The organism is Nocardia sp. NPDC003726 (genome assembly GCF_053586955.1).
The window spans coordinates 1-57,671 of the sequence record NZ_JBSFNF010000027.1; the positions used below are offsets into that span (position 1 = coordinate 1).

Genomic DNA, 57,671 nt, shown 5'->3' on the forward strand with positions numbered 1-57,671 from the left:
TTTCCAGCCTCGCAAGAGACAAACACCCATCAGCTACACCCCACCGCTCTGGGCATCCAGGGCACCAACCCCAGACACCTACAAACTTAGGGATCGCCCATGCCCGCCTTGTTGTTCGTGCTCTACCTCGTCGTGGAAGTCACCGCGCTGGTCGCGGTCGGCCAGCTGATCGGCGCGCTGCCCGCCGTACTGCTGCTGATCGCCGGATCGGGCGCGGGCATGCTGCTGGTCGGCGCGCAGGGGCGGCGGGTGTTCGAGCAGTTCCGCCGGGCCGCGCGCGGTGAGGTCGCGCCGGGCACCGCCGTCGCGGACGGCGCCATGGTCGCGGCGGGCGGTGTGCTGATGTTCGTGCCCGGCCTGGTCACCTCGCTGTTCGGTCTGCTCCTGCTGCTGCCGCCCACGCGGTTGCTGGCGCGTCCCGTGCTCGCGGCTTTCGCCGCGCGGCGCTTCCGCAGGCTGGTGGCGGCCGCGCCCTACCGCGGTGTGGTCGTCGACGGCGGCGACGTGGTGGGCGGTGTCGTCGTGGGGCAGTGGTACGACGACGGCCAGGGCAACGCGCGCCGCCCGCTCACCTCGTCCTGAACCGAACCCCGGCGTACCCGGTTCCGCGCAAGGCCGTGAAGGACTATCGTGACGCGATGGCCACCGAGCAACTCACCGTGACGGTGAGCGAGGAGCTGGCCGCCGCGGTGAAACGAGCGGCGGCCGCTGCGGGACAGTCGATTTCCGGATTCACGGCCGCGGCGCTGCGGCTGGAGCTGATCGCCGTCGAGGCGGGCTGCCTGCCCGCCCCGGCCGGGGCAACCGGTGGTGCGCCGCCGGAGTACGCGGAGGTGATGGCCGTGCTGGCGCAGCCGGAGGACTCGGCTCACCATCCCGTACTGAACGGCTGACCGGAACCGCCGGATCAGGCATGGGGCAGACTGGTGCCTCGTGAGTACCCAGTTGCTGATCGGCGGTCGTTTCTACAGTGCCAGTTCACCCGACGCCACGGCGATGGCGGTGAGCGACGGGACCGTGGTCTGGCTGGGCGCCGAGCAACCAGGCCGCGCGCTGCATCCGGACGCCGAGATCGTCGATCTCGACGGCGCCTTCGTCGCGCCTGCGTTCGTCGATCCGCACGTGCACGTCACCGCGCTGGGCTTGAAGCTGACCGGGCTCGACCTGTCGGCCGCCCGGTCGCTGGAGCACTGCCTGCGGCTGCTGCGCGAGTTCGCCGCGGCACACCCCGACGGCGCGGTACTGGGCGACGGCTGGGACGAGACCGCCTGGCCGGAGCGACGGCCGCCCACCGTCGATGAGATCGACGCGGCGGCGGGGGCGGGCAGGCACGTCTACCTCTCGCGCGTGGACGCCCACTCCGCGGTGGCGTCCTCGGCGCTGCTGGACACGCTGCCCGAGCTGGCGGCGACCGACGGCTTCACCCGCGGCGAGCCCGTGCGCGCCGCCGCCCACCACGTGGTGCGCGCGGCCGCGATGGCGGGACTGTCCCGGGCGCAACGGGATCGAGCGCGCGCCGCGGCGCTGGACCACGCCGCCGCGCACGGTGTCGTCGCGGTCCACGAATGCGCGGGCCCCGAGATCGCGGGCCGCGCCGACGTCCGCGAACTGCTCGAATTCGAGCACGGCGTCCAGGTGCGGGCCTATTGGGGTGAGGCGGTGCGCAGCGCCGAGCAGGCCCGTGCCCTGATCGACGACCTCGGCGTGCACGCACTCGGCGGCGACCTGTTCGTCGACGGCTCCTTCGGATCGCGCACCGCCTGGCTGCGCGCGCCCTACATGGACGGATCCGGTTGCGGCCGAAGCTATCTGGATGCCGACGCGATCGCGGACCACGTCCGCGCCTGCACGGTCGCGGGTATCCAGGCCGGATTCCACGTGATCGGCGACGCCGCGATGGACGCCGTGGTGGCCGGGATCGAACGGGTGGTCGCCGAACTCGGCGGCCCCGCCGTGGCCGCGCTCGGGCATCGCGTCGAACACGCCGAACTCCTCGACGGCGAGCACATCGCCCGGTTGGCTCGCTGGGGTGTGATCGCCAGCGTGCAGCCGGGCTTCGACGCCGCGTGGGGCGGCCCCGCCGGCATGTACGCGGCTCGGCTCGGCGCCGAGCGCGCCGCGGCGCTGAACCCGTTCGCCGCCATGGCCTCCGCGGGCGTGGCTCTGGCGATCGGTTCCGACGCGCCGGTCACCGCGCTGGACCCGTGGGCGGCGGTGCGTGCCGCCGCCGAGCACCGCACACCCGGCCATGGCCTGTCTCCGCGAGCCGCGTTCGCCGCGGCCACGCGCGGCGCCTGGCGGGCGGGCGGAGTCCGCGACGGTGTGGCGGGCACCCTGGTGCCGGGAGCGCCGGCTTCCTACGCGGTCTGGGATGCGGGCGAGCTCGTCGTCGCCGCGGCCGCCGACTCGGTGCAGCGCTGGTCGACCGACCCCCGGTCGCGCGTCCCGGGATTGCCCGCGCTGGCAGCGGGCGCACCACTGCCCACCTGCCTGCGCACCGTGCACCGGGGAGTGACGATCTATGCGAAATGAGCGGGCGTCGATGGAGCCCGCGACGGTTCCCGCCCGTCCCGTTCCCGGCATTCGGTGGCGTCATGCGGCTGGTGAGCAGCATGGCCCCGGCCGTGCGTCCACAGAGCGGGCGGATGCGGGGCGGGCCTCGGGCGTAGCTTCGCCACCACGTTCGGATGATGCGCCGTCCTCCGCTCGGCCCCTGCTGCGCCGCTCGTCCGGGCAGGCCTCGCCCGGCTGTTCATCGGTAGCCTCCGGGCTCGCGGCGGCTCGGCGGCCGCTCGCGCATGGGCGGCACCGGGACAGCTGGAAGTCCCCGTCGTCGGCTGCTGTGGCCGGGTGTCCGTGTCGCGACGTCGATCGCAGATGGGTCCCACGGCAGTCGGATGATCGCTCGTCGACGATCGACTATCGATCGGCTCCCGGCACAGGGCATCTCTGGACGGCAGTCGGCAACGGCTGGTTCCGCGGCGCGGTCCCCGCGGAGCGAAGGACGGTAACCGGGTTTCTGGTCTGTGATCGGCGCCGAGAGCGATTCGGACGTGGATCGAGAACGGCTGGGGGGTGCGCGCCCGATGGCCGGACTCGACACGATATAGGCAGCGTGCCGGTTGCGGGGTATTTGTCGGAATTTCTCGCATTCCGACACCGGGCGAAAGACATCCGGTATCGAGTGTTTTCTGTCCGTCGATGGTGGTGTGCAGTGGCACTGCGTGCCAGGTTTCGATCTTTTCCGTTTGCCGGACTATTTCCGGGCAATCTCTGGCCCGACGAGAATCGGCGGCAGTGGCCCGGTCGGCGGCGGATTGTTCGGCCGGCGGGTTCGCAGATCGCTGGTGTGCGTGAAACGGCTGGAAGAGATCGGTTCGTTCGACGCGGCGCGACCGGAAAATCTATATCCGGCGACCGGTGGCTAACGATCCGGTGGCGTCCGGCGATGAACAAGTGGACATCGGTCGATTCGTGTGCGGCGGTCCGCGGTGGCACATGCCGCGCCACCGTCCGTTCGATCGTGTGCGGCGGATTCGCCGCAGGGTCGGCGCGGGTCGGCTGGTGCGCCGAGTTTCGGGTGCGTAGTCGGAGTATGGCGGACTTCGTATTCCATGTGACAAATATCACGGCTGCGACTGGGCCGTGGTTCGTGATGCGGTGCGCTCCGGTGGCGGGCCGATCGGCGGTCGGGTGGCCGACGGCAGACCGGCGGTGGCCGGTGCGATGGCGGACAGTGGCCGAGTGATGGTGCGGGAGCAGGTGCTCGGGTCGGTGCGGCAGGTGTCCGCGGTGGTACGCCGTTATCCGGTGGCGACGCGATCGGTGGCGGCGGTGGCCTCGGGCCTGTTGCTGTTCGGCAGCTTCCCGCCCCGGCCGTGGTGGTTCCTCGCGCCTTTGGGCGTGGCGGTGCTGACCCTCGTCGTTCGCGGTGACGGCCGCCTGCGCGCTGGCTTCGGATACGGATTGCTGACGGGGCTGGCGTTTTTCGTCCCGTTGCTGCCGTGGACCGGCATCTACGTCGGGCCGCTGCCGTGGCTGGCGCTGTCCACCGCCTGCGCGGTCTACCTGGGCGTATTCGGTGTGCTCGCCCGGCTCGTCGGCGTGCTGCCGGGTTGGCCGCTGTGGGTGGCACTGGCCTGGACCGCGGCCGAGTGGGGCAGATCGAGCTTCCCCTTCGGTGGTTTTCCCTGGGGCCGTTTGGCATTCGGCCAGGCCGACGGCTGGTTCCTGTCGCTGGCCGCGGTCGGCGGCGCCCCGCTGGTCGGGTTCGCGGTCGCGCTCACCGGAACCGGCATCGCCGCGGCGGTGACCTTGCTGTGGTCGGCGTGCGCGGCGGCCGACGGGCGCGAAACCGCCGTCCCCGGCTCCGGCGCGCCCGGGCCGGCCGTCGTGGGCCGGCCCGCCCCGGCAACCCGACTGGGATACGCCGCTGTGGCTTTCACCGTCCTGGTCATGCCGCTCGGCGGCTTGCTGCTCCGATCCGCACTGCCCGACCCGGACACGGGCGACCGGACGGTCACGGTCGCGGCGATCCAGGGCAGCGTTCCTCGCCTCGGGTTGGACTTCAACGAGCAGCGGCGAGCCGTGCTGGACAACCACGTCCGGCGCACCGAAGAACTGGCCGACGAGGTGGCGGCGGGCCGCGCGCCGCATCCGGATATGGTGATCTGGCCGGAGAACTCCTCCGACATCGATCCGCTGCGCAACGCCGACGCCGCCGCCCTGATCACCGCGGCCTCCGAGCGGATCGGCGCACCCATCCTGGTCGGTGCCGTACTGATCAACGCGGATCACACCACGACGAATTCGGTGATGGTGTGGAACGGCGCGGCGGGTCCGGGCGAACGGCACGACAAGAAGATCATCCAGCCCTTCGGTGAGTATCTCCCGATGCGGAGTTTCTTCCGGCTCTTCTCCGAATACGCCGATCGCGCGGGATATTTCGTGCCGGGAAATGGTGACGGAGTTGTGCACGCGGCAGGTATCGACATCGGCGTCGCGACGTGCTATGAGGTGGCCTTCGACCGATCGTTCGAGGACGCTATGCGCGCGGGCGCTCAACTGCTGACGGTGCCGACGAACAACGCGACCTTCGGCGACACCGAGATGACATATCAGCAGCTGGCCATGTCCCGCGTTCGCGCCGTCGAGCACGGCAGAGCGCTGGTCGTCGCGGCCACGTCGGGGGTCAGCGCCATCATCGCCGCCGACGGCAGCGTGCGGCAGGAATCGGCGTTGTTCGTGCCCGCCGCTCTGGTCGCGGAGCTGCCGTTGCGCAGCGACGCCACACTCGCAACACGAATCGGCCCTGCACCGGAGCGGATTTTCGTTATCCTGACGGCTGCCGCCGCACTGGCCGGGGTCCGCATGCGCCGATCCGCGCGCCCCGACGGTGAAGTCGTCGGCGACCGATAGATCCAGCCGGACGAGCTTTTACCGAACACGCGGTATGTTCTTGCCCCTACCGCCCCGAAAGCGAAGGTGCGTAATCAAGTTGCGCGCTGTTCGCCAGGCAATGGACGCGATCGGCGGAGTATCATCGAACAGTCTGGTCAGGACCCGTTTTGCTTCGGTTCGACCTAGTTGAGTCGCAATGTTTGCGGAAATGTAACCAACCAAAGTGGCCTTCTGCCAAGGACGTTGGATGTGAAACAAATCCAAAACGTCGGCAATCCGGCTGATGCGACGCTCCGAATCATAGGGCGTGGATCACGTCCTGCGGCTGGCGCGCGTGCGCTTGCTGGGACGGTGCTCGGGGAGTTGCGTCAACAGCGGCAGAACGGAGTGATTGATGAGTTCATTGGCCACGGATCGCGTCGACCAATGTTCATCCGGCGAATTCTCGGCCCAACCGTTTGCTCTGTCACCCGCGCAGACAGCTCTCTGGTACGCGCAGCGAATTCGCCCCGACGTACCGCTCACGATCTCCCAGTACGTCGAGATACGCGGTGACCTGGACGAGGGGAGGCTGCTGTACGCGATCGAGCGTTTCGGCGCCGAGACCCAGGTGGGTCAAGTCCGCCTCGTGGAAATAGATGGCACTCCGTATCAGATCGTGGACCCGGAGCACCGGCCCGGGTGGGAGCGCATCGATCTGCGCGGCGAGCCAGACCCGTACGCCGCGGCGCTGCGCTGGATGCACGAGCACACCAGTGCGCCGATCGATCTGGAAGGCGACCCGCTGACCTCCAACGCGGTGCTGCGGATCGGGGACTCCCACTACATCTGGTATTCGTTCGCCCACCACATCGTCATCGACGGCTACGGTGCGATGAACGCGCTCACCCGTACCGCGGAGATCTACACCGCGCTGGAGAACCGGACCGAGCCGGTCGCCTCGCGGGCGACGCCGCTGGCGGAGATCTACGCCGACGAGGCGCGCTACCACGATTCCAGCCGTTTCCAGAGCGACCGCGAGTACTGGCTCGGGCAGCTGTCGGGCGTGGGGGAGCCGGTGAGCCTCGGCGGCGCCCGGCTCGGCGCGGCCACCCACGACGCGGGCCGCAGGCTGGCCACCGCGGTGCTCGACGACGAGCGCCACGCCGCGATCGAGGCGGCGACCAGCGCGTGGAACACCACCGACGCGGCGATGTTCGTCGCGGCGATGGCTGCCTACGTGCGTTCGGTGACGGGCAACGCCGACGTGGTGCTGAGCCTGCCGGTCTCGGCGCGCACCACGGTGTCGCTGCGCCGCTCGGCGGGCGTGATCTCCAACGTCGTGCCGATCCGGCTGCGGATCGATGCGGCGACCACGATCGGCGACCTGGTGAAGGCGGCCGAGCTGCAGATCACCGGCGCCTTGCGGCATCAGCGCTACCGGCACGACGACATCCGGCGCGACAGCGGCTACTCGCGCGACGCGCGCGGCTTCTTCGGCCCGATGGTCAACCTGATGCTGTTCCACGACGAGCTGCGTTTCGGCAGCCTGGTCGGGTCGATGCACGTGCTGGCCACCGGCCCCGTCGAGGACCTCTCGGTCAACGTCTACAACGGCGCAGGCGGCCGCCTGCACGTCGACTTCGAGGCCAATCCCCGCCTCTACGGCGAGGCCGAAGTGAGCGTGCACCACGCGCGCTATCTGGACTTCCTCGGCCGCTTCCTGGCCGCCGACCCCACGGCGCCCGCCGAGTCGCTCGGCGCGATCACCCATGCCGAGCGCGAACAGGTGCTGCACGGGTGGAACGCCACCGCGGCGCCCCGGCAGGAGGGGACCCTGGCGGGCCTCTTCGCCGAACGCGCCGCGTCCGATCCGGACGCGATCGCGCTCGAGTTCGGCGAGGAGTCGCTGACCTACGCCGAGCTCGACGCCCGCGCCAACCGCCTGGCCAGGCTGTTGATCGCGCGCGGCGCCGGACCCGATACGACGGTCGGCCTGTGCCTGCGCCGCAGCCTCGACCTGGTGGTCGGCATGTACGCGATCGTGCAGGCGGGCGCGGCGTACCTGCCGCTGGACACCGAGCACCCGGCCGAGCGGATCGCGCAGATCGTGCGTCAGGCCGAGCCGTTGTGCGTGCTCACGGCGAGCCGCGACGACGTGGAACTGCCCACGTCGGTCACCAGGCTGGACGTCGACACCGCCTCGGTAGCCGAATTCGACGACGCGCCGATCACCGACGCCGACCGCACGGCCGGACTGCGCCCTGACCACCTCGCCTACGTCATCTTCACCTCCGGATCGACCGGAAAGCCCAAGGGTGTCGGCGTCAGCCATGCCGCCATCGTCAACCGGCTGCGCTGGATGCAGCACGAGTATCCGCTCGGCCGCGACGACGCGGTGCTGCAGAAGACCCCGGCCACCTTCGACGTCTCGGTGTGGGAGTTCTTCTGGCCCCTACAGGTCGGTGCGCGCTTGGTGATCGCCGCCCCCGACGGGCACCGCGACCCGGGGTACCTCGCCCGGATCATCGCCGAGAAGCACGTCACCACGGCGCATTTCGTGCCGTCGATGCTATCGGTCTTCGTCGCCGAGGCCGATCTGAGCGGCTGCGCGGGCCTGCACCGGGTCTTCTGCAGCGGCGAGGCGCTGCCCGCCGCCGCGGTGCGGGAGTTCTACGCGGCCCTGCCCGCCGCCGAACTGCACAACCTGTACGGCCCGACCGAAGCGGCCGTCGACGTCACCTACTGGGCATGCCCGCCCGACGCCACCGCCGTGCCGATCGGCTCGCCGGTGTGGAACACCCGAACCTACGTGCTGGACGACCGGTTGCAACCCGTCCCGCCCGGCGTGGTCGGCGAACTCTACCTCGCCGGGGTCCAGCTGGCCCGCGGCTACCTGAGACAGCCGCGGCTGACCGCGGACCGGTTCGTCGCCGACCCCTTCGCTGCCGGCGCGCGGATGTACCGCACCGGCGACCTGGCACGCTGGCAGATCGGCCGCTCCGGCGCCGAGCCCGGCGTGCTGGAGTACCTCGGCCGCAGCGATTTCCAGGTCAAGATCCGTGGCTTGCGCATCGAGCTCGGCGAGATCGAGGCCGCCTTGCTCGAGGACTCCAGGGTGGCCCGCGCGGTGTGCGTCGCGCACACCGGACGCACCGGCGACGAACTGGTCGCCTACGTGGTCGCGGCGAAGCAGGACGACGACGATGCCCCGCTGGACACGGCCGCGCTGCTGACCGGACTGCGCCGCACGCTGCCCGGGTACATGGTGCCCTCCGCGCTGATGGAACTCGACGAGCTGCCGCTGAGCGCCAACGGCAAGATCGACCGCAAGGCGCTGCCCGCGCCCACCCCCGGCGCGCGACAGATCCGGCCGATCGCCGAACCCCGCACCGAAGTCGAACGAGTGCTCGCGGGCATCTTCGCCGAGGTGCTCGACACCGAGGTCGGCATCGAGGACAACTTCTTCGATCTCGGCGGTAACTCGCTCATCGCCGCACGGGCGGTGTCCAGGATCAACGCCGCGCTCGGCACCGCGCTGACCATCAGGGACCTGTTCGAGTCCGCGACCATCGAGGCGCTCACCCGCCGGTTCGCCACGCAGCCAACCGATGTCTCCTCGCCGCGGCTGACGCCGGCCGAACGACCGGAGCACATCCCGTTGTCGCAGGCGCAGCAGCGGCTGTGGATCCTGAACCGGTTCTCCGAACACGCCGCCGCGTACAACATGCCGCTCGCGGTGGAGGTGGAGGGCCCACTGGACGTGGCCGCGTTGCGGGCGGGCCTGGTGGACGTCATCGAACGGCACGAAAGCCTGCGCACCACCTTCCCGGAGTCGCCGGAGGGTCCCTACCAGCTGATCCATCCGGCCGACGCGATCCCGCTGACGCTCGACCCGATCGATGTCTCCGCCGCCGACGTGGCGGACCTGGCGGCCGAATACGCCGGGTACGGCTTCGATCTGCGCAGCCAGGCCCCGATCCGGGTGGCGCTCTACCGCACCGGCCCGCAGCGGCACGTCTTCCTCGTCGTGCTGCATCACATCTGCGGTGACGGCTGGTCCATCACGCCGCTGGCCAAGGACCTGATGACGGCGGTGGCCGCGCGCGCGAACGGCGTGGAGCCGCAGTGGACGCAACTGCCCGTTCAGTACGCCGACTTCGCCCTCTGGCAGCGCGAATTGCTCGGCGACGAGTCCGATCCGTCCAGCGCGCTCAGCCGTCAGCTCACCCACTGGCGCGCGGCGCTGGCCGGGCTTCCCGAGCAACTCGATCTGCCGCTGGACCGTCCGCGCCCGCTGCGCAGGTCGACCGTCGGCGGCCGGGTCGAGTTCACCATTCCGGCCGAGATCCGCCGCTCGGCCATCGAGCTCGCGGCCAGCCGCGGCGTGAGCATGTTCATGGTGTTGCACGCGGCGCTGGCGACCCTGCTGTCGCGGTTGTGCGCCAGCGGTGACATCGCCATCGGCACCCCGATCGCGGGCCGCTCCGATCCGGCGCTCGACGATCTGGTCGGCATGTTCGTCAACACCCTCGTCCTGCGCACCGCGGTCGACCCGGCGGCCGGGTTCGACCGGATGCTCGACGTGGTGCGCGAGACCGACCTCAACGCCTTCGCCAACGCCGACGTTCCCTTCGAGCGGCTGGTCGAGGTGGTCAACCCGGAGCGTTCTCCGTCGCGGCACCCGCTGTTCCAGGTGATGCTGTCCTACGACCACGCGCCGGATCTGCGGATCGAGCTTCCCGGCGTCCGCGCCGCGGTGCTGCCGATCGCGTCCGACGTCGCCAAGTTCGACCTGCAGTTGGTCGTCCACGACGACTCGGGCGACGGACCGCTGTCGGCCGAATTCGGCTACACCACAGATGTTTTCGATCAGACCACGGTGCAATCGTTCGCCCGCAGGTTCGTCGCGGTGCTCGCGGGCGGCGTGGCCGCGCCCGAACTGCCGGTCGGCGACCTGCCGATCCTGGACCGCAGGGAGACCGAGAAACTGGTGCCCATCGCGGGCGCGCCCGCCGAGCCGTCGACCACCCTGGCCGGCTTGCTGTCCGGCACCGCGCGCAGGCTGCCGGACGCGGTTGCGGTCCGCTACCTCGGCGCCGCCACCACCTACCGTGAACTCGACGAGCGATCGAACGCGCTGGCGCGCGTCCTCATCGAGCACGGCGCCGGTCCCGAGACGGTCGTCGCGATCGCGCTGCCGCGCGGGCTGGACGCGATCACCGCGGTGTGGTCGGTCGCCAAGACCGGCGCGGCCTACGTGCCGATCGATCCGAACTACCCGGCGGAGCGGATCGCGCACATGATCGGGGACTCCGGCGCGATACTCGGCCTCACCGATCCCGAATCCCTCGCCGCCATGCCCGCTGTGCCCGCGACGCGGGGCAAGCACCGCAAGACCCAGGTCGACTGGCTGGTCATCGGCTCGGGCGAACTCACCGCGGAACTGGCAGGCCGGTCGACGGACCCGATCACCGACGACGAGCGGCACCACCCGATGCGGGTGAGCCACCCGGCGTACCTCATCTACACCTCCGGGTCCACCGGCACGCCGAAGGCGGTCGTGGTGACCCATGCCGGCATCGCCTCCCTGGCCAGTGAGCAGAACTACCTGTTCGGTATCTCGGACGCGGCGCGCACGCTGCACTTCTCCTCGCCCAGCTTCGACGCGTCGGTGCTCGAGCTGCTGCTCGGCTTCGCCGCTGGCGCCACGATGGTGATCGCTCCGCCGGGCATGTACGGCGGGGCCGAGCTGGCGGCGCTGCTGCGCGAGGAGCGGGTCACCCACGCCTTCGTGACACCGGCGGCGCTGGCGACCGTACCGAACGAGGGGCTCGACGAGCTGGAGACGGTCATCGTCGGCGGCGACGCCTGCTCGGAGGAACTCGTCGAGACCTGGACCGCCGGGCACCGCATGCACAATATGTACGGCCCGTCCGAGGCCACCGTCGCGGCGACCGCCAGCGGGCCGATGCGGCCGGGCGGTCCGGTGCCGCTCGGCTCGCCGGTGCGCGGCATGCGGCTGTTCGTGCTGGACAACCGCCTGCATCCGGTGCCGCCGGGCACGCCGGGCGAGTTGTATGTCTCCGGTCCCGGCGTCGCCCGCGGCTACCACGGCCGGTTCGGTCTGACCGCGGCGCGGTTCGTGCCCAACCCGCACGGCAGGCGCGGCGAGCGGATGTACCGCACCGGCGACTTGGTCGTCATGGAGCGGACCGGACAGCTGCGGTTCCTCGGGCGCGCGGACGATCAGATCAAGATCCGCGGCTTCCGGATCGAACTGCGCGAGATCGACAACGTGCTGCGCTCGCATCCCGGCGTCCGCTTCGCCCTCACCGTGGTGCACACCGACGAACAGGGCCAGGTGCGGCTGGCGTCGTACGTGACGGCGGACCGTCCGGTCGAGGCGCGGGCCGTGCTGGAGACCGCGCGCCAGCGGCTGCCCGGCTACATGGTGCCCGCATCGGTGGCGGTGCTCGACGAGCTGCCGGTGACGCCCGCGGGCAAGCTGGATCGAAAAGCGTTGCCGGAGCCGGCATTCGCAGCCGCGGGGACATCGCGCCCGCCGAGCACCCCGCTGGAACTCGGCGTGGCGGGTGTGTTCGGCGGGGTGCTCGGCCGCCCGGTGACCGGAGCCGAGGACAGCTTCTTCGATCTCGGCGGCAACTCGCTGCTGGCCACCCGCCTCGCCGCCGCGCTGCACGCGGAGTTCGGGGTGGAGCTGCCGGTGCGATCGATCTTCGAGGCGCCGACGGTCGCCGCGGTCGCCGAACAACTGGATCGAACGCCCCGGACGCAGCGGCCTGCGCTGGCGGTGCGGACGCCGCGTCCGGGACGTATTCCATTGTCGCTGCCGCAGCAGCGTTTGTGGTTCATCAACCGATTCGCGCCCGAATCGAGCGCATACAACATCGCTTTCGTGATCCGGGTGGCAGGCGATCTGGACGTCCCGGCGCTGCGCGAGGCGATCACCGACGTGGTGCGGCGGCACGAAGTGCTGCGCACCGTCTTCCCGGAGGACGCCGAAGGCGCACAGCAGGTGGTGCTTCCGGTCGAGCGGGCGGTGCCGGAGGTGGCGGTCACCGACATCGACGACTCCGGCGCGAAGGCCGCGCTGGACGCGTTGGCGCACAGCGGTTTCGATCTGACCAGGCAACCGCCCCTGCGGCTGTCGCTGCTACGCACCGCGCCCGAGCGCTACCTGCTCGGGGTCGTGCTGCACCACATCGCCGCCGACGGCTGGTCGCTCGGTCCGCTGACCAGGGACTTGGCCGCCGCGTATGCGGCGAGGCACGAGGGCGCGGCGCCGTCCTGGACGCCGCTTCCGGTGCAGTACGCCGATTTCGGGCTCTGGCAGCGTGCCTGCCTCGGCTCGGAGAACGATCCCGACAGCGCGGCGGCGACCCAACTGGAGTACTGGCGCACCGCGCTGGCCGACATCCCCGACCAGTTGCCGCTGCCCTACGACCGGCCGCGGCCCGACGAACCGACACAGCAGGCCGGGACGGTGCGTTTCACCGTGCCGGAGCAGGTGCGCCGCGGGCTCGACGCGCTGGCCCGCGAGCGCGGCGTCAGCAAGTTCATGGTGCTGCGTTCGGCGTTCGCGGTGCTGTTGCGCTGCGTCACCGGCGGACGCGACATCGTGATCGGCACCCCGGTGGCCGGGCGTACCGACACCAAGCTCGACGAACTGGTTGGCATGTTCGTGAACACGCTGGTGCTGCGCTCCGACGTCGACCCGGACCGCGGCTTCACCGACCTGCTGCGCGCCGACCGGGACACCGAGCTGGCCGCGCTGGCGCACGCCGACATCCCGTTCGAGCGCATCGTGGACGAACTGGGCGCCGAGGCCCGCTCCACCGGCCGTCATCCGCTGTTCCAGGTGGCGCTGAGCCTGCAGGACGGCCCGGTGCCCGCCCTGGAGCTGCCCGGCCTCGCGTTGCGCGCGGAGCCGTTGGACATCGCGCTGGCGAAGTTCGATCTGGAGTTGCGGGTCGCCGACGACACCGCTGCCCCGGGACCTGACGCCGGCGCGGACAGCGTCTACGAATTCGTCTACGCGGCAGAGCTTTTCGACGCTACGACCATCGAGACGCTGGCGGACCGGTTCCTGCGCGTGCTCTCCGCCGTCACCGCGGACCCGCGCGTGCTCATCCGCGACATCGACGTGCGTACCGACCACGAGCGCCGCACACTCGCCCCGGCGCGCGGGCGGCATGCGGCCGAGCCGCGCACGCTGGCCGCGTACTTCACCGCCACCAGCCGACGGTTCCCGCACAACACGGCGCTGTGCGCGGGGACGACCGCACTGACCTACGCCGAACTCGACCGGCGTTCCAACCGCTTGGCCCGCGCGCTCATCGCGCGCGGACTCGGCCCGGGAACCCGGGTGGCGCTCGGGCTCACCCGCTCGATCGATTCGGTGGTGGCGCTGCTGGCGGCCGCGAAATCCGGCGCGACGTTCGTCCCGGTCGACCCGAAGTACCCGGCCGAGCGCATCCGCCACATGCTCGCCGACTCCGGTTGCGCGACCGGCGTCACGGTCACCGCGCACATCGAGCAGCTGCGCACGGGCGCTCCGGCCGACCGTGACATCGAGTGGCTGCTGCTGGACCGGCCCGAATTCGCCGCCGAACTCGACGGCCACGACGACGCGCCGATCCACGACCGCGAGCGCACGCGCGCCATCCAGGTGGCGGACCTGGCCTACCTGGTCTACACCTCCGGATCGACCGGAACGCCCAAGGGCGTCGCGGTGACCCACAGCGGCCTGTCCAATCTGGCTGACGAGGTCCGCGACCGCATCGGCGTCGACGAGCATTCCCGCACATTGCATTTCGCGACGCCGAGTTTCGACGCGGCGATCCTGGATCTGCTCATCGCGCTGGGCGCGGGCGCGGCGATGGTGATCTGCCCGACCGACATCTACGGCGGCGACGAGCTGGCCGCGCTGCTGGAACGCGAGCGGGTCTCGCACGGCTTCATGACCCCGGCCGCGCTGGCCACGATCGACCACAAACGCTGGCCGCTGCCGCACATGCGCGCGCTCATGGTCGGCGGCGAGGCGGTCGCGCCGGATCTGGTGGCGCGCTGGGCGCCGGGACGGGTGCTGTGCGACGTGTACGGGCCCACCGAGACCACGGTGGTCATCACGATCTCCGGTCCGATGCGCGCCGGTGCGCCGATCACCATCGGCAGCCTGGTGCGCGGGGCCAGGGCGTTGGTGCTCGACGAGCGGTTGCGCCCGGTGCCGGTCGGCGTTCCCGGCGAGCTGTATCTCGCCGGCCACGGCTTGGCGCGCGGGTACTTCGACCGGTTCGGGCTCACCGCGACCCGCTTCGTGGCCGATCCGTGTGGCCCGGCCGGCGCCAGGATGTACCGGACCGGTGACGTGGTGCGCTGGAACGCATCCGGCGAGCTGGTCTACCTCGGGCGCACCGACCACCAGGTGAAGCTGCGCGGTTTCCGGGTCGAGCTCGGCGAGATCACCGGCGTGCTCGGCGAACATCCGTCGGTGCGCTTCGCGCACACCGAGGTGCGCCGCATCGCGGGCGCCGACCGGATCGTCGCGTTCGTGCAGCCCGCCGACCGGACGGCCGGAGTGGACACCGATGCGGTGCGCGCCTTCGTCGCCCGCAGGCTGCCCGCGCACATGGTGCCCTCCGGCATCACCGTGCTGGACACCATCCCGCTGACCCCGGTCGGCAAACTGGACGTCGCCGCGCTGCCCGAACCGCGGCTGCACGCCGAGCAGGGCGGCCGTGCGCCGCGGACCGACGCGGAGCGCTTGGTGGCGTCGGTGATCGGTGAGCTGATCGGGGCCGACGGCGTCCGCGCCGACGACAGTTTCTTCGACATCGGCGGCAACTCGCTGCTGGCAACCCAGCTCGTCGCGCGGCTGGCCGCGGCGACGAACGTGCGCCTCGCCGTGCGCACCGTGTTCGCCACGCCGACCGTCGCCGAGCTGGCCGAGCTGCTGGAGGCGGGCGCGGCCTCCGACGCCGACCGCCCCGCGCTGGTGCGCAGGCAGCGTCCGGAGCGGATCCCGCTGTCGGCCGCCCAGCGGCGGCTGTGGTTCCTCAACCGGTTCAACGCCGGATCCCGCGACGGACAGTCGGCGGGCGCCTACAACGTCCCGCTCGTGCTGCGCATGTCCGGCCGCCTCGACGTCGAAGCGCTCGTCTCCGCCCTGCACGCGGTACAGGCCAGGCACGAGACCCTGCGCACGGTGTTCCCCGAGACCGACGGCGCGCCGGCGCAGGTCGTGCTCGACCCGGCCGAGGCGGCCGTCTCGCTGTCGCGGATGACGGCGCGCCCGCACGAGGTCGAGTCCGCCGTACGACGTTTCGCCGCACCGGGGTTCGATCTGGCCACCACCGTGCCGATCCGCGCGGCGCTGATCTCGGTGCCGGACGCGCAGACCCCGGAGCATGTGCTCGTCGTCGTGGTGCATCACATCGCGATGGACGGCTGGTCGCTCGAGCCGATGGCCGCGGACGTCGCCGTCGCCTATCGCGCGGCCTGCGGCGGCGGCCCGGCGCAGTGGGCGGAGCTCGAGGTCCAATACGCCGACTACACCCTGTGGCAGCAGGAGGTGCTCGGCAGCGAGGACGATCCGGACTCGGCGGTGAGCAGGCAGCTGGAGTACTGGCGGCACACCCTCGACGGCATCCCCGAGTTGCTGACCGTGCCCGCCGACCGGCCGCGTCCGCCGGCTCCGTCCTACCGGGGCGGCACCGTGGAATGCGCGGTGGACCCGGTCACCCACCGCGAGCTGCAGATGATCGCGGGCAGCAACAACGTCAGCCTGTTCATGGTCCTGCACGCCGCGCTGGCGGTGCTGCTGCACCGGATGACCGCCACCGACGACATCACCGTCGGCACCCCGATCGCGGGCCGCGGCCATCCCGCGCTGGACCGTCTGGTCGGCATGTTCGTCAACACGCTCGTGCTGCGCACGCGGATCGACCCCGGCGCCAGGTTCACCGACCTGCTGCACGCGGTGCGCGAAACCGACCTGGACGCCTTCGCCAACGCCGACCTGCCGTTCGAACGCCTGGTGGAGGTGCTCAACCCGGCCAGGTCGCAGTCGCACCATCCGATGTTCCAGGTGATGCTCTCGGTCCGCAACGAACCGGTCGGCGGCCTGGACCTGCCCGGCCTGCACATCGAGGCGGCCGACATCGACGCCGGGATCGCCAAGTTCGATCTCCAGTTCACCCTGACCGAAACGCAGACGCCGCAACGGCATCCGGCCGGCATCACGGTGGCGGTGAACTACGCGATGGACCTGTTCGACGAGCCGACCGCGCAGCGGCTCGGCAAGCGCCTGACCCGCTTGCTCGCCGCGATCGCCGCGAACCCCACCACCGCGGTGGGCGATCTGGAACTGCTCGATCCCGCCGAATGGTCGGGGCTGGCTCCGGTGCGCGGAGGCAAACCGGATCGGCCGATCACCTTCCCGGAAGTGTTCGAGCAGGCGGCGAGCGTCGACCGGGCCGGCGTCGCCCTGGTCGCCGACGGCACCGAGGTCACCTACGATGCCCTCGATCGCTGGACCAACCGGCTGGCGCGCGTGCTCATCGCCCGTGGCGTCGGCCCGGAAACGCTGGTGGCGCTCGGCATCCCGCGATCGATCGAGTCGGTGGCGACGGTACTCGCGGTGGCCAAGGCCGGAGCGGCGTTCGTGCCGGTCGACCCGCTGTACCCGCGGCAGCGCATCGCGCACATGCTGTCGGATTCCGGTGCGGCACTGGGCATCACGCTGGCGGACTACCGCGGCGAGCTGCCCGAGGACACGGAGTGGATCGTGCTGGACGACCCGGAGTTCCGCGGTCTGGTGCTCGACGCGCCGGACGTGCCGATCGCCGACGCGGAGCGTCTCGCTCCGCTGCGGATCGACAACCCCGCGTACGTGATCTACACCTCCGGCTCCACCGGCACGCCGAAGGGCGTGATGGTCACCCACGGCGGATTGTCGAACTTCGCCGCCGAGACCGCCCACCGGTTCGACGTCCAGCCCGGCTGCCGGGTGCTGCATTTCGCCACGCCGAGCTTCGACGCCGCGATGCTCGATCTGCTGCTGTCCCTCGGCGGCGCGGCGACTCTGGTGATCACGCCGAGCGGCGTGGTCGGCGGCGACGAACTGCGGCAGGTCTTCGCCGCGGAGGGAATCACCCACGCGTTCATCACCACCTCCGCGCTCGGCACGGTCGACCCCAAGGGCCTGCCCGAGCTGCAGCACGTGCTGGTCGGCGGTGAGGCGTTGCCGCCTGACCTGGTGACCCGGTGGGCGCCCGGCCGCAATCTGTACAACGTCTACGGTCCGACCGAGACCACCATCGTCACGGTGATCTCGCAGCCGATGTCGCCCGGCGAGCCGATCACCATCGGCGGACCAATCCGCGGCGTCAACGCGGCGATCCTCGACGCGCGGCTGCATCCGGCTCCGCTGGGGGTGACCGGCGAACTGCACCTGTCCGGTGACGCGCTGGCCCGCGGTTACCTGAACCGTCCCGGCCTGACCGCTCAGCGGTTCGTCGCCAACCCGTTCGGCAAACCGGGGGAGCGGATGTACCGCACCGGCGATCTGGTGCGCTGGTGGTCCGGTTCGCGCGAGCAGGGTTCGCCGGTGGACGCCGCGCCGGAAATCCAATACGTCGGCCGCACCGACCATCAGGTCAAGATCCGCGGTTTCCGTATCGAACTCGGTGAGATCGACGCCGCGCTCGCCCGCCACGGCGGGGTGGCGTTCTCCCTCACCATCGGGCATCGCACCCCGGCCGGCGCGACGGCGTTGGTGTCGTATGTGAAGGCGCGGGACGGAGTGTCGCTCACCGCGGCCGAGCTGACCGGGCACGTGGCCGGGCTGGTGCCGAATTACATGGTGCCGCAATCGATCATGCTGCTCGACGAGGTCCCGCTGAGCCCGGTGGGCAAGCTGGACCGGGCGAAGCTGCCGGAACCGGTGTTCACCGCGGGCGAGGGTTATCGGGCTCCGTCCACCCCGACGGAGGAGGCGCTGTGCGCGGCCTTCGCCGAGGTGCTCGGCGTGGAGTCGGTCGGCGTGGACGACGGCTTCTTCGAACTCGGCGGAAACTCGCTGCTGGCCACGAAGGTCGTCGCGCACGTACGGGAGAAAGGCATCGACCTGCCGGTGCAGTTGATGTTCGGCGCCGCGACGCCCGCTGCCATCGCGGCGCGCCTGGACGGCTCGGGCGCGACCTCGGGCGCGGCGGTGGCCGCGATGCTGGCGCCGGTGCTGCCGATCCGGCCGGGCGCCGCTGCCGGCCGGGCGCCGCTGTTCTGCGTGCATCCGGCGATCGGTCTGGCGTGGTGCTACTCCGGGTTGCTTGCGCACCTTCCGGCGGATCGTCCGGTGTACGGGTTGCAGGCGCCGCACGTGGCGGGGCAGGAAAGCTACACGTCGATCGACGAGGCCGCGAGCCGCTATGTGGCCGAGATCAAGGAGATTCAGCCGGAAGGTCCCTACCACTTGCTCGGCTGGTCGCTCGGCGGACTCATCGCGCAGGAGATGGCGGTGCAGCTGCAAGAGGCGGGCGATGAGGTCGCCCTGCTGTCGATGATGGACAGCTACCGGCTGTCGGACGACCTGCTCGACCAGGCGACACCGAGCGTCGCGGAGATCGTCGGCGAGTTCGGCAGCGCCGAACTCGCCGCGCAGATCGATCCCGGCATGAGCCTGCGGGAGGCGGCCGAACTGCTGCGCGCCCGGTCCGGACCGTTCGCGGCGCTGACCGTCGAGCATCTGGAGCGCCTCTACGCGGGCTACGAGAACGGCACCGTGCTCGCGCACACCTTCCGGCCCCGCCCGTTCGACGGTGACCTGCTGTTCTTCAGCGCGGGCGACGATCCGGTCAACCGGGCCGATCCCGACCGCAGCGCCGACGCGTGGGAGCCGTACGTCACCGGCGCCGTTCACGACCACGAGTTGCGCTGCGCGCACTCCGCGATGACCACCCCGGAGGCGCTGGCGGTGATCGGGCCGGTGCTGCGGAGGTGGCTGGAGACGAAGGAGACGCACAGGTGAGCTTCGCGGTGGAAGTGACCGGCCTGGTCAAGAGCTACGGCCGGGTCCGCGTGCTGGACGATGTCGATCTACGGATTCCCGCCGGCACCGTGATGGGGCTGCTCGGCCCGAACGGCGCGGGCAAGACGACGACCGTGCGGATCGTCACCACGCTGCTGAAGCCGTCCGCCGGGTCGGTGCGGGTGGCGGGCGTCGACGTGCTGCGCGATCCCGCGGCGGCGCGCAAACGGATCGGCCTGTCCGGCCAGTACGCTGCCGTCGACGCGAACCTGTCCGGGTACGAGAACCTGCGCATGGTGGCCCGGTTGTACGGGATGTCCCAGCGCCAGGCGACCGCGCGCGCCACCGAACTGCTCGGCGCCCTCGGGCTCGACCACGCCGCGCATCGCAGAGCGGGAACCTACTCCGGCGGCATGGCCCGGCGGCTGGATCTCGCGGGGGCGCTGGTCGCCCGGCCCGCCGTGGTCGTGCTGGACGAGCCGACCACCGGCTTGGACCCGCGCGGCAGGCTGGACATGTGGCGGGTGATCGGCGACCTCGTCGACGACGGAACCACCGTCCTGCTCACCACGCAGTATCTGGAAGAGGCCGACCTGCTGGCCGACCGCATCACCGTCATCGATCACGGGCGGGTCATCGCGCGCGGCTCGGCCGACGAACTGAAGACCTCGATCGGCGGCGACCGGCTCACCGTCACCCTCGCCGCCGGACAAGCCGCCGCGCCGGCGCTGGCCGTGCTGGCACAGGTGGGCGTCGGCGAGCCCGTCCACGAGGCGGGCACCGACGAGGTGTCGGTGGTGGTCGGCGACGGTTCGCGCACGATGGTGGAGGCGCTGCGCAGGCTCGATGACGCGGGCGTCTGCGTGGTCGACGCGAACGTGCACCGGCCGAGCCTCGACGATGTATTCCTTTCCCTCACCGGCAAGCCGGGCGGCGCGCACGTCACGGAACCGGAGACCGACGACGTACAAGAGGAGATCATGTCGTGAGCACGGCAATCGCCGGGGAGGCCGCCCCGAAGGCGGAGCCGAAGCCGGAAAAGGCCGCGGCGCATCGGGATACCGCTCCACGGCTGCGGTTGTTCCGGGACAGCGCCATCGTCGCGCACCGCAATCTGCTCACCATCCTGCGCGTGCCGACGCTGCTGGTGACGGCCACGATCCAACCGCTGATGTTCGTGTTCCTGTTCGCCTACATCTTCGGCGCGTCGCTGGGCGGCGGCCAGTACCGGGAATTCCTGCTCGCGGGCATCTTCACCCAGACGGTGGCGTTCAACGCCGCGTTCACCACGGTCGGCCTGGCGGGGGATCTGCAGAAGGGCATCATCGACCGGATGCGGGCGCTGCCGATGTCGCGGCTGGCCGTGCTGATGGGCCGCACGCTGTCGGACCTGGTGGTCAACATCCTCAGCCTGGCGGTGATGGTCGGGTGCGGGTACATCGTGGGCTGGCGCATCCACGGCAGCGTCTCCGACGCCGTGCTGGCGTTCGCGGTGATCCTGCTGTTCGCGTTCGCGATGTCCTGGGTGGGCGCGCTGACCGGCCTGATGTCGCCGACCGTCGAGGTGGCGCAGAGCGCCGGGTTGATCTGGCTTTTCCCGCTGACGTTCATCTCCTCGGCGTTCATCTCCGCCGAGACTCTGCCCGGCCCGCTGCGCACCATCGCGGAGTGGAATCCGATCACCGCGGTGTCGGCGGCGGGACGCAAATTGTTCGACAACGACTCGCCGCCCACCTTCGTCCCGCCCAGCGGATGGGCCGCCGATCACTGCGTCGAATACGCGGCGGCTTGCTCGGTGGCGATCCTCGTGGTGGCCGTGCCGCTGGCGCTGCTGCGCTACCGGAAGGTGGCCAGTCACTGACCCGCGCGCCCACGCGCACAGCGAACGGCCGCCGCATCCGGACGATGCGGCGGCCGTTTCGGTATTCGCGAACCGTCAGGCGCGGCGGCGGGTCTTGAGCAGCTCCAAGCGCTCCTTGAGCAGCTCCTCGAGCTCCTCCTTGCTGCGGCGTTCCAACAGCATGTCCCAGTGCGTGCGCGGCGGCTTGACCTTCTTGGTCTCCTGGGTGGTGCCTTCGACCAGCACCCCCTCCTGGCCGTTGCGGCACAGCCAGGTCGGCGGGATCTCGGCGTCGTCGGCGAAGGGGACGTCGAATTCCTCGCCGTTGTCGGTCCGGTACCGGGCGATCCGACGCGGAGCCAGGTCGTGGTCGCGATCGGTCTCGTAGCTCACCGCTCCGAGCCGACTGCCTCGGAGTACGCGATCTGCCATGGTGTGCCTCTCCCTGTGTGCTCGAGTCTTCGTGCGCTGCGACCGTGTCCGCGCGAGTGCGCGCAGCACCCGCCGGACCTGATGTACAACGATCGGGCCTGCGCCAATAGTTCCCGACGCGGCCGCGGTGAACCGTTCCATTGTAGTGCCAGCGTCGCATCGGCCCCGTCGCACCCGACGGCGGGTGATTCGCCGGGGGCGCTGAGCGGATCAGGAGTGGCGAGCGATTAGTGTTCTGCGTCATGTCGCGCCGCTTGTCCTGCCAGTGGTGTGGGCGGGAGATCGTGGAATCGGAGGCCGGCCGCCGTCGCCGGTACTGCCGCCAGTCCTGTCGCCAACGCGCCTACGAACACCGCAACAGCTTGAAGGGGACGGGAATTCCCGACGACGCGGTCGTGCTCAGCGCCCACGAGGCCGCCGACCTGGCCGATCGCTGGTTCGCCGCCCGCTGCGCCGCCGAGGACGTCGCCACCGCGATCGCGGAGGGGGCCACGCCCGATGAGCTGGCGGCGCTCGGCAAGACGCTGGTCGCGCTCACCCGTGACGCGGAACGTCTGCGCTGACCGGCTCCGGCGTGGTCTCGGGTGTTGCGCCGCGGTGGCGTAGATACACCGCGCCGAGCAGCACGACGACGGTCGCCACAAGTCCGGAGGCGGCGTACCAGGTGGCCGGGTCGGGATGGACCAGCGACTGGCCGCGCATCGCCTGCCAGAAGACCAGCGCCAGCAGGCCGGCGTAGCCCGCCGCCAGCACAGCGACGACGGCCGCGCGAGCGCGTTGCGGGCGCAGCCAGCGGTACCGCGGCGCGAGCCGGGCGAGTGCGATGGCCGCCAGCAGCAGGACCTGGATGCCGTGCAGCCCGACGAAGTGCGGCACGCGCAGGTCGCCGCCGATGGTGCTCCAGTGCGTGATCGGCATGCCGCCCATGGCGTCGCGCGGAGCGAGATCGCCGGAGTCGGGCGCGACCGTGTGCCCGGCGGCCAATTCGACGACTCGTCCGGCGCTGTCGCGGACGAGCTGCTTGCCGGTGAATCCCATCAGGTAGCCCAGCGCCATACCCACCACGGCCAGCGCCAGACCGGCATGGACGGCGCGTGCGGTCGGGCGGTCCGCCAATCGCTGCCAGGACAGGATCAGCACGATGAGCAGGTTGGCCAGGAACAGGCCGGGCACGCCGGAGGCGAAGACCACCTGCCCGATCGAGTTCACCGGGTCGGTCTCGGTGTTGAAGTGGCTGAACGTGCCGCGCGCGGCTTGCAGCACGATGAATCCCACATCGACGAATCCGGTCACCGCGAACACCGTGCCCAGCCACCAGGTGACCCGGCTTCCCTTGTGCGGCAACGACAACAGCCACGCCAGGGTGAGGCTGTAGACAGTGAACGCCAGGCCGAATTTCATCGGCTTGAGCCAGACGGATTCGCCGAGCAGCGTGCGGTCGTCGAGCAGCATCGCCGGGAGGGAGAACAGGACGAGCGCGGTCATCGCGGCGACCGTGCCGAGCAGTGGTCGATGCAGCCGCCCGCGCGTCGCCGTCCGCGTGCTCGCACGCGACCGCGACCCGCCTGCGGGTGCGGCGACGAAATGTGTTGTGGACATGGAGCGAACGTAGGAATCGCGGACCCCGGTGGACGTCCCGCCGGGGCGCTATTCGCGTCTAGTACCCCGGTACCGGGGGGCCACCCGCGGGCGGTACCGCGGACCCGCATGTCCTCGCTTACGGCTGTGCCTTGGCGCGCCACGAAGCTGGTCCGGCGGAGGCCTCATAGGGATTGGATCCCGCGGCGGGATCGCGGGCGTCGCGCTCGATCCCGTTGCGCCGATCGGGCAGATGAAGCGGGCCGCGAACGCGTCGTTGCGTTCGCGGCCCGTAGCGGGCGACGGCGCTGTCGCCGGGTTCGTCCGCGAGCCCTCGTGTCCCGCGAGCCGGATCGGGGTCAGTCCTCCGGGGCGTACCCGACGTCGATGCCGCGTCCGGCCAGCCAGGGGTGCGGATCGATCGGGGTGCCGTCGGCCAGATGGACTTCGTAGTGCAGGTGCGGCCCGGTGGAATAGCCGCGGTTGCCCACCGTCGCGATGACGTCGCCCGCGCGGACCGGCTGGCCCACGGTGGCGAGGATGTCGTTCACGTGGCCGTAGACGCCGACGGTGCCGTCGTCCTGCTGGACCCGCACCCACAGGCCGAAGCCCGAGGCGGGACCGGCCTCGATCACGACGCCGTCGGTGACGGCGGCGATCGGCGCCCCGAGCGGATCGCCGAAATCCAGGCCGGCGTGCATCGCGCCCCAGCGCGTGCCGAAATTCGAGGTCAGTACGCCGGCGGCGGGCCGGACGGTCTTCGGGCGGGCGAAGTCCTGCGCGATGCGGTTGAGGTCCCAGGGCACAGGCGCCGGGGCGGCCTGCGGAGCCGGGCTCTGCGGTGGGGTGAAGACGGCGAATCGAGCCATGCCCTCGGCGGGGCGGATTTCACCCGAGGCGATCTTCCCCGCCACGAGGCGGGCGGAGTCGGTGTCCTCGTCCTGCTGCGCCGCGGCGAGCACGCCGAAGGACGCGGTGACGACCGCGGAGGCGACGACGACGCGGGCGGTGACGCCGTCGCGGCGCAACCGTGTCGCGGCGCGACGGATCGGTAACGGAAAGGTCACGGGCATGCGTCGAACGTACGGCAGCCGCCGCAGGCGTCCGCAATCCTGTGGCAACCATCACCGGGTGCAAAAGCCCAGCTCGATCATTGCGAAGAGGTGAAGAATCCTGCGCGATTCCTATGCGAGCTGGGACGACGAAGACTTGGCGGCGGTTGACCCGGGGAGTGCTGGATGCGCACACTGTGTGAGTGGCGACTAATGGAGTTCGTGCCCTCACGGCGCTGGCGGACCCCACCCGTCGCGCGATCTTCGAGGCCCTGCCGCAGGCCGCTCGCTCGGTCGGCGACTTGGCGGAGGAACTCGGTGTGACCAGTTCGGCGGTCTCGCAGCATCTGCGTGTGCTGCGCGAGGCGCGCTTGGTGATGATGCGGCCGGAGGGCAATCGCAGGTTGTATTCCCTCGACCCACGCGGCCTCGCCGACGTCCGCGACTACCTCGAACAGTTCTGGCCGAGCGCGATCGCCGCCTATTCCGCGGCGTTGCAGACCGCCGCGACAGCGAACGCGTGACCGCGGCGGTGTGCCCGCGTCCGTCTTCGGCGGCGGTCGGTGGCGGTCATCCCACCCGGCGATAGGCCGTCTTGGGACGGTCGGTACCCGTGCTGGGCCAATTGCGCTTGCTCAGCTGCTTGTCGACGGCGGTGATCACCTCGGCGACGTCGATCTGCAACAGGCCGGGGTCGGGGGCGGCGGCGTCGGCGTCGCCGACATGGCCGGCCCACAGCACGGCATGCCGGCCGAGCAGGTGCGCGGGCGGACCGGCCAACTGCGGCGGCGTCGGGCCGAACAGCAGGACGGTCCGGGTGCCGAACGCCGTGGCCAAGTGGGCCACGCCGGTGTCTCCGCAGATCACGAGGGCGGCCTCGGCGACGGTGGCGGACAGATCGATGAGGGTCTGCTGTCCGGCAAGCACCCGGCCGGCGGGCAGGCCCGCTCGTGCGGCGACGCCGAGCGCGAGTTGGCGTTCGTACTCGTCGCCGGTGAGCACCACCTCGCGTCCCAGGGCGAGCAGGTGCCGGATGACGGCGGCGAACCGGTCGGGCGGCCAGCGGCGCGCCGGTGCGCCCGCGCCGACGTGCACGACCACGCAGTCGCGGCGGCTGGTCGTCGACACCGGCGGAACCAGTCCCAGGTTGCGGCGATCCGCGCCGATGCCGTCGTACTCCAGCAGATGACACCAGCGGTCCACCTGGTGGGTGTCCGGCTCCCACGCCGGGCCGGACAACTCGGGAAACGCGGGGTTGCGGAAAGTGAGTATGCGCTCGGCCCCTGTCTTGGACAGGGCGACGATGCTCTCGGCGCCTGCGCCGTGCAGGTTGACCGCCAACTCGGGCGCGGGCGCGTCCCAACGGAGGCTGCCCGGATCGGGAGTGGGCAGCAGAGTGTCGACCGAGGCGATCAGATCGACGATCGGCTTGAGTCGCAGCGGCGCCGCCAAGACGATGCGATCGTGGGGTTTGGCTCGGCGCAGCGCACGAAGAGCCGGGATCGCGGTGAGTAGATCACCCAGCCCACGCGCCTGCAACACGAGCAGAACCGCCACCCTCTTCTCCTAGCCACCCGAGTCTCACCGAACCCCGACCCACCCGTTCAGCCCAGGGGCGCCGACGAAGAGTCACTAACGAATAACTACCCGGCCGTTCGGATGGCGAAACGTGAACGTGGGACAACGTCGTGACGTCGAAGGAAACCCTGGGCGCACGCTGTCCAGCAAATATGCAGGGAACATATGCATTGCAGCTATAACATCAGGGAATGACGACCGACAGTGTGGTAGAGGGTCCACTGAAGTCGCTTGCCCGCCGTGCGTGGCAAACGATCCTGCTCACCGGCGTCCTCGCGGTGATCCTCGGCATCCTGATCCTGGCCTGGCCCGACATCACGCTGGCGGTGGCGGGCATCATCTTCGGGGTCTACCTGGTGGTCACCGGCTTCCTGCAGCTGCTCGCGGCCTTCGGCGCGCCGGTCGGCACCGGCCTGCGCGTGCTGTCGTTCATCATCGGCGTGCTGTCCATCGTGGTCGGCGTCTTCTGCTTCCGCGACGAACTCGCCTCGTTGCTGCTGCTGGGGTTGTGGATCGGCATCGGCTGGCTGTTCCGCGGGATCGCGCTGCTGGTGGCCGCGATCTCCGAACCGGAACTGCCGGGGCGCTGGTGGCAGGTGCTCTTCGGCCTCGTCACCGCGGTCGCCGGTGTCGTGCTCATCGTCTGGCCGGTGCGGTCGGTGGCCACGTTGGCCGTCTTGGCCGGGGTGTGGCTGATCATCGTCGGCATCATGGAGATCATCGTGGCGTTCGGTGTGCGCAGGGAGATCGCCTGACCAGCACGGTTCCCTCCGGCTGGAACTCGTGACAGAATCACAGGCGCATTTTCACCAGACGTCGGCTTCGGGGTTGGTCGACATCGAAAAGAACTGGAGGCACGAATGATTCGTACTGCTGGGTTTGTCGGTGCGCTCGCCCTGGCGGGGGCCGCGGCCATGCTGTCGGCGGGGACGGCGCAGGCCGCGGTCGGCACGCTGTCGATCAACGGCGAACTGCACGCGGATCCGGTGGGCTGCCTGAACACCGACGGTACCTTCTACACCACGTTCCAGATCACCGTCGTCAACAGCACCGATCGTGCCGTCACGCTGTACTCCGGAAGGGACTGCACCGGTTCGGTGGTCGGCGAGCTGCCCGTGGAGAAGATCGGCTACCTGCCCAAGGGCGGCAGCGTCTCGGTCAGCTGAGCCGACCGTAGCGATCGCGGCCGAGGCGTCGCGTCACCCATCGCACGAGTTTCGTCGGTGTGGTGCGCGATCGCCTCGGCCGTTTCCGTGCTCGCCTCGCCCGCCCTGCCGTTTCACCCGCCGACGTCGGTGGGGATCCGTTCCGATGCCGACACGGTGTCGCGTGCCCACGCCGCGTGCGGCCGGGCGTAGCGCCCGCCGCACCGCAGCGGCTCGGCATGGCTGCCGTCCTCGACGATCCGGCCCTCGTGGAACAGCAGCACCCGATCGGCGGTCTCGGCCGTGTGTATCCGATGCGCGATCGTCGGGGTGGTGCGGCCGCGGGTGAGGCGGGCCAGGGCGTGCTGCATCCGTGCGTCGGTGCCCGCGTCGCAACGCCGCGCAAGATGATCGTCACGATGCGCAGCAGCGAGACCGCCAGCACGAAGGCCGCTCCGGCCGCGGGGAAACGGCCCTCGGCGAAGCTCGCGACCACCATGTGCTCCGTACTCCATCCACGGCTGTCGCGGCGAGCGCCATGCAGCAGGCGTTCACCAGGCCGGAGGCGACCGCGGCGGCCCGGCGCCCGCCCGCACCCGCGCAGCATGATCGCCAGCCCGCTGCACAGGGTGCGGGGGTCCTGCCCGGCCTCGCTGTCCGCGGCCGCGGCGAGCAGTGCGCCCTTTCCGTAGCTCATGACCCCGGACACCGAGATGTCCGGGTTGTTCCCGTCGCCACCACGATTCCAACCGCCTGCACGCTCTAAAAAAGGGGGCCTTGGAACGCGCCCCGCAGCAATGGACTCGATCAGTGTGATCGGAACACGGCGGCACTACGGCCGCGAACGCCCGGGGCGACCGCGATGGGCGCTACCGCGCAGGTGAACTCGTTTCCAGTGAGCGGGCCGGACGCCGGGTGTCCTGTGTGCGCGGCCAGTCATTCGGGCTCGCCGCGGTGGACTCCGAGGTCGCCGCCGGCGGAACCGGCGGCACGCCGGCCGCGCGGCGGCGTCCCCGCGGATCCCATGCCATCGCCGACGCGGCCGCGCCCAGCAGAACGATCACGATCATGGTCACAACACACCAGACCAACATGGTCCTTGCCTCCCTGGCAAAACCATCCGGTTGACAGACTGCGTCGGCTTACCAAGGCGGACAGTTGTTTTCGAGTCGCCGACAGTATCCACCGACCGGAAGGCGGGCGCGAGTCCTCGGCGCGGGGCCGGGCATCCCGGTCTTGTCCGAAACCCGCTACCGATGCTGTCGCGGCCGGTGTACCAGCGCGAACACCGCCGGCTCCGGTGACAGGGGTTCCGGTGCTGCGATCGGAGGAGACGGGGATCACGGTCACGCCGCGGCCATACGGGTGTGGGTGCCGTCTCAGTCCGGCCGACTGCCGTTGCTTCGTCGCGCGCGGCGGCCGGCTGGGCCGCGCCGCGCTGTTTGTCTCGTTTGCGCCCGGGTAGCACGGTGGGGACGGAGGTCAACCCACAGCGAAAGGGCTGGTTCGGCGATGTCCAATTCCACATCCGGCGCGACAACGGATCGGCGGTCTCCGCTCCAGGTCGCCGCCATGGCGGTCGGGGCGACGTTCCTGCTGGTCGGCATCCTGGGGTTCATTCCAGGGATCACGACCGACTACGGCGAACTCGAGTGGGCGGGTCATCACTCCCAGGCCCAGTTGCTCGGTCTGTTCGGCGTTTCGGTGCTGCACAACGTGGTTCACCTGGCTTTCGGCATCGCCGGGGTGCTGGCCGCGCGCACCGCTGCGTCGGCGCGTGCGTTCCTGCTCGGCGGCGGTGTGCTGTATCTCGTGTTGTGGCTGTACGGACTGGTCGTGAACCCCGACAGCGACGCCAACTTCGTGCCGCTCGATACGGCTGACAATTGGCTGCACTTCGTACTCGGCGCGGGCATGATCGCCCTCGGTGTGGTCTTGGCGCGGCGGCCCGTGACCCAGGCGCCGGGAGCGGGCAGGCAGACCGGAATCCTGGAGTAGCCGACGCGCCACATCGGGGCCCATCCGAGTGCTGGCTACCGAAAGTTGCTGCGCGTCAAAGGTTCTCGGAGACGACCAGCTCCGCCGGGTGCCGCCGGGTCGCCGACGGTACGCTCGGTTCGGGCGACGCCGGAAAGCTGGTTGCCGAACGCCGAAGATGTTGACATCGACTGCTGTTGACAACATATGATGTCAATAACTTGCTCAGCCCGCAATCCGCGCCGTGACCGCGCGAGCTTGTGGGAGTGCAGGCGCTTCGACCACGTTGGCAACGATCGCGGCAAGGGAGTACCGATGAGGGCCAAACCACCCGCGCTGGGATATCTCCGCAAGGACGTCTCTGGTGTGTCCCAGGATTGGGACGAAGCGCAGATGCGGAGTTTGGCCAAGCGACTGGGTTACGAGCTGTGTAAGACGGTGACCTTCGGCGCCGGTACCGACGCACCGGTGGATCGCCTCGTCGACGTCGTCCGCACCTTCGGCGTCGACGCGGTGATCGCGCCGGGGCTGCACCACTTCGGCAACGCGGTACCGGCGGGACTCGTCGAGGTCTGCGACCTGATCACCGTGACGCCTCAGCAGACGTACTCCCGTTCGGCGCTGTCGCGGATCTGGGCCTGAATCGGCCCCCCGGACGAAGTCCGGCGCGGTTCAGCGCTGACGCCAGCCCAGCGGACCCGGCAGGTCCACACTGTTCTTCTTGGTTCGGGAGTTCCACGACCAGGGGCCGATTTTGATGCTCCACGACGACAGCCCCGATTGGGTGAAGTTGAGTTTCAGCGGCCCGAACGATTTGCGCTGACGGTATCTGATTGGCATGAGCAGCCTCCCTGACTCGACCCCAGGATAACGGATCCGGTTATCCCACAGGGTTTTCGCTGGTCGGCGCACCCTTGGCCGGCATCCCGACAGGATTCGTGCCGTCGAGCGGGCGGCCCGGAAACGATGGGCGATCTACCGCTGACGTGCGCTCTACTGATGCCATGGACGGCACTGGAAGCCCTTGGGAGAATACGACGCACGACTGGGCGAGCACCGTGGACCTCGCTCATCTGGAACGGATTCGCCGCGAGCCGGAAGCGATGGCTCCCGGCGGTATCCGTCACCTGATCCTCGAAGTCGTCGCGTACGCGGCGGACGAAGCCGCATGTGGGAACGGCGGACGGTGCGTCGTGGTCTTGCACACCGATGGTTCGGTGTCGGTCTCCGACGATGGAAGAGGCACCGACACCCGCATCGACGCCAGCGGACGCCACGTCAAGAAGCCGATCATGGCGACGAAAGATCTGCGGTTCTTCGACTTCCCTGACGCGGAACGCCTGCCCGACGGTCATCCGCGCCGTGGCATGTCCGTCGTCGCGGCGCTGAGCCGATGGCTCGTGCATACCAATCGCAGGCGGCACGGAGCTTGGACGCAACGCTATGAGAACGGCGTCCCGGTCACCGATCTGCTGCCGGTCGCCGCGGACGGCACGACCGGTACGACGGTCCACTTCCGGCCGGGCCACGGCTCGCACGCGGCGGCCGAGCCGACGGTGGACGAGTTGGTCCGGCTGACGTCGTCGTGGCGACAGTTGTCGGTCGAGGTGATCCGCGCCGGTGAATTGTCGCAGTAAGCCTTGACGGTCCCCGGCTTCGCATCGCCACGTTCACCGCACGAAGGCCCGTGTCAGCTGTCCGGGACCTCCACCCAGCCGATGACCGAATACACGCCACCGCCCGGCACGCGACAGCGGGACGCGAGTTGTGCCCGGCAGGAGGCTGACACGGCGTCGGCCGGGGCCGGTGCGGATAGGCTGGCGGCATGTCGGACTCGGTGGTTTCCAGCGGTTTGTCGGTAGCGCTCGTGCTGGGGGGAGGTGGTCCGGTCGGCCTGTCGTGGTTGGCCGGACTGGCGACCGGACTGCGGGACAACGGCATCGACTTGGCCCGGGCCGACCGATTCGTGGGGACCTCGGCGGGGGCGGTGGTCGGCGCGGTCCTGGCCGATGGCGGTGATCCGGCGCGATTGCTGCGGCCGCCGTCCACGTCGGCGGCGCCGGTGCGGGCGGATCCGGCGCGCATGGCGGAGATCTTCGCCGTACTGCGCGCTCCGGGACAGGACCCGGCCCAGGCGCGCCGCCGGGCCGGGGAGCTGGCCTTGGCCGCGCAGGTCGGTGCTCCGGACGAGCATATCGCGCGCATCGGTGGGCTGGCCGGTGTAACGCGATGGCCCGCGCGCGATCTCGTCGTCACCGCGATCGACATCACCACCGGCGAATTGCGGGCATGGACCAGGGACGGCGCGGCGTCGTTGCCCGCGGCGCTGGCGTCGAGCACGGCGGTGCCGGGAGTCTTCCCGCCGATTCCGATCGACGGCAGCCACTACATCGACGGCGGCTTGCGCTCGCCGGTCAACGCGGACCTGGCCGCAGGCGCGGACGTCGTGGTGATCCTCGAACCGCTGGCGCACATGTTCCCGCGTGTTCCGAGCGATCGCGAACTCGGCTCGGCCACAGAGGTTTCCATTGTCCCCGACGACGAGGCCGTCGCCGTGATCGGACTCGACGTGTTCGACTCCGCGGCGCTGGCTCCCGCCCATGCGGCGGGCGTGCGCCAGGCGGCCGAGGCGGCGTCGCGACTGAAGGACGTCTGGCCGAACGGCTGACCGCTCACCGCCGTACTCCCTCGAGCGATGTCCTCGTCGCGCTCGACGTATTCGCCGTAGCAGCCGAAGCCCTCGGCGACCTTGTCGCGAAGCGCCGTTCCGGCTCGTGGTGAGCGCCGAGCCCCTGCGTCTGCACGGCTGCGCCGATTCGTGCTCGACGCTCCCCGCGCTGATCGGCTGCTGGTGCCCGCTCGTGCTCCCAGCGGCGAAGTCGTCATCGTGGCGGTCGAACCCGGCGTTCCCGGGGCGACCGTCACCGCGCGGCCGGTGGTCGACGCGACGCGCGATCTCGGGCGGGTCGGGGCCGGTGGCGTTGTGGCGTTTCCACGGCGACGGCGGGCGCGCACTCCGGCGGCAGTGCGACCGGCCCGCGATCGCGACGGCCTGCGACAGTCTGGGGCTCAGCAGGGCCATGCCGGCGGCCACCGTCGGCTACGCCGGGGTGCGCGAACAGTTCGTCCGTCCGATCGGCTCCTGCCAGGCCGTCAAGCGCGCCTGCGCGGACCTGCTGGTGCGGATTGCGGTGGCCGGGCAGTTGGTGGCGGCCGCGGTGCGAGCCGAGGTCGCGTCCGGTCCGGACGCGGGCGGCGCGGCATCGAGGGCCAAGGCGTTCACCCCCGAGACGGCGGTGCGGGTGGCGGGGAAGGCCATGCAGTTGCACGGCCGCATGGTTACATGTGGGAGAGCGGGATCGACGCCTATCGCAAGCGAGCCACGCTCGATCGGGGTCATGTTCGGCACGCCCGCCGAACACCGGAGACGACTGGCCCGGCGATTCGCCCCGGCATAGCGAGCGCGGGGCGGATCGCCGGTCGGCGGCTTGGAGCCGACCGGGAACAAGCGGTCAGTCGTCCGGAGTCTCGGTGAAGCGCTGCAGATACAGCGGCTCGCCCAGTTTCTCCACCAGATCGAGTTCGGTTTCCAGGTAGTCGACGTGCTGCTCTTCGTCCTCGAGGATGTGCTCGAAGATGCGAGCGGAGGTCACGTCGCCGCGCGAACGCATCAGCTCGATGCCACGGCGCAGCCGTTCGACCGCTTCCAGCTCGATCTGCAGATCGGCCCGCAGTTGCTCGGGCACGCTCTGCCCGATGCGCAGGGGGTTGAGCTTCTGATAGTTCGGCAGGCCCTCCAGGAAGAGGATCCGGTCGGTGAGCAGCTCGGCATGTTTCATCTCGTCGATTGACTCGTGCCGAGTGTGCCGGGCCAGCTTGGTAAAGCCCCAGTTCTCCTGCATCTTGGCGTGCAGGAAGTACTGATTGATCGCCGTGAGTTCGGCCGTCAGCTGCTCGTTGAGCAGCGCAACGATGTCCTTGTCGCCGTCCATAGCAGCGATCGTGGCACAAAATGCGCGCAGCGGCGGGCAGACCGCCTGGTGTGTCGGCTCAGGCGGCCGATGGCTGCGCTCCCGCGGAGGCCCGTGCGCGGCCGATCACCTCGGCCAGTCGCGTCGTGCAGCTGCCGCAACCCGGCTTCCATCCGCAGGCGTTCTTCACCTGGCGGATGCTGTCGGCGCCCGCCGAAACGCAGGTATGCACGTCACCTTCGGACACCGCGTTACAAATACAGACGTACATGAAGCCTCACAGCCAGGTCACCTTATCGCTGAGGTTAGCCTCGACTAACGAGGTAAGCCTCCCCTAATGTATAGCAGCTCGCTCCGGCGGTGTGAAGCCCGCGGCCCGCGCGAGCTCCGCTAGGGGGCGAGCCGCCGTACGGCCAGCTGCCGCGGCTCGCTCGACTCGATCTCGGCGCTGCCGGTGAGCGCGATGTCCTCTTCGGTGCGCAGCAGCACGTGCCGCGGCGCCTTGTAGCCGGCCAGCCGCTCGCGCAGGAAAGCGCAGTTCCGCGCCATCCACCGTCGCGCCCGGCCGCGGCGCCACGCACGAGACCACGGCTTCGCCGAGCGTCTCGTGCGGCACGCCGACGGTGCGCGCGACCTTGACGCCGGGGAACCGGAGCAGCCCCGCGCTGGACGGGCCGGTGATGCGAACCCGGTTGCCGACGAGGACGTGGCCGGCGGTTACGTGCTCGCCTGCATCCATGGCGTTCGGCCGCGGCGATCTCGGGCAGCGGGCCCGCTTCCAGCGGATCGCGGTCCCCTGCGGCTGCGGGCCGCCGGTTATCGGCCGTTCTCGACCTGGTTGAACGGGACGTCGCGATCGGCGGCGAACTCCCTGGGCATGCCGAGCACGCGCTCACTGATGACGTTGCGCGCCATCTCGGTGCTGCCGCCGGCCAGGCTCCACGCCGACCGGAACAGGTAATCGAGGCCCACCCTGGTCGTGTCGGCGGCGTCGCCCGGGCTGTGGGTGGCCGCGGTGGACCCGGCGATGCGTACCGCCATATCCGTTTGCAGCCAGGCGTTCTCCGCGGTGAACAACCGGGTGATGGCTCCGGCGGAGGGCGGCAGGTCACCGCTCGCGATGGCCAGCGAGACGTGCGCGATGAGCTGGTCGCGCACCACGTTCATGGCCCGCGCCTCGCCGATGTCCTCCCTGGTGCGCGGGTCGGCGCAGCGCCCGGTGGCGCGAGCCAGTTCGAGCAGCCGGTCGGCCTCGCCGCCCAGGTGCGGGCGCGCGCCGCTGGTGTACGGCGACGTGCCGCCCAGCGCGGCGCGCTCGTGGTGCAGCAGCAGGGACGCGGCGTCCCAGCCGCCGTCCACCCGGCCGAGCACCGCCTCCTCGGGCAGCGCGACGTCGTCGAAGAATTCCTGGCAGAACTCGGTCGAGCCGGTCACCTGTTTGATCCGCCGCACGGTGACGCCTTCGGCGCGCACCGGCACCAGGAACATCGTGAGCCCGCGGTGCTTGGCGACCTCCCAGTTGGTGCGGGCCAGGCACAGCCCGTAGTCGGCGGCGTAGGCGCCGGAGCTCCAGATCTTCGATCCGTTGAGGATCCACCGGTCGCCGTCGCGCTCGGCGCGGGTGGTGAGTCCGGCCAGATCCGACCCGCCGCGCGGCTCGGACAGGAACTGCGCCAGGATCTCTTCGCCGCGCAGCACGGCGGGCAGGTGCGCGCGCTTCTGCTGCTCGGTGCCGAGATCGAGCAGGCTCGCCGCGCAGATGGCCAGCGTCGGCACGTTCAGCAGCAGTGGCATCTCGTAGGGCAGCGATTCCTCGGTGAACGCCCGCTGGTGGGCCGGGGTGAGGCCGAGTCCGCCGTAGTCGGCCGGGAAGCAGATTCCGGCGAAGCCGCCCTCGTGCAGCATCCGTTGCAGCTGCCGGGCGCGGTCCCACGCCTCCTCGGTGTCGGACTTGTGGTCCGCGGCGGGGGCCGGGGGCAGGTTGCCCCGCAACCAGGTCCGCGCGCGGGCGCGGAAGTCCTCGACGGGCTCCAGATCCGTGGTCATAACGCGGTCCTTCCTGGCGGGCTCGATCCGGTTCACGCGGCTGCCGTGTCGAGCAGATCGGTGATGTGGCGCCGGTGCTCCTCTGGCGTGCCGTACATGGCGCGGCCGAGGGTGATCCGGCGTAGGTACAGATGCAGGTCGTGCTCCCAGGTGACGCCGATGCCGCCGTGCAGCTGTACGCAGTCCTGGGCGATCACCGGGGCTTTCGCTCCCACATACGATTTCGCGATGCTGATCGCCTCGCCCGCGCAGGCCGGGTCGTCGTCCCACGCCGCCGCGGCGGCGGTCGCGGTGGCTCGGCACGCTTCCAGCCAGGTCTTGTTGTCGGCCATCCGGTGCTTGAGCGCCTGGTAGGAGGCCAGCTGCCTGCCGAAGGTGTAGCGATCGAACAACCAGGACAAGGTCGCGGCGAGCGCGGCGTCGGCGGCGCCGACCAGCTCGGCGGCGGTCAGCACGGCCGCGGTGCGCGCCTGCGCTCGCAGCGCGGCCACGGCGGCGCCGCCGGTGTGCGCCACGGCGTCCGCCGATACCGCGACATTCTCGAACGTCACGTGCGCGGTGCGGCGGACCAGGTCCAGGGTCCAGGCCGGGGTGACGGTCACGCCGGGGGCGTCGGCGCGCACCAGCAGCTGCACCGGGCCGTCGGCGCTCTGGGCGGTCACCAGGAACAGATCCGCCTGGTCGCCCGCTTCCACGCGGTCCTTGACGCCGTTGAGCCGGTATCCGTCGCCCTGGGGTTCGGCGCTGGTCCTGAGGGCCTGTCCGGGGGACAGGACGGTGAAGTCCCGGCCGGGTTCGTAGACCGCCCACGTCACGATCGTTTCGCCAGCGGCGACGGCGGTGACGACCTCGCCGAGAGGGCGTGCGTCCGAGGCCAGTCCCGCCAGGACGGCATTCGTCGTGATGAACGGGCCGGGCGCGCAGGCGCGGCCCAGCTCTTCGGCCACCGCGGCGAGTTCGGTCATCGGCCTTCCGGAAACGGTTCCGCCGCCGAGGCTTTCGGGAACCAGCATGGCCGTCCAGCCCAATTCCGCCGCGCGCCGCCACCAGGTCCGATCGAATCCCGTCCCCGCTTCGCCGAGCGCGCGCACGGTGCTCACCGGGACGGTGTCCGCCAGGAATTCGCGGGTGGTCGACTGGAACAACCGCTGATCCGCGGTGGGGTCGTTGGTCATGATGCCTGTCCTTGGTTGACGCGCCGCCCTGTTTGTGGAAATCTCATACTCACAGATGAGAGGAATATTCTCAATCACGGAAGTCACCCGGCGAACTCGGCCCATGAGCGGCCTCCGCCGGGGTGTCGAAGGGACCCTCGAGTGGTGAAAAACTTCCAGGAGCTGGACTTCTTCCTCGGGCAGGAGCTCGTCGCCGATCCGTATCCGTACTTCGACGCGCTGCGCGAGCAGTGCCCGGTGACGCGCGAGAAGCACCACGACGTGATGATGGTGACCGGCTACGACGAGGCGCTCGAGGTCTACAACGACGTCGAACGGTTCTCCTCCTGCATCTCCGTCACCGGCCCGTTCCCCGGCTTCCCGGTGCCCCTGGCCGGGGCGGAGGATGTCGACGCCCTCATCGCCGAGCACCGGGACAAGCTGCCGATGAGCGACCAGCTGCCCACGCTCGACCCTCCGGTGCACACCGATCACCGCGCACTGCTCATGCGGTTGATCACGCCGAAACGCCTCAAGGAGAACGAGGAGGCGATGTGGGCCATCGCCGACCGGATGCTGGACCGGTACCTGGCCAAGGGCAAGGGCGACTGCATGCGGGAATTCGCCGGCCCCTTCACGCTGTACGTGATCGCCGACCTGCTCGGAGTCCCCGACGACGATCAAGAGGAGTTTCTGCACGCCTTGCAACGCGATCCGCACCGCGAGGGCGCGAGTGTCGGCAGCACCGACGGGGAGGGCATGTCGCACAACCCCATCGAATTCCTCTACGCCAAATTCTCCGAGTACGTCGAGGACCGCAGGAAGAACCCGCGCGGTGACGTGCTGACCAGCATGGCGACCGCGACCTTCCCCGACGGGCGCGAACCCGAGGTCCTCGATGTGGTCCGGGTGGCGGCGAACCTCTTCTCGGCGGGCCAGGAGACGACCGTCCGGCTGCTCAGTTCGGCGCTGAAGATCCTGGCCGAGCGCCAGGACATCCAGCGGGATCTGCGCGAGGACCGCGGCCGCGTCCAGCACTTCATCGAGGAGTGCCTGCGGATGGAGAGCCCGGTCAAGGGCGACTTCCGGCTGGCCAAGGTCGCCACCGAGGTCGGCGGCACCCAGGTGCCCGCGGGCGCCGTCCTTATGGTGGTCAACGGCGCGGCGAATCGCGACCCGCGCCGGTTCGAGGATCCGACCACGTTCGCGGTGGGACGCTCGAACGCGCGCTCGCACTTGGCATTCGGGCGCGGGGTGCACACCTGCCCCGGCGCGCCGCTCGCGCGGGCCGAAGCCAGGGTGGCCATCGAGCGGCTGCTCGAGCGCACCACCGGATTCCGGATAGACGAGAGCGTGCACGGCCCCGAGGGCGCGCGCGACTACCGCTACCTGCCCACGTTCATCCTGCGCGGACTCACCGCCCTGCACTTGGAGTTCGACGTGGCCGAGGGTGGGGCGCGATGAAGGTCGGCGTCGACGCGGATCGTTGCCGGGGCCACGGCGTCTGTCTCGGCCTGTGCCCCGAAGTGTTCTCCTTGACCGACGACGGCTACGCCGAAGCCGTCGTCACCGAGGTGCCCGGTCACCTCGAGGCGCAGGTGCGCGAGGCGGTGCAGTCCTGCCCCGAGAGCGCGATCGTCATCGAGTGAGCGACAGGGCGGGCACCGGGATCACCGCCGCGAGCGGGTCGAATCGGACGTCCTGGTGCCGCGACCGCTCCACCTAGGATGCGCGAGTCTTCTGCACGCGGGTGTTGCCGGTGCCGAGGGCGGTGCCGTCGGAACCGGTCGGGGCGATTTCCGGCACGGGGATGCCGTGTTCGTCCACGAGGATGGAATGCGCCTCGCCGGGGTCGAAGGCGTGGCGCTCTCCCCACTGCCGCAGCGTGAGGACGACGGGGAAGAGGTCGCGGCCCGCATCGGTGAGCACGTACTCCTGGCGGCGGCCCGACGGTGCGGTGCGCTGAGTGAGGACCCCGTGAGCGGTGAGCTTGCGCAGCCGGTCGGTGAGGATATTGCGCGCGATGCCGGTGCGTCGCTGGAACTCGGTGAACGATCGTGCCCCGTCCATCGCGTCGCGGATGACGAGAAAACTCCACCGGTCGCCGACCAGGTCGAGGGTGCGGGCGACGGGGCAGTCCGGGTCGGTCCAGTCGGGGTTCGCGGTGCGCGGCATGACACCTCCCAATGAGTTGCAGATTGAAACCATTATGTCGTACCGTCCAATTGGTTGCAATATGCTACTGATTGGGAGCGTGATGAACGGGTGGCGGCGGTTGCTGCTGGCGGTGGTGTGCGGTGTCGCGGTGGCGACCATCTATGCGGCACAGCCGATTCTGGAGCCGATGGGACGTGATCTCGGTGTGACGGCCGAACGCGCGGGGTGGATCGTCGCCGCCGCTCAGGTCGGCTATCTGGTGGGCCTGGTGCTGCTGGTGCCGCTCGGCGATGTGGTGTCCGACAGGCGCCGGCTCATCGCAGCGCACCTGGCGCTCACCGCGGTGGGCATGATCCTGACGGCCTCGGCGCAGGCCACCTGGGTGGCGTTCGCCGGGCTCGCGGCGACCGGATTGTTCGCGGTGGTGGTACAGACCACGGTGGCCTACGCCGCATCGGTGTCCCCGCCCGCCGAACGCGGACGGAGCATCGGAGTTGTGACCTCGGGCGTCATGATCGGCATCCTGGGCGCGCGGATCGTCACCGGCATGGTCGCGCAGATCGGGGGCTGGCGGAGTGTGTATGCGGCCTGCGCGGGCCTGGCGCTCGGGCTCGCGGCCTTGGTCCTGCTCGTCCTGCCGCCGGAGCAACGACCCGGCCGGCCGTCGGGGTATCGGCGGGCCCTCGTCGCACTCGGCGGCCTGTTCGGGCAGCGCCACTTCCTGACGCGCGGGCTCATCGCGTTCTTCCTGTTCGCCTCGTTCGCGACCCTGTGGAACGGGCTGTCGCTCGCGCTGGCGGGCGCGCCGTGGCAGCTGAGCGAAAGCCGGATCGGGCTGTTCGGACTCGCCGGACTCGCCGGCGCGCTCGGCGCAGCCCGGGCTGGACGGTGGGCCGACGCCGGGCATGCGGCCCCGGTCACCGGGCTCGCGCTCACCCTGCTCATCCTGTCGTGGTCGGCGATCGCGCAGCTGCCGAGGTCACTGTGGCTGCTCGCCATCGGCATCGTGGTTCTCGACTTCGCGGTCCAAGCCGTGCACGTCAGCAACCAGAACCTGCTCACCGCAGCGCAGCCCGACCGCGTCAGCGGCGTTGTCGGCGGCTACATGGTCTTCTACTCGCTCGGCTCCGCCGTCGGCGCGGCCGCGACCACCGCCGTCTGCACTGCCGACGGCTGGGTCGGCTCCTGTCTGCTCGGAGCCGGATTCGCGTCGTGCGCCTTGACGGTCTGGGCGCTCGGCGAGCGGCTACCGCTCGAACGCGCGACTATTCGAGCCGGGAAGTCGGGCGCGCACCAGGCGCGGGCCGCAATGGACTGACCGCGCTGGACGGGCTTTACGCGCCGCGTATCGGACGGTCAACTCCGCTCGGCCGGATGAATGCCCGCATCGATGGCGGCGTCCAGGATCCCCAGATCAGCGCCCAGTTCGGCGACCAGCGCGCGGGCCACCGTCACGTCCTTGCGGAGGAATTCGCTCACCGAAGCGCGGAAGACCTCGACCGCTCCCTTCCCGGCCACGCTGGTGACGGCGCGACCGCTGCTGCTGGCGTGCGGCAGGGCCGCCAGCAAGGTGGCCTCGTCCACTCCGAGTTGGTTTCCCAGCCGCACCGCGTCGGCGACCAATCCGATCTGCGCGGCGAACAGGGCGTTGTTGACGAGTTTCACCCGCTGGCCCGCGCCGAGTGGCCCTACGTGCAGGACGGGATCGGCATATGCCCGTAAGACGACTTGTGCGCGCTCGGCCGCCTCGTCGGCGCCGCCGAGGAGGACGGTGAGCCGGCCCGCGGCGATGTCGTGCGGTCCGCCGCTCACCGGCGCGTCCACCACCCCGACATCAGGGGACGCCGCCGCGATAGCGGCCACCGTCGCGGGACTCCCGGTGGTGTGCACGATCAGCACGGCCCCGCGGCGCACGGCGCGCAGCAGCGGGCCGCCCAGGCACACTTCGCGCACCTGGTCATCGGTGAGCACGCAGACCACGACGGCTTCCGCGTCATGGGCGGCCGCGGTGACGGTTTCGACGGCTCGCGCTCCGGTCTCGGCGATCGCCGCCCGCGCCGCCGCCGAGCGCCCCACCGCGCGGACGGTGTGACCCGCCCACACCAAGCGCTGGATCATCGGGCGGCCCATCCGCCCCGCGCCCACGAATCCGATGCGCAAGCCCGGTCCTTTCAGCGCTGCCGATTCATCAAGGCGAGCGTCGCGTCGGCCGCGCCGAGCACGACCCCGGGAGCGATCCCGGCCGCCTCGGCCAATCTCGCCACCAAGCCGACGTCTTTGCGGAGCAGATCACCGGCGTGCTCGGCCAGCCGGTCCACAGTGCCGCCCGCGGAGACGATCCGCCCCAGCGCGAAACTGTTCGCGGTGCCGTGGGTGATCACTTCGCCCAGGCGGTCCGGGCTGATGCCGAGACCCTGGCCGAGGGCGAGAGTCCCTGCCGCCGTGGCGATATTCGCGGTGAACAACAGGTTGTTCAGCAGTTTGGCGGCCTGTCCTGAGCCGACGCCGCCGAGATGGACGATCGGATCCGCGTAGGTCGCGAACACCGGGCGGCTGCGTTCGACGGCCTCGGCGTCGCCGCCGGCCATCACCAGCAGCCTGCCCGCGGCGGCGGCGGGGCCACCTCCGCTGACCGGAGCGTCGATCACCGTGACCTGTCGCGCCGCGGCGAGTTCCGCCAGCTCCCGGCAGGTGTCCGGATGCACGGTGGAGTGCACGGCGATGATCGAACCCACTGCGAGACCGGCCAATACGCCACGGTCCCCGGTCACGACCTCGCGCACGTCGGCGTCACCGACCACGCACAGGCACACCAGGTCGCTGCGCGCGGCCAGCTCGGCGGGTGATCCGGCCGTCGCGGCCGCGGTGTCGGCGAACGGCTCGAGCGAGGCGGGCCGCCGCGCCCACAGAGTGGTCGGGTAGCCGCCCTCGACGATGCGGCGCGCCATCGGCGCGCCCTGACTGCCCAACCCGATGAACCCGACGCGCATCAGTGCACCTCCTCGTCGGTCGGTTCCGGCGTGGCGCCCGGGGCCGGGGCGGGCCGATAGAAGACTGCCAGCAGTCCGGCCGTAGCGGCCACGGCCAGGCCGAGCACGATGCCGCCACCGGCCCAACCGGTGATCGCGATGCCCGCGGCATGATCCAGCGACAGCCACCCCGGCCCGAGCAGGCCCAGCGCGAGCGCGACCACGGCCAGCACGAGCACGTATTCGTAGCCCTCCTCGAAGACGAAGAAGCCGTTCGCGCGGTGCGCAAGCAATCCGGCGACCAGCATGACCGAGACGACCGCCGCGGCGGCGAAGGGGGTGAGCAGGCCGAGCACCAGCAATGCCCCCGCACCGATCTCGGTGACCACGCTCAGCCAGGCCTGCAGCACTCCGTTGCGCAGCCCCAGCCCGCTGAACCACCGCGCCGTCCCGGCGATCTTGCCGCCGCCGAGCCAATGATTGACGCCGTGCGCGATCATGGTGACCCCCACGGCCAGGCGCAACAGCAACAGCGCGACATCGGTGACCTCCATGGCCTCACCTTCCTGGCCGCGCGTGCGCGCCGCCGTCCAATTGGATTGCCGGACCGCTGAACTCACCGGTGGCGGCCGCGACGACGCACTCTTCTGCGAAGGCGAGGACCTGCAGGTGGTACGCCGCCGCGGTGTAGCCCAGGCTGACGTTGTGCCCGGTGTTGGGTTGCAGGTTCAGCACCACCCGCGGCGCCGACCGGAACAGCGCGCCGATGGCCGTCAGCTCCTCGATGTCGTTGCGCCACACCGATTCGTGATCGCCCGCGGTGAACCGCACCGGAATCCGCACGCGAGCGGCCATGCGCGGGAATTCCTCGCCGGCCCAGTCGGTGACGACGGCGGCCTCCACCCGCGGACCCGGTACCGCGATCGCCGCACCACCCACGAGTTCGGGTGGATACAACCGCGACGGTCGCCACAGCAGTCCGCCGAGAGCGGGCCGGGTGCCTTCCGGACGCGGACCCCACAGCACTTCCTGCGCTTCGGGATGGTGAATCCGGCCGGTGCCGGCCAGCTCCACGCCGAGCAGTTCACCGCCGCGGTCGTCACCGGCCATGCGCATCGCGAGTTCACATCCCGCCGAGTGCGCCAGCAGGAAGACGCCCGCGCCGCGCGGACGGCCCGCGAGGTGGGCCTCGACCGCGCCGTACATGAGATCGACGCGCCGCCGCGGCGCCGTGAGCTGGTCGCCGAACGGCCCGGAAGCGCCATAGCCTGGCCGGTCCAGCGCCAGGACGGTGTAACCCAGGCGCTGCGCGATCCGGAGCAGCGAGAGCTCAGGATGCCCTGGGCAATCGAAGTACGCGGAAGTGGTGGCGCCGCCGTGCAGGGCGACGAGCACCGCGCGGGGCGTGGGCGCCTCGGCCAGCAGTCCCGACACCGGGATGCCGTCGACATCGGCCACCACCCGTGGCGGCGCCGCGTCCGCCAGCGGGGTGAGATCGGATTCGGTGAGTGTCATCGCATGCCCGTCGATGTCGCGCCGTCAGGAATCGGAGCGCAGCAGCATCGCCCCGCCGGGGGTGAGCCCGCCGCTGGAGACGACCGCGACCCGTGCGCCGGTGACCTGCCGATCCCCGCCCGCGCCGCGCAGCTGCACCACGGCCTCGCGCAACAGGCCCATGCCGTGCGTGCGGCCGTGAGAGAGCTGGCCGCCGTGCGTGTTGACCGGGATCGTGCCGTCGCGGGCGATGCTCTTGCCGCCGTCGAGGAAGTCCTTGGCCTCGCCGATGCCGCAGAAACCGAGCGCCTCGATCCAGGACAGACAGTTGAAGGTGAACCCGTCGTACAGCTCGGCGACGTCCACGTCCCGCGGCCGCAGGGTGGTGCGCGTCCACAGGTGCGCGGCCGGGCCGAGCACCTGCGGTTCGTGGGTGAGCGTGCTCTGGTCCCACTCGACGCGTTCGACGATCTGCGTGCCGACCGCCTCCACCAGCACCGGCGGGACGGTCAGATCGCGGGCGGCCTCGATCGCCGAGACGATCACTGCCACCGCGCCGTCGCAGGGCACGTCGCAGTCGTAGAGCCCGAACGGGGTGGTGATCGGCCGGGCCGACAGGTAGTCGTCCATGGTCATCGGGTCGCGGTAGACCGCGGTCGGCTCGAGTTCGGCGTTGGCGCGCTGGTTGAGCGCGATCCAGCCCAGCGTCTCGCGCGTGGTGCCGTAACGATGGAAGTGCCGCTGAGCGTTCTGCGCCAGGGTGTGGGCGGCGGAGATCGCGCCGAACGGCGTCATCCAGCTCGTGGTGCGGCCGCCGGACGGCGGGATGCGGCCCGCCTTCACCAGTTCGTTGAAGGTCGACTCCCACACGGTGCGGAAGCACAGCACGTGCCGGGCCAGTCCGGCGGCCACCGCGGTCATCGCCGCGACCACCGAACCGCCCGGCCCGAAGGTCTCGATACCGCCGTTGTGCCAGCTGGGGCGCAAGCCCAGCGCCGCTTCCAGCGCGGTCACCCCGCCTTCGCCGAAGCCGCCGAGATTGCCGCCGCCCGGGTAGGAGGAAAGACCGTCGATGTCGTCGAGAGTCAGGCCCGCGTCGGCGACCGCGCGCTCGCACGCCTCGATCGTCAGCTCCAGCGGTGGCACCATGAGCCTGCGCCCGATCCGGGACATCCCGATCCCGGTGAGCGCAACCTTGTCCTCGAACTTGTCCTGCCGCAGCATCGGCCGCACGTGCTCGGCGAACCGGTGCGGCTCGATGTCGTCCACCGGCAGCGGGGCGGGACGGGGTTGCTCGGCGGCGGGCCGGAACAGCGGCAGCCAGACGTCGGCATCCTGCTGGAAGGTCACCTCCACCCGCATGCCGAGCACCAGATCGCCCGGATCGGCCTCGACGATGTTGGTGGTCAAGCGGACCCGCGGATCTTCCACCAGCGCCACCTGCGCCACCACGTACGGCGGCGGCAGGCCGGGCACGGCGAAGCGATGGTTCACCGTGAAGCTCGCCAAGATGGCCGCGCCGGAGACCTCCCGAATCCCCAGGTCGTGGCCGCGGCAGTACCGGCACACCGGCTGCGGTGGGTGGATGAGCGCCGCGCAGGACCGGCACTGCTGGACGCGCAGCTTGCCGTCGGCGCCGGAGGTCCAGAAGAACTCGGTGTCCAGGCCCAGCAGCGGCAGCGGCCGTCCCGACGGCTCGGCCGTCGTCGCCGGGGTCTGCTTCGCGTCTGCCACAGCGCCTCCTTGTCGTCGCAGCCGGTAGCCGCGTGCGGCCTGCGGCGGCCACACGCGGCTGAGGTGTTCTCAGATCTGCGCCGCGCCTCTGCGCACGGTCACCGGCTCGGCGAGCCGCTGATCGTCGCAGACCCGCTGCAGCTTCGCCAAGGTCTCGTCGAGACCCGCGCCGAGCCGGGGACCGGGGGTGAACTCGGCGGGCAGGTGGCGCATGCCCTGGATGACCGCGATCGTGTCGTAGTGCGCGGTCTCCTCCGGGATGCACCGGAAGTCCGGCATCCGGTCCAGCACCGCCATCAGCATTCGCTTGAACACCGTGCGGGCGACGTTGGAGCCGATGCAGCGGTGGATGCCTAGCCCGAAGCTGTAGTGCCGGTTGCCTTTCCGGTCCAGGATCAGCGTTTCCGGATCCTCGAACACCGCCGGGTCCCGGTTGGCCATCGCCCACGACAGCCAGACCCGGTCGCCCTCTTTGAAGGAGGCCCCCGCCACCTCGCAGTCCTGCGCGATGGTGCGCGCGTCGCCCGGAGCGGGGGTGTAGTAGCGCAGGAACTCCTCGGTGGCCGAGTCGAGCAGCAGATCCCGTTCCCGGCTCAGGGTTTCGCGCTCGTCGGGATGCTGGGACAGCCATTCGAGCGCATGGGCGGTGAGCGCGGTGGTGGTGTCGAACCCGCCGCCGATGAGCAGGCTGAGCATGCCCAGGATCTCCAGGTCCGGCAGCGGCTCCCCGCTGACCCGCGCCGCAGCGACCGCGTGGATGAGCCCGGGGCGGGGGTTGTCCCTGATCTCGGCGAGATTGGTCAGCAGGTCCAGGCCCATGGTGCGGTGCATCTCCGCGACGCGCGGGTAGTCCGGCGAGTCCGGCGGCGTGTACACCGCGGCGTGCACCGGTTCGTTGTAGATGGTCCACTTGCGCAACGGGATACCGAGCATGCCGAGCGTCAGCACGGCCGGCACGACGTTCGCCAGGTCGTCGACGAAGTCGATGCGGCCGCTGTCGATCTTCTCGTCGATGGCCGCGCGCACCACCTCGTCCACGAACGGAATCCAGCGTTCGACGGCGGCGGGGGACAGGTACGGGTTGAGCGCCGAACGCAGTTCCCGGTGCTCGGGCTCGTCCATCTCCAGGATGCCGCCACGGATGCCGCGGGCGCGCGGAGCCGGGGGAATGGAGATGCCGCGGTACCCCTTGCGGACTCCCTGTGGATCGTGATCATTCGACAGGTGCGGGCAGCGCGCGAGTTCGAACACCTCCTTGTTGCCCGCGGCCACCCAGTGACCGTCGTAGGTGTCGGTCCAAGCGAGCGGGCACTCGCTCTGCATCGTCGCGGTGATCGCTTGGAAGTTCTCCCGGTACTCCGGTGCGTAGCGGTCGAAATGGAATCGCGGTTGCTTGCGCTCGGCGTCGGCGCCGTTGTCCACGGTCATGCGGCGGCCTCACTCGGCGATCGAGATCGCGCGTTCCGGGCAGGAGTGCGCGGCCTCGCGGACCTGATCCTGCTGGTCGGCGGGAACGGATTCGCCGACCGGGGAGGAATGGCCGTCGATCTCGCTGAGTTCGAACGATTTCGGGGCGATCATCGCGCACAGCGTGTGCCCTTGGCAGCGCTGCTGATCGACTCGGACCTTCACGGTGTCTCTTCCTCTCAGACGTGGTAGTCGTACCACTTCAGGTAGCCGCCCGCGTCGACGCGCAACTGCGTTCCGGTGATGTAGCGCGCCTCGTCGGAGGCCAGGAACAGCACCGCGTCGCTGATGTCCTGCGGCTCGACGTAGGGGATCGGCATGGCCTGCTGCACATGGAAGGCGGGCTCGGCGTCCGCGCGGGTGGGATGTTCCAGGTCCGGGCGGAAGGATCGGTACATCGGTTCGCTCTGCAGCATCGGCGTGTTGCAGTTGGTGGGGTGGATGACGTTGGCGCGGATGTTCTGCGGCGCGATGTGCAGGGCGAGCGCGTGCACATACTGCGCGAGGCCGCGTTTGGCGACCACGTAGGCGATGCCGCCGGGGTCCTTGCCGGGCTGGTCCACCTTGGAGACGTCCATCAGAGCGGCCACCGAGCCGGTGGCGATGATCGAGGCGCCCGCGCGCAGATGCGGCAGCGCGGCCTGGATGGTGTTGATGACGCCGACGAGATTGGTGTCGATGACATCCGACCAGGCCTGCCACTGCGGCGTGCCCTTCATGCCCGCGATCCCGGCCTGGGCGATGACGATGTCCAGCCGCCCGAATTCCGCTAGGCCGCGGTCGAGTGCGGCGCGCACCTGTCCGGCCTCACGCACGTCGGCCTGTTCGGCGACGATGCGGCGACCGGTCTTCTCGACCAGTCGCGCGGTTTCGTCCAGGTCTTCCCGGCGCGACAGCGGATAGCCGATCGTGTCGATGTCGTGGCAGATGTCCACCGCGATGATGTCGGAACCTTCTTCCGCCAGCCGTACCGCATGGCTGCGGCCTTGGCCACGAGCGGCTCCGGTGACGAAGGCGACCTTGCCCTCTACGCGTCCCACGGGCCTTCCTTTCACTCTTGCTCTGTCGTACTGCTCAGCGGCACAGCGGGTCTCAGGTGTTGCGTCCGCCGTTGACGCCGATGATCTGGCCGGTGATGTATCCGGCTTCCTCGGAGATGAGGAACGCGCAGGCGGCGGCGATGTCCTCGGGTGTGCCGACCCGGCGGACCGGCGTCCGCTGGATGTGGTCCTCGACGCTGCCGCCGAGCCGGCGTGCCTCCTCGTTCTTGCGCAGCATCGGGGTGTCGATGAACCCGGGGGGCACCGCGTTCACGGTGATGCCCGACGGGCCCAGTTCCAGCGCCAGCGCTTTGGTCAGGCCGTTGACCGCCGACTTGGCCGAGACGTAGTGCGTCATGAACGGCTGGCCCGAATGCGTGCTCGAGGAGGAGATGTTGACGATGCGCCCCCAGCCCGCCGCCAGCATGTCCGGCAGCACCGCCTGGACACAGTGGAAGACACCGTTGAGGTTGACGTCGATCACCCGCTGCCACTCGGCGAAGGAGATGTTCTGGAAACGCTTGAATCCGTCGACCCCCGCGGCGTTCACCAGCACGGTGACCGGGCCGAGCTTGGCGCGGACGGCGGTGAGCGCCTCGGTGATCTGCTCCGGTTCGGTGACGTCGGCCCGGTAGGCGAAGTCGTCGTCGGCGGGTGGGTTGAGATCCAGGGACGCGACATGGAACCCATCGCTGCGCAACCGCCGTGCGATCCCCAGCCCGATTCCGGACGCACCTCCGGTGACCACTGCCGTCTTCACGCGCGCGACCCCTCTCCGGAATCCGGGGCGGCCTGCGACCGGTACTCGGACGGCTCCATCGCGCCCGGGATGCCTGTTGTGTGAACCACAAGAATCTCCCTTCCGGCTGTGAGAACCGTACTCTCGCAACGATGGGATGCGCAAGAGTCGCGCTGGGGTGTCGTCGGACCGGGTCGGTGGCGCCCGCGATGATGCCCGGCGCCGTGCCGGGTTGGCGATTGTCGCCGCGCTCCGTCAATGTGAGTGTTAAATTCTCCGTTATAGAGAATCGTATTTCCATATCCGGCGAGGAGACAGGATGTCAACGCAGGAACAAGCGAGAGCGGTGGCGCGGCGGCTGCTGATCGACGGGCAGCTGGTCGAGACCGGGCGCACGCTCGCATCGCTCGATCCCGCCACCGGTGCGGTGTACGGCTACGCGCCCGAAGCCGGTGTGGCCGAGGTGGATACGGCGGTCGCGGCGGCGCGGCGGGCCTTCGACACCACCGACTGGGCGACGAACCACCAGTTCCGGGCGCACTGTCTGAACCAGCTCTACCAGGCGCTGCGTGCCAACGTGGAGGAGCTGCGCGAGCTGACCATCGCCGAGGTCGGCGCCACACGCACGCTCACCCATGGCAACCAGCTCGAGGCGCCGTTCGACATCGTGCGCTACTACGCCGGACTGCTGGCGGACTACGCGTGGAGCGAAGACCTCGGCGTGGTCGAGATCCGCGGTCAGCGGCACCGGCGCTGGGTGGAGTTGGAGGCCGCGGGTGTGGTGGCCGCCATCGCCGCCTACAACTACCCGCACCAGTTGGCGCTGGCCAAGCTGGCGCCCTCGCTCGCCGCCGGGTGCACCGTGGTGCTCAAGGGCGCTCCGGACACCCCGCTGGCCACTTTGGCGCTGGGAGAGATCGTCGCCCGGCACACCGACATCCCTCCGGGGGTCGTGAACGTGCTGGCCTCCTCCGATGTCGAGGTGGGCAAGCGGATGAGCACCCACCCGGACGTCGACGTGGTCACCTTCACCGGGTCCACGCCGGTGGGCCGCCAGATCATGGCCGCCGCCAGTGGCACGCTGAAGCGGGTCTTCCTGGAGCTGGGCGGCAAGTCGGCGATGATCCTGCTCGATGACGCCGACTACACCAAAGCCGCCGTGTTCGCGGCGTTCAGCGTGGTCACCCACGCCGGGCAGGGCTGCGCGCTGACCACCCGCGTGCTCGTGCCGCGACAGGACCACGACAAGGTGGCCGAACTGATCGCGGGGAATTTCGCCCACGTCAAGTGGGGCGATCCGGGCGACCCGCAAACCTATATGGGGCCGCTGATCAGCGAGCGCCAGCGCGACAAGGTGCACGGTTTGGTGCGGCGGGCGGTCGAGGCGGGCGCCACGCTCGTCACCGGCGGCGAGAAGGTGGGGCCGGGTTACTTCTACAAGCCCACCCTGCTGGCGAACGTCGACCCGGACAGCGAGATCGCGCAGGAGGAGGTGTTCGGGCCGGTGCTGGCGCTCATTCCCTACACCGACGAGGACGACGCCGTGCGCATCGCGAACAACTCCATCTACGGCCTGTCCGGTGCGGTGTTCAGCGCCGACTCGGAGCGGGCGAAAGCGGTGGCGCGGCGCGTGCGCACCGGCACGCTGAGCATCAACGGCGGCAACTACTTCCACCCCGACGCGCCATTCGGCGGCTACAAGCAGTCGGGCATCGGCCGAGAGATGGGCCGCGTCGGCCTGGAGGAGTTCCTGGAGCGCAAGACCCTGGCGGAGGTGGTCGCGTGATCGAGTGCGGACCAGCCGACCGAGGACGGGCCGCGCGATCGGGCCGGAGGACGTCGAGCGAGCGGGAGGTGCGGCCGTGAGCAAGCCGCTGGAGGGCATCCGGGTGCTCGAGGTCGCGATGTACGGATTCGTGCCTTCGGCCGGCGCCGTGCTCGCCGATTGGGGCGCCGACGTCGTCAAGGTCGAGCACGCCGTCACCGGCGATCCGCAGCGCGGGCTGCGGCAGGTGGGGGTGTTCGAGGTCGAAGGCGACCCGAATCCCAATGTGGAACACGCCAATCGGGGCAAGCGCAGCATCGGCGTCGACATGTCCGTGGCCGAGGGCCGCGAGGTGATCTACGACCTGGCCCGCCGCGCGGACGTGTTCCTGACCAGTTTCCTGCCGCAGGCGCGGACGAAGTTCGGCATCGATGTGGACGACATCCGCGCGGTGAACCCGGACATCGTCTACGCCCGCGGCAGCGCGCTGGGACCGCGCGGCGTCGAATCCGATCGGGGCGGTTACGACATGACGGCGTTCTGGTGCCGCGGCGGCATCGCGGCCACCATCACCCCGCCCGGCACCGAGGGCATGATCCAGCCGCCCGGCCCGGCGTTCGGCGACACCATCTCCGGGACCAATCTCGCCGGAGGCATCGCCGCCGCGCTGCTGAAACGCGAACGGACGGGGGAGACTTCGGTGGTCGACGTCTCACTGCTGGGTAGCGGATTGTGGGCTATGGGCCACACCGTCGCGCTGTCGGCCAGCCAGGCCAGACCGCTGGTGGCGCCGGTGCCCGGCGCCCATGGCGCGCCGACCAATCCGCTTTCGGGGCTCTACGCGACCGCCGACGACCGCTATCTGTCGTTCGTGATGCTGCAGCCGGCCAAATTCTGGGCCGACGTCTGCCGCCACATCGACCGCCCGGAACTGGCCGAGGACCCGCGCTTCGCCGACGCCGCGCAGATCGCCGCGCACACCGCCGAGGCGGTGCGGATCCTGCGCGAGGTGATCAAGGGACGCACCTTGGCCGAATGGAGCGAGCGCTTCGCCACCCTGGCCGGGCCGTGGGCTCCGGTGCAGGACTCCTGGCAGGTGACCCAGGACGCGCAGATCAGGGCGAACGAATACCTGCTTCCCGCAGGCGAATTGGAGCTGGTCTCCAGTCCGGTTCAGTTCGACGTCGGTGCACCGGAACTGCGGCCTGGGCCCGGATTCGCCGCCCAGACCGAGGAGATCCTGCTCGAACTCGGCCTGGATTGGGATCGCATCATCGCGCTGAAGACCGCGGGCGCGGTCGCTTAGCCGCCGAAGAGAGGGACCGATGCCCTACATCGCATCGCTGGGCACGTATCTGCCCTGCTGGGGTAGCCAGCGCAGCCGGGTTCCCGGCGACGACGAAGACGCCGTCACCTTGGCGGTGGAGGCGGGCCGCTGCGCCGTCGCCGGCGAACCGGTGGAACGCGTGGTGCTGGTCAGCCGTGATCTGCCGCTGGTGGAGAGCAGCAATGCCGCGGTGTTGCTGGCCGGTCTCGGACTCGACCCCGAGTTGGAGGTCATCGAACGGCTCGGCGGCGCCCCTGCCGCGCTGGACGCGCTGAGCTCGGCGCGCCCGCGCACCCTGGTCATCGGCGCCGACCTGGAACCGGCGGGCGCGGCGGCGGCCTGGGTGTCCGACCGCGACGGCCTGCAGGTGCGCACCGCGGCGCGGGTCACCCGCAGCCTGCCGGTGCGCACCCGCAACGCTCTCGGCGCGGTGCACGACTACGGCGATCCCCGCTTGCTGCACGAACGGGGGCTGGTCGCCTCGCTGTCGGCGGCGTGGCTGGACACCCCGGTCGCGGTGGCGGGCGTCGAGCACAAGCAGGCGGCGGCGCTGTGCCTCGGCAGCCCGCCGCGGCTGCCGACGCTGGGCGCGAGCGCCGGGCTGTTCGCGCTCGCGGCGATGGCCGACTGGGCGGCGGCGGGACTGCTGGTCGGCGTGGAACAGGCCAATCTGTCCGGGATCATGGTCGTGCCCGGCGCGGTTCGGGTGCGGCGTACCGAACCGCCCGCGCGGGCGGTGCCCGAGGTCGTTTCGCTGCCCGGCGCGGACCTGCCGATCTCACTGGCGGCCTACGAGCGCGCGTTCGAGGCCAAGGTCCGCTGGGAAGCGGGCAGGCACGGCGACGGCGCGGAGCTGGACTTCCCGCCCCGCTACCGGGTGGGCCGGGACGGCACGCTCAGCACCGGCTACACCTTGGTGCCGCTGCCGAGGACCGGCAGCGTCTACGCGGAGACGACCGTCCGCATTCCCGTGCCGGGCCTGAAGAGCCCGTACTCGCTGGTGATCGTGGAACTCGACGACGTCGGCGTCCGTGCGCTGGCCAAGGTCACCGGCGCCGACCCGGGCACGGTGTCCATCGGCGACCGCGGGCGCATGGTCCTGCGCCGGGTGGCGGTGCGCTCCGGCGTGCCGGACTACGGATACGCGTTCGAACCGGAACCGGAGGCGGCATGAGGAACGTGGCCATCGTCGGCGCGGGAATGACGCCCTTCGCCGAGCACTTCGCCCTCGGCATCCAAGACCTGCTGCTCATGGCGTTCGCCGAATGCGCGGCCTCGGTCGACAAAGGACTGCGCACGACCGACCTGCGAGCCGCGTGGTTCGGCGCGGTCGGCGCCACCGGCGGATTCCCGGCCGGTGTGCTGGCCGACGCGCTGGATCTGCCGGACCTGCCCGTCACCCACATCGACAACTCCTGCGCCACCGGCAACGACGCGGTCCGCAACGCGCTGTTCGCCATCGCCTCCGGGGCCGTCGACGTCGCGCTCGTGATCGGCGCGGACAAACTGCGCGAGACGGCGCAGAAGGACCTTCTTCGCGAGTGGGAGTCGCTGACCAGGGACAACGCCTGGGATTATCAGCTCGGCCTGTTCGCCCCCGCCGGTTTCGCGTTGCATGTCAACCGCTACCTCTACGAGTCCTCGGCGACGCGGGAACACCTGGCGATGGTCGCGGTGAAGAACCATCGGCACGGCGCGCGCAACCCCAAGGCGCGCCTGCGCTTCGAGATCACCGTGGAGCAGGCGCTGGCCGCGCCGATCGTGGCCGACCCGTTCGGTGTGTACGACTGCGTCCCGCAGAGCGACGGCGCCGCGGCCTTGGTGCTCGCCGCCGAGGACGTGGTGAGCCGATACACCGACAGCCCGGTGTGGATCCGCGGCGTCGGTCTCGGCCTGGACTCGGTGATGCACCAGCACAAGCGGGACATGACGACGTTTCCGGCGACGGTGCGGGCGGCGCGCGCGGCGTACGCGATGGCCGGTCTCGGCCCGGCCGACGTCGACGTCGCCGAGGTGCACGACTTCTTCACCGGCATCGAGCTGATCAGTTACGAGGACCTCGGTTTCGCCGAGCGCTTCGAGGCGCACAAGCTGGTGGAAGCGGGCGCAACGGCCGTCGGCGGTGTGCTGCCGGTCAATCCGAGCGGCGGGCTGAAGACGAAGGGGCATCCGCCCGGCGCCACCGGCGTCGCGCAGTGCGTGGAGCTGTTCGAGCAGCTGCGCGGCACCGCGGTGAACCAGGTGGACGGTGCGCGAATCGGTCTGGCGCACAACCTCGGCGGGCCGACCGCGGTGTCGGCGGTGACGATTCTGGAAGGGCCGCGCTGAGGCGCGTCGCAGCGGACAGCCCCGGCGCCTGACGGTCTGCAACCGTCGGCGCCGGGGCTGTCGCCGTTCAGATCTGTTCCCAGACGGTGATCCTGGTCCGGGCCGGATCGGCGGCCGCGGTGACCGCCATGCGTCCGTCGGCCGCTCGCTCACCGAGTTCTCTCAGCACGGTGTGCGCGTCGTCGATGTCGTAGACGGCGAGGTAGCGCGCCTCACCGTCGCCGCCACGGACCAATCGGTGGCGGGTACACGACAGCACGCCGGGGACGGCGAGCATCTCGGGGATGTGCGTCCCGGTGTACCACTCGTTGTATTCGGCGTCCATTCCCTCTCGCGGCGTGGAGAAGACCAGCAGGCGCACGACGCGGGCCTCAGCTCGCGCGGGCGGCGTAGGCGGCGGCGTACTCCTTGCGCGACCTGGTCGAAGTATCGACGTCGGTCGCTTTCGCGCGCAGCGCCCCTACGGTCGCCTGTTCCTTCGGGATGTGCGCGAACGGATCCCAGTCGAAGTGGCGGGTGGCGTTCTGCCAGGTGATCTTGTGGATGTCCGTGTCGTCGGCGCCGGCGGCCTGTAGCTCGCCCAGCACGAACTCGGGGGCGTCGGGCCAGATCGAGTCCGAGTGCGGGTAGTCGCACTCCCACGCGATGTTGTCGATGCCGATCTCGTGGCGGAACTTCAGCGCGGTCTTGTCGGTGACGTAGCAGGCGAGCACGTGCTCGCGGAACACCTCGCTGGGCAGCTTGCCGCCGAAGTCGCGGCGCAGCCAGCGCTGGTTGGTGTAGTGCCGGTCGGAGCGGTCCAGGAAGAACGGAATCCAGCCGACGCCGCCTTCGGACAGCGCGACCTTCAGCTTCGGGTAGGTGCGCAACGCCGGACCCCACAACAGATCCTGGGCTGCGATCAGCGAGATGCTCGGCGCCAGCACCATCAGGTTGTCGATGGGGGCGTCCTGTGCCAGGCGCAGCACGCCGAAGCCTTGGCCGATGTGCAGGTTCATCACCGTCTCGTGGTCCGAGAGGGCCTGGAACACCGGCGCCCAGTAATCGAGATCGTGGTAGCTGGGCAGGCCGTCGATGTGCGGCAACTCCGGCATGGTGACCGAATGGCAGCCCTTTTCGGCCAGCCGCTCGATCTCGGCGACCGCCAGCGCCGGATCCCACATCGGCAGGATCCCGATCGGGATGAACCGGCCCGGATAGGCGCCCGCCCAGTCCTCGATGTGCCAGTCGTTGTACGCCGAGATCATCGCGACGGTGATCTCGTCCTGGCCGCCGCGGCTGAGGTGGCCCGCGCTGAAGCCGGTGAACGTCGGGAAGCACATGGAGGCGAGCACGCCGTTGGCGTCCATGTCGCGGACGCGGTCGTGCACGTCGTAGACGGCGGGCCGCATCTCGGCGTATCCGGCCGGGTCCCTGCCCCATTCCTCGGCGGGCCAGGTGACGACGGCGTTGAGACCAGCGACGCCGGTGGGCCGGTCCCGGTACACCCACCGATCGACGCCGTTCTCGTCGACGACGACCTTCGGGGCGAGATCGGCCCATTTCTTCGGAACGTGGCCGTCGAACATGTCGAGCGGCTCGACCACATGGTCGTCGATGCTCACCAGGATCATGTCGTCGATGTTCACGTCGCTCCTCGCTGTTCCTGCGCTGCGCCGGGGTTTCTACCAGCAATCGAGACGATGAATCTTCTTAGAAGAGAATGTCACTCTCGTCGCTGCATTAGACGATACACCGGGGCGGGGCAGGGGTCGATACTGCCGCGTCCGCGATGGGCGGTGTGGTCGGCCGTCTCACCGCCTCGGCGCAGCCGGGCGCTGCGGTGCTCGCTGCGGCTGCGGGGGCATGCCGAAAACCCCAGTCGAAGCAGCGGGTCCGTGGAATCGGCGAGGGCCTACGGTCCCGTTGGACCGGAGGAATCAGCCGATCGCCACATGCACCGGTGTGCCGTCCACCACCGTGGCCGCCACCAGCTCCCGGTCCGGAACGGTGACGTCGCGCGGCGGTACGTGGAGCAGGGTGAGATCGGCGGGTTCACCCGGGGCGATGGTGCGTGGCACGGTCGGCCGGTCGGCACGCCCGGTGAACAGGGCGACAGCGGCGGGCAGCGATATCCGTTCCCGCAGGCTTTCGCGCTCGACGGCCGCGCGGATCACCCGCCACGGGTCGGCGGAGCCGAACGGGGCGTCGGTTCCCGCCGCGACATCGACCCCGGCGGCCAGCAGTGAGCCGAGCCGCCACAGATCGCGGTGCTCTTCGGCCGCCACCTCGCGGGCGTACTGCTCGGCCCGCTCGACCGGGAAATGGGGTTGGGTCACCACCGGAACCCGGTTGCGGCGCAACCACTCCATGAGGTCGTCCGCCACCATGGCGCCGTGCTCGATCCGGTCGCCTGCGAGTATCCCCGCTTCGTCGAGGGCGGCCGTGGTCAGGATCAGCTGGACGTGGGTCACGCAGTGCACCGCTACGGGCCGGTCCGCCGCGTGTGTCGCCCGGATTCGGGCGACGAACTCGGGCAACGCGGGGAGCACGGTGTCGTCGAGCAGAATTTTGGTGGGACCCAGAGTGAATCGTGGCTGCCCTGGATCGGTCACCCCGGGCGGGGCCATGCAGTGCACGCGCTGCCGGATCGTCCCGTCGGCCACCGCTCGGGCCATGGCCTCGATCTCGTTCTGCGCCAGCCCGGGGGTGGCGTCGGTGTAACCGGTGACGCCCGCGGCCGCTGCCAGGGCGCTGATCGGCGCCGGGTCGGCCGCAGCCGGCGGCACCCGTGTGCCGAGCCAGGAGTCCAGCCGCCACAGGCGTCCGTTCGCCTCGCCGTGCGGGTCGCGCTCCACCCCCGGCACCATGCAGTCGTTCGACAGGATCTCCTGGCAGGCGCGGGAATTCAGGATCCACAGCGCGCCGGACCGGTGCTGGACCCGCACCGGCCGGTCCCGGATCAGGCGATCGAGCGCCATGCGGTCCAGCGGACCGGCGACGCTGTCGTGGTAGCCGATGCCGCGAAGCCATTGTCCGGCAGGCAGTTCGGCATCCGCCCGGCGCAGTGCCGCGGCGAACGCGGCGAAGTCCCGCACGTGGGGCGGCCCGAGCGGCACGGACGCGGCCTGCGCGGCGAGCGACCGCAGATGGATGTGATGATCGTGCAGTCCGGGTAGCAACCAGCCGCCGCGCGCGTCCAGATCGTCCTCCCCGGGCAACGGGCGCAATCCCGTGCCGCACTCGGTGATCCGCCCGCCGCGCCAGCGCACGTCGGTGTGCGGGCTGCCTGCCACCGCGGCGTTGCGGATCAGCATATGCCCGTCAGGCCAGGTACCGGACCACGTGCTCGGCGACGCAGGCCGGCTTGTCCGCGCCTTCGGCGGTGATCGTCACGGTGCGCTCGACCTGCACCCCGCCGGGCACATCGGTGACCGCGGTGATCGTGACGGTGCCGCGCACCCGGCTGCCGACCCGCACCGGGCTGATGAAGCGAACCTTGTTCAAGCCGTAGTTGATCGCCATCCTGGCCGAGGTCACAGAGGTCAGCTGCTGGCTGATCGGGGCGAGCAGGGCGAGGGTGAGGAACCCGTGCGCGATGGTGGCGCCGTACGGGCCGTCCGCTGCGCGCTCGGCGTCCACGTGGATCCACTGGTGATCGCCGGTCGCCTCGGCGAACAGGTCGATGCGCCGCTGATCGATCTCGAGCCACTCACCGGGCCCGAGCACCGTGCCCACCGCGGCGCGCAGGGCGTCGAAATCACGGAACTCGGTCATGGCGCAATCCTTCCTGCGGGCGACGTGTGCACGATAGCCCGCGCGCGAACGCGCTACCGCAGTTGGTCCTTCATCACCTTGCCGGTCGCGTTGAGCGGCAAGGCGCGCAGGAAACGCACCGAGCGCGGAACCTTGTATCCTGCCATCCGGTCCCGGCTCCACGCGATCAGCTCGTCTTCGGTGACGGGGCGCTCGGTCACCACGAAGGCCCGGCCGACCTGCCCGAGCCGTTCGTCCGGCACACCGATGACCGCGGCCTGCGCGACCGCGGGATGCTCCAGGAGGAAGCCCTCGATCTCGGCGGGATAGGCGTTGAACCCGCCGACGATGAACATGTCCTTCTTGCGGCCGACGATGCGCAATCTGCCTTCCGGGTCGAGGCTGCCGAGGTCGCCGGTGCGCAGCCACCCCTCGGCGTCGATCGCCTCGGCCGTGGCTCCCGGATCGTCCAGATAGCCCTGCATCACGCTGTAGCCGCGAATCAGGACCTCGCCGTCATCGGCGATCCGCACCTCGACGCCGTCGCAGGGTGTTCCGACGGTCGTCGCGATCTGCTCGAAGGTGTCCCCGGGCCGTGACGCGGTGGCGGTGCCCGCCTCGGTCAGTCCGTATCCGGTCATGATCGATCGGAACGGAAGTTCCTCGCGCACCCGGCGGATGAGCTCGACCGGGATATCGGCCGCCCCGGTCACC

49 protein-coding genes (1 of these 49 running past the window's edge) are annotated in these 57,671 nt (G+C 70.4%); 23 read left to right on the plus strand and 26 right to left on the minus strand.

Annotated features, from left to right (window positions below; genetic code table 11):
- Positions 1-99: 99 nt before the first annotated feature.
- The 7 genes from ACWDMM_RS27870 to ACWDMM_RS27900 all read left to right on the plus strand — a co-directional run bounded on the left by ACWDMM_RS27870 (position 100) and on the right by ACWDMM_RS27900 (position 21,290).
- Complete coding sequence (locus tag ACWDMM_RS27870) at positions 100-582, plus strand: FxsA family protein (RefSeq protein WP_357105889.1); 483 nt, start codon at positions 100-102, stop codon at positions 580-582.
- Positions 583-638: 56 nt separating this feature from the next.
- A complete protein-coding gene (locus ACWDMM_RS27875) occupies positions 639-893 on the plus strand; it encodes a ribbon-helix-helix protein, CopG family (RefSeq protein ID WP_195079985.1) in 255 nt (84 codons plus the stop codon).
- Positions 894-933: 40 nt separating this feature from the next.
- The gene (locus ACWDMM_RS27880) at positions 934-2,532 is read left to right on the plus strand and encodes an amidohydrolase (protein ID WP_195079984.1); all 1,599 of its coding nucleotides are present in this window, start codon (positions 934-936) and stop codon (positions 2,530-2,532) included.
- Between the two features lie 1,215 nt (positions 2,533-3,747).
- The gene (gene lnt, locus ACWDMM_RS27885) at positions 3,748-5,418 is read left to right on the plus strand and encodes an apolipoprotein N-acyltransferase (RefSeq protein ID WP_357208884.1); all 1,671 of its coding nucleotides are present in this window, start codon (positions 3,748-3,750) and stop codon (positions 5,416-5,418) included.
- A gap of 376 nt (positions 5,419-5,794) precedes the next feature.
- Positions 5,795-19,429 (plus strand): non-ribosomal peptide synthase/polyketide synthase, encoded by a 13,635-nt coding sequence (locus ACWDMM_RS27890; protein WP_449940250.1) that lies wholly within the window; start codon positions 5,795-5,797, stop codon positions 19,427-19,429.
- Positions 19,426-20,418 carry an ATP-binding cassette domain-containing protein gene (locus tag ACWDMM_RS27895; protein ID WP_195079982.1) on the plus strand — a complete coding sequence of 331 codons (993 nt, stop codon included), beginning with the start codon at positions 19,426-19,428 and terminating at the stop codon, positions 20,416-20,418. Before ACWDMM_RS27890 ends, ACWDMM_RS27895 begins: the two co-directional genes overlap by 4 nt.
- An 89-nt stretch (positions 20,419-20,507) precedes the next feature.
- Positions 20,508-21,290 (plus strand): ABC transporter permease, encoded by a 783-nt coding sequence (locus tag ACWDMM_RS27900; protein ID WP_195080290.1) that lies wholly within the window; start codon positions 20,508-20,510, stop codon positions 21,288-21,290.
- A 75-nt stretch (positions 21,291-21,365) separates the two neighbouring features.
- Here the strand turns inward: ACWDMM_RS27900 and ACWDMM_RS27905 are convergent, their stop codons facing one another.
- Positions 21,366-21,701 carry an RNA polymerase-binding protein RbpA gene (locus ACWDMM_RS27905; RefSeq protein ID WP_039801823.1) on the minus strand — a complete coding sequence of 112 codons (336 nt, stop codon included), beginning with the start codon at positions 21,699-21,701 and terminating at the stop codon, positions 21,366-21,368.
- Between the two features lie 242 nt (positions 21,702-21,943).
- Here ACWDMM_RS27905 and ACWDMM_RS27910 point away from each other — a divergent pair, with 242 nt between their 5' ends.
- On the plus strand, positions 21,944-22,264 hold the full coding sequence (locus tag ACWDMM_RS27910) for a hypothetical protein (RefSeq protein WP_195079981.1): 321 nt from the start codon (positions 21,944-21,946) through the stop codon (positions 22,262-22,264).
- Here ACWDMM_RS27910 and ACWDMM_RS27915 read toward each other — a convergent pair.
- Entirely contained in the window at positions 22,236-23,300 is a 1,065-nt protein-coding gene (locus ACWDMM_RS27915) for a hypothetical protein (RefSeq protein ID WP_195079980.1), read from the minus strand. The genes ACWDMM_RS27910 and ACWDMM_RS27915 overlap by 29 nt on opposite strands.
- A 338-nt stretch (positions 23,301-23,638) precedes the next feature.
- Entirely contained in the window at positions 23,639-24,352 is a 714-nt protein-coding gene (locus ACWDMM_RS27920) for a M23 family metallopeptidase (protein ID WP_195079979.1), read from the minus strand.
- Between the two features lie 182 nt (positions 24,353-24,534).
- Here ACWDMM_RS27920 and ACWDMM_RS27925 point away from each other — a divergent pair, with 182 nt between their 5' ends.
- Positions 24,535-24,855 carry an ArsR/SmtB family transcription factor gene (locus ACWDMM_RS27925; protein WP_449940253.1) on the plus strand — a complete coding sequence of 107 codons (321 nt, stop codon included), beginning with the start codon at positions 24,535-24,537 and terminating at the stop codon, positions 24,853-24,855.
- A gap of 46 nt (positions 24,856-24,901) precedes the next feature.
- Here ACWDMM_RS27925 and ACWDMM_RS27930 read toward each other — a convergent pair whose 3' ends face one another.
- Positions 24,902-25,888, minus strand: coding sequence for a glycosyltransferase family 9 protein (locus tag ACWDMM_RS27930; RefSeq protein ID WP_195079977.1), 987 nt, complete (start codon positions 25,886-25,888; stop codon positions 24,902-24,904).
- A gap of 212 nt (positions 25,889-26,100) precedes the next feature.
- Here ACWDMM_RS27930 and ACWDMM_RS27935 point away from each other — a divergent pair, with 212 nt between their 5' ends.
- Both ACWDMM_RS27935 and ACWDMM_RS27940 read left to right on the plus strand, forming a co-directional pair.
- Complete coding sequence (locus ACWDMM_RS27935) at positions 26,101-26,664, plus strand: HdeD family acid-resistance protein (protein WP_449940255.1); 564 nt, start codon at positions 26,101-26,103, stop codon at positions 26,662-26,664.
- Positions 26,665-26,769: 105 nt separating this feature from the next.
- The gene (locus ACWDMM_RS27940) at positions 26,770-27,075 is read left to right on the plus strand and encodes a hypothetical protein (protein WP_040871783.1); all 306 of its coding nucleotides are present in this window, start codon (positions 26,770-26,772) and stop codon (positions 27,073-27,075) included.
- Between the two features lie 113 nt (positions 27,076-27,188).
- Here ACWDMM_RS27940 and ACWDMM_RS27945 read toward each other — a convergent pair whose 3' ends face one another.
- Positions 27,189-27,425, minus strand: a complete 237-nt coding sequence (locus ACWDMM_RS27945) for a hypothetical protein (protein WP_449940257.1) — start codon at positions 27,423-27,425, stop codon at positions 27,189-27,191.
- Positions 27,426-28,566: 1,141 nt separating this feature from the next.
- On the opposite strand from ACWDMM_RS27945, the gene ACWDMM_RS27950 reads away from it, so the two are divergent.
- Positions 28,567-29,052 carry a DUF4383 domain-containing protein gene (locus ACWDMM_RS27950; RefSeq protein ID WP_195079974.1) on the plus strand — a complete coding sequence of 162 codons (486 nt, stop codon included), beginning with the start codon at positions 28,567-28,569 and terminating at the stop codon, positions 29,050-29,052.
- Between the two features lie 294 nt (positions 29,053-29,346).
- Positions 29,347-29,673 (plus strand): hypothetical protein, encoded by a 327-nt coding sequence (locus ACWDMM_RS27955; RefSeq protein WP_195079973.1) that lies wholly within the window; start codon positions 29,347-29,349, stop codon positions 29,671-29,673.
- Positions 29,674-29,703: 30 nt separating this feature from the next.
- Here ACWDMM_RS27955 and ACWDMM_RS27960 read toward each other — a convergent pair whose 3' ends face one another.
- On the minus strand, positions 29,704-29,871 hold the full coding sequence (locus ACWDMM_RS27960) for a DUF4236 domain-containing protein (protein WP_083880898.1): 168 nt from the start codon (positions 29,869-29,871) through the stop codon (positions 29,704-29,706).
- A 164-nt stretch (positions 29,872-30,035) separates the two neighbouring features.
- On the opposite strand from ACWDMM_RS27960, the gene ACWDMM_RS27965 reads away from it, so the two are divergent.
- The 3 genes from ACWDMM_RS27965 to ACWDMM_RS27975 all read left to right on the plus strand — a co-directional run bounded on the left by ACWDMM_RS27965 (position 30,036) and on the right by ACWDMM_RS27975 (position 32,489).
- Positions 30,036-30,668: a hypothetical protein gene (locus ACWDMM_RS27965; RefSeq protein WP_449940261.1), complete on the plus strand. Its 633-nt coding sequence runs from the start codon at positions 30,036-30,038 to the stop codon at positions 30,666-30,668.
- A gap of 188 nt (positions 30,669-30,856) precedes the next feature.
- Positions 30,857-31,699, plus strand: a complete 843-nt coding sequence (locus ACWDMM_RS27970) for a patatin-like phospholipase family protein (protein WP_449940263.1) — start codon at positions 30,857-30,859, stop codon at positions 31,697-31,699.
- A 307-nt stretch (positions 31,700-32,006) separates the two neighbouring features.
- A complete protein-coding gene (locus ACWDMM_RS27975) occupies positions 32,007-32,489 on the plus strand; it encodes an acyl-CoA dehydrogenase family protein (RefSeq protein WP_449940266.1) in 483 nt (160 codons plus the stop codon).
- A gap of 54 nt (positions 32,490-32,543) precedes the next feature.
- On the opposite strand, the gene bfr is transcribed toward ACWDMM_RS27975, so the two are convergent.
- The 5 genes from bfr to ACWDMM_RS28000 all read right to left on the minus strand — a co-directional run bounded on the left by bfr (position 32,544) and on the right by ACWDMM_RS28000 (position 36,223).
- Positions 32,544-33,023: a bacterioferritin gene (gene bfr / locus ACWDMM_RS27980; RefSeq protein WP_067807548.1), complete on the minus strand. Its 480-nt coding sequence runs from the start codon at positions 33,021-33,023 to the stop codon at positions 32,544-32,546.
- Positions 33,024-33,081: 58 nt separating this feature from the next.
- Positions 33,082-33,273, minus strand: coding sequence for a (2Fe-2S)-binding protein (locus ACWDMM_RS27985; RefSeq protein WP_195079971.1), 192 nt, complete (start codon positions 33,271-33,273; stop codon positions 33,082-33,084).
- Between the two features lie 119 nt (positions 33,274-33,392).
- Positions 33,393-33,551: a hypothetical protein gene (locus tag ACWDMM_RS27990; protein ID WP_357208852.1), complete on the minus strand. Its 159-nt coding sequence runs from the start codon at positions 33,549-33,551 to the stop codon at positions 33,393-33,395.
- 267 nt (positions 33,552-33,818) lie between these two features.
- Positions 33,819-35,048 (minus strand): acyl-CoA dehydrogenase family protein, encoded by a 1,230-nt coding sequence (locus ACWDMM_RS27995; RefSeq protein ID WP_195079969.1) that lies wholly within the window; start codon positions 35,046-35,048, stop codon positions 33,819-33,821.
- Between the two features lie 32 nt (positions 35,049-35,080).
- Complete coding sequence (locus tag ACWDMM_RS28000; RefSeq protein WP_449940272.1) at positions 35,081-36,223, minus strand: acyl-CoA dehydrogenase family protein; 1,143 nt, start codon at positions 36,221-36,223, stop codon at positions 35,081-35,083.
- 141 nt (positions 36,224-36,364) lie between these two features.
- Between ACWDMM_RS28000 and ACWDMM_RS28005 the strand changes: the two genes are divergently transcribed.
- Together ACWDMM_RS28005 and ACWDMM_RS28010 are read left to right on the plus strand one after the other, a co-directional pair.
- Positions 36,365-37,666 carry a cytochrome P450 gene (locus ACWDMM_RS28005; protein WP_357208857.1) on the plus strand — a complete coding sequence of 434 codons (1,302 nt, stop codon included), beginning with the start codon at positions 36,365-36,367 and terminating at the stop codon, positions 37,664-37,666.
- On the plus strand, positions 37,663-37,851 hold the full coding sequence (locus tag ACWDMM_RS28010) for a ferredoxin (RefSeq protein ID WP_195079967.1): 189 nt from the start codon (positions 37,663-37,665) through the stop codon (positions 37,849-37,851). Before ACWDMM_RS28005 ends, ACWDMM_RS28010 begins: the two co-directional genes overlap by 4 nt.
- A 73-nt stretch (positions 37,852-37,924) precedes the next feature.
- On the opposite strand, the gene ACWDMM_RS28015 is transcribed toward ACWDMM_RS28010, so the two are convergent.
- Positions 37,925-38,377, minus strand: a complete 453-nt coding sequence (locus ACWDMM_RS28015) for a winged helix-turn-helix transcriptional regulator (RefSeq protein ID WP_195079966.1) — start codon at positions 38,375-38,377, stop codon at positions 37,925-37,927.
- On the opposite strand from ACWDMM_RS28015, the gene ACWDMM_RS28020 reads away from it, so the two are divergent.
- A complete protein-coding gene (locus tag ACWDMM_RS28020) occupies positions 38,376-39,677 on the plus strand; it encodes an MFS transporter (protein ID WP_449940276.1) in 1,302 nt (433 codons plus the stop codon). The two genes, ACWDMM_RS28015 and ACWDMM_RS28020, sit on opposite strands and share 2 nt — an antisense overlap.
- Before the next feature lie 38 nt (positions 39,678-39,715).
- Here the strand turns inward: ACWDMM_RS28020 and ACWDMM_RS28025 are convergent, their stop codons facing one another.
- From ACWDMM_RS28025 to ACWDMM_RS28065, 9 genes are all read right to left on the minus strand, one after another.
- Entirely contained in the window at positions 39,716-40,519 is an 804-nt protein-coding gene (locus tag ACWDMM_RS28025; protein WP_449940279.1) for an NAD(P)-dependent oxidoreductase, read from the minus strand.
- Positions 40,520-40,530: 11 nt separating this feature from the next.
- A complete protein-coding gene (locus tag ACWDMM_RS28030; RefSeq protein WP_449940280.1) occupies positions 40,531-41,349 on the minus strand; it encodes an NAD(P)-dependent oxidoreductase in 819 nt (272 codons plus the stop codon).
- Positions 41,349-41,882 carry a DoxX family protein gene (locus ACWDMM_RS28035; RefSeq protein ID WP_449940283.1) on the minus strand — a complete coding sequence of 178 codons (534 nt, stop codon included), beginning with the start codon at positions 41,880-41,882 and terminating at the stop codon, positions 41,349-41,351. The genes ACWDMM_RS28030 and ACWDMM_RS28035 overlap by 1 nt, the downstream gene beginning before the upstream one ends.
- A 4-nt stretch (positions 41,883-41,886) precedes the next feature.
- Positions 41,887-42,843 carry an alpha/beta hydrolase gene (locus ACWDMM_RS28040; RefSeq protein WP_449940285.1) on the minus strand — a complete coding sequence of 319 codons (957 nt, stop codon included), beginning with the start codon at positions 42,841-42,843 and terminating at the stop codon, positions 41,887-41,889.
- Positions 42,844-42,867: 24 nt separating this feature from the next.
- Positions 42,868-44,556: a thiolase C-terminal domain-containing protein gene (locus ACWDMM_RS28045; protein WP_195079960.1), complete on the minus strand. Its 1,689-nt coding sequence runs from the start codon at positions 44,554-44,556 to the stop codon at positions 42,868-42,870.
- Positions 44,557-44,625: 69 nt separating this feature from the next.
- Complete coding sequence (locus tag ACWDMM_RS28050) at positions 44,626-45,984, minus strand: cytochrome P450 (RefSeq protein WP_195079959.1); 1,359 nt, start codon at positions 45,982-45,984, stop codon at positions 44,626-44,628.
- Positions 45,985-45,993: 9 nt separating this feature from the next.
- Entirely contained in the window at positions 45,994-46,188 is a 195-nt protein-coding gene (locus ACWDMM_RS28055; RefSeq protein ID WP_357105929.1) for a ferredoxin, read from the minus strand.
- A gap of 14 nt (positions 46,189-46,202) precedes the next feature.
- Positions 46,203-47,063, minus strand: coding sequence for a mycofactocin-coupled SDR family oxidoreductase (locus ACWDMM_RS28060; protein ID WP_195079957.1), 861 nt, complete (start codon positions 47,061-47,063; stop codon positions 46,203-46,205).
- A gap of 52 nt (positions 47,064-47,115) precedes the next feature.
- Entirely contained in the window at positions 47,116-47,823 is a 708-nt protein-coding gene (locus ACWDMM_RS28065) for an SDR family NAD(P)-dependent oxidoreductase (protein ID WP_195079956.1), read from the minus strand.
- Between the two features lie 298 nt (positions 47,824-48,121).
- Between ACWDMM_RS28065 and ACWDMM_RS28070 the strand changes: the two genes are divergently transcribed.
- From ACWDMM_RS28070 to ACWDMM_RS28085, 4 genes are all read left to right on the plus strand, one after another.
- Positions 48,122-49,588, plus strand: coding sequence for an aldehyde dehydrogenase family protein (locus tag ACWDMM_RS28070; RefSeq protein ID WP_449940291.1), 1,467 nt, complete (start codon positions 48,122-48,124; stop codon positions 49,586-49,588).
- Between the two features lie 76 nt (positions 49,589-49,664).
- On the plus strand, positions 49,665-50,873 hold the full coding sequence (locus ACWDMM_RS28075; RefSeq protein ID WP_195079954.1) for a CaiB/BaiF CoA transferase family protein: 1,209 nt from the start codon (positions 49,665-49,667) through the stop codon (positions 50,871-50,873).
- Between the two features lie 19 nt (positions 50,874-50,892).
- Positions 50,893-52,068 carry an OB-fold domain-containing protein gene (locus tag ACWDMM_RS28080; protein WP_195079953.1) on the plus strand — a complete coding sequence of 392 codons (1,176 nt, stop codon included), beginning with the start codon at positions 50,893-50,895 and terminating at the stop codon, positions 52,066-52,068.
- Positions 52,065-53,222 (plus strand): thiolase C-terminal domain-containing protein, encoded by a 1,158-nt coding sequence (locus ACWDMM_RS28085; RefSeq protein ID WP_357105938.1) that lies wholly within the window; start codon positions 52,065-52,067, stop codon positions 53,220-53,222. The genes ACWDMM_RS28080 and ACWDMM_RS28085 overlap by 4 nt, the downstream gene beginning before the upstream one ends.
- 67 nt (positions 53,223-53,289) lie before the next feature.
- Here ACWDMM_RS28085 and ACWDMM_RS28090 read toward each other — a convergent pair whose 3' ends face one another.
- From ACWDMM_RS28090 to ACWDMM_RS28110, 5 genes are all read right to left on the minus strand, one after another.
- Positions 53,290-53,583, minus strand: a complete 294-nt coding sequence (locus ACWDMM_RS28090; RefSeq protein WP_357208870.1) for a hypothetical protein — start codon at positions 53,581-53,583, stop codon at positions 53,290-53,292.
- Positions 53,584-53,593: 10 nt separating this feature from the next.
- Positions 53,594-54,850, minus strand: a complete 1,257-nt coding sequence (locus ACWDMM_RS28095) for an amidohydrolase family protein (RefSeq protein WP_195079950.1) — start codon at positions 54,848-54,850, stop codon at positions 53,594-53,596.
- A 291-nt stretch (positions 54,851-55,141) separates the two neighbouring features.
- The gene (locus ACWDMM_RS28100; protein ID WP_449940297.1) at positions 55,142-56,518 is read right to left on the minus strand and encodes an amidohydrolase family protein; all 1,377 of its coding nucleotides are present in this window, start codon (positions 56,516-56,518) and stop codon (positions 55,142-55,144) included.
- 7 nt (positions 56,519-56,525) lie between these two features.
- Positions 56,526-56,978: a MaoC family dehydratase gene (locus ACWDMM_RS28105; RefSeq protein ID WP_195079948.1), complete on the minus strand. Its 453-nt coding sequence runs from the start codon at positions 56,976-56,978 to the stop codon at positions 56,526-56,528.
- A gap of 53 nt (positions 56,979-57,031) precedes the next feature.
- Positions 57,032-57,671, minus strand: partial view of a FadD3 family acyl-CoA ligase gene (locus ACWDMM_RS28110; protein WP_449940299.1) — the final stretch only. 788 nt of this gene lie beyond the right edge of the window; only the last 640 of its 1,428 coding nucleotides appear in the window; its start codon lies beyond the right edge, outside the window; its stop codon occupies positions 57,032-57,034.

Excerpts from the sequence above, each read along its gene's own strand:
- ACWDMM_RS27870 (WP_357105889.1), top strand. The coding sequence starts at position 100 with ATGCCCGCCTTGTTGTTCGTGCTCTACCTCGTCGTGGAAGTCACCGCG.
- ACWDMM_RS27875 (WP_195079985.1), top strand. The coding sequence starts at position 639 with ATGGCCACCGAGCAACTCACCGTGACGGTGAGCGAGGAGCTGGCCGCC.
- lnt (WP_357208884.1), top strand. The coding sequence starts at position 3,748 with ATGGTGCGGGAGCAGGTGCTCGGGTCGGTGCGGCAGGTGTCCGCGGTG.
- ACWDMM_RS27890 (WP_449940250.1), top strand. The coding sequence starts at position 5,795 with ATGAGTTCATTGGCCACGGATCGCGTCGACCAATGTTCATCCGGCGAA.
- ACWDMM_RS27905 (WP_039801823.1), bottom strand. The coding sequence starts at position 21,701 with ATGGCAGATCGCGTACTCCGAGGCAGTCGGCTCGGAGCGGTGAGCTAC.
- ACWDMM_RS27910 (WP_195079981.1), top strand. The coding sequence starts at position 21,944 with ATGTCGCGCCGCTTGTCCTGCCAGTGGTGTGGGCGGGAGATCGTGGAA.
- ACWDMM_RS27915 (WP_195079980.1), bottom strand. The coding sequence starts at position 23,300 with ATGTCCACAACACATTTCGTCGCCGCACCCGCAGGCGGGTCGCGGTCG.
- ACWDMM_RS27920 (WP_195079979.1), bottom strand. The coding sequence starts at position 24,352 with ATGCCCGTGACCTTTCCGTTACCGATCCGTCGCGCCGCGACACGGTTG.
- ACWDMM_RS27935 (WP_449940255.1), top strand. The coding sequence starts at position 26,101 with ATGACGACCGACAGTGTGGTAGAGGGTCCACTGAAGTCGCTTGCCCGC.
- ACWDMM_RS27940 (WP_040871783.1), top strand. The coding sequence starts at position 26,770 with ATGATTCGTACTGCTGGGTTTGTCGGTGCGCTCGCCCTGGCGGGGGCC.
- ACWDMM_RS27945 (WP_449940257.1), bottom strand. The coding sequence starts at position 27,425 with ATGCAGCACGCCCTGGCCCGCCTCACCCGCGGCCGCACCACCCCGACG.
- ACWDMM_RS27950 (WP_195079974.1), top strand. The coding sequence starts at position 28,567 with ATGTCCAATTCCACATCCGGCGCGACAACGGATCGGCGGTCTCCGCTC.
- ACWDMM_RS27955 (WP_195079973.1), top strand. The coding sequence starts at position 29,347 with ATGAGGGCCAAACCACCCGCGCTGGGATATCTCCGCAAGGACGTCTCT.
- ACWDMM_RS27960 (WP_083880898.1), bottom strand. The coding sequence starts at position 29,871 with ATGCCAATCAGATACCGTCAGCGCAAATCGTTCGGGCCGCTGAAACTC.
- ACWDMM_RS27965 (WP_449940261.1), top strand. The coding sequence starts at position 30,036 with ATGGACGGCACTGGAAGCCCTTGGGAGAATACGACGCACGACTGGGCG.
- ACWDMM_RS27970 (WP_449940263.1), top strand. The coding sequence starts at position 30,857 with ATGTCGGACTCGGTGGTTTCCAGCGGTTTGTCGGTAGCGCTCGTGCTG.
- bfr (WP_067807548.1), bottom strand. The coding sequence starts at position 33,023 with ATGGACGGCGACAAGGACATCGTTGCGCTGCTCAACGAGCAGCTGACG.
- ACWDMM_RS27985 (WP_195079971.1), bottom strand. The coding sequence starts at position 33,273 with ATGTACGTCTGTATTTGTAACGCGGTGTCCGAAGGTGACGTGCATACC.
- ACWDMM_RS27990 (WP_357208852.1), bottom strand. The coding sequence starts at position 33,551 with ATGGCGCGGAACTGCGCTTTCCTGCGCGAGCGGCTGGCCGGCTACAAG.
- ACWDMM_RS27995 (WP_195079969.1), bottom strand. The coding sequence starts at position 35,048 with ATGACCACGGATCTGGAGCCCGTCGAGGACTTCCGCGCCCGCGCGCGG.
- ACWDMM_RS28000 (WP_449940272.1), bottom strand. The coding sequence starts at position 36,223 with ATGACCAACGACCCCACCGCGGATCAGCGGTTGTTCCAGTCGACCACC.
- ACWDMM_RS28010 (WP_195079967.1), top strand. The coding sequence starts at position 37,663 with ATGAAGGTCGGCGTCGACGCGGATCGTTGCCGGGGCCACGGCGTCTGT.
- ACWDMM_RS28020 (WP_449940276.1), top strand. The coding sequence starts at position 38,376 with ATGACACCTCCCAATGAGTTGCAGATTGAAACCATTATGTCGTACCGT.
- ACWDMM_RS28015 (WP_195079966.1), bottom strand. The coding sequence starts at position 38,377 with ATGCCGCGCACCGCGAACCCCGACTGGACCGACCCGGACTGCCCCGTC.
- ACWDMM_RS28030 (WP_449940280.1), bottom strand. The coding sequence starts at position 41,349 with ATGCGCGTCGGGTTCATCGGGTTGGGCAGTCAGGGCGCGCCGATGGCG.
- ACWDMM_RS28035 (WP_449940283.1), bottom strand. The coding sequence starts at position 41,882 with ATGGAGGTCACCGATGTCGCGCTGTTGCTGTTGCGCCTGGCCGTGGGG.
- ACWDMM_RS28040 (WP_449940285.1), bottom strand. The coding sequence starts at position 42,843 with ATGACACTCACCGAATCCGATCTCACCCCGCTGGCGGACGCGGCGCCG.
- ACWDMM_RS28050 (WP_195079959.1), bottom strand. The coding sequence starts at position 45,984 with ATGACCGTGGACAACGGCGCCGACGCCGAGCGCAAGCAACCGCGATTC.
- ACWDMM_RS28070 (WP_449940291.1), top strand. The coding sequence starts at position 48,122 with ATGTCAACGCAGGAACAAGCGAGAGCGGTGGCGCGGCGGCTGCTGATC.
- ACWDMM_RS28080 (WP_195079953.1), top strand. The coding sequence starts at position 50,893 with ATGCCCTACATCGCATCGCTGGGCACGTATCTGCCCTGCTGGGGTAGC.
- ACWDMM_RS28085 (WP_357105938.1), top strand. The coding sequence starts at position 52,065 with ATGAGGAACGTGGCCATCGTCGGCGCGGGAATGACGCCCTTCGCCGAG.
- ACWDMM_RS28100 (WP_449940297.1), bottom strand. The coding sequence starts at position 56,518 with ATGCTGATCCGCAACGCCGCGGTGGCAGGCAGCCCGCACACCGACGTG.
- ACWDMM_RS28105 (WP_195079948.1), bottom strand. The coding sequence starts at position 56,978 with ATGACCGAGTTCCGTGATTTCGACGCCCTGCGCGCCGCGGTGGGCACG.